This is a genomic window from Paenibacillus aceris, assembly GCF_017874035.1.
Classification (GTDB): Bacteria; Bacillota; Bacilli; order Paenibacillales; family NBRC-103111; genus Paenibacillus_E; species Paenibacillus_E aceris.
On the sequence record NZ_JAGGKV010000007.1, the window covers coordinates 173,014 to 230,684 of the forward strand.

Below are 57,671 nucleotides of genomic sequence, written 5' to 3' on the forward strand. Positions count from 1 at the left end.
CTTCCGCAGCGAGCAATTGAAGTTCTTTCAAGCATTGATTGCTGCGATCAAGAGCATGTCCAGAGGAGACTTCAATGTGTCCGTGGACAATAATAATCCGCACAATGGGCCTTTTGTGGAGCTGGTCGATTCCATCAACAATATGGCAGTGGAGTTAGGTCAGTTGGAGAAAATGAGACAGGAATTCATCTCTAACGTATCGCATGAAATTCAGTCGCCTCTCACCTCCATCAGTGGCTTCTCGCGTGCTCTGCAGAACGAGACGATCACGCCTGAGGAACGCAAGCATTATTTGGAAATCATTGAAGCTGAGAGCACGCGACTATCCAAACTGAGCGATAACTTGCTCAAATTATCGTCATTGGAGTCACAGCATCACCCCTTTGAACCGAAAAGCTACCGGCTCGATAAGCAAATTCGCAATCATATTCTTGCCTGTGAGCCGCAGTGGGTAGAGAAAAGCATCGATATGGACATTGAGCTGGAGTCGGTGACCCTAACGGCCGACGAAGACCTGCTGAGCCAGGTGTGGACGAATTTAATTCATAATGCGATCAAATTCACGCCAGTTGGCGGAACGATTGGTGTCCATGTGGCAAACACGCGGAAAGAAGCAATCATCCGAATATCCAATAATGGCGCTTGTATTTCAGAGGAAGATCTGCCGCATATTTTTGAACGATTCTATAAAGCGGACAAATCGAGGAATCGGACATCTGGCGGTAACGGATTAGGGCTGTCCATCGTGAAGAAGATTATTGATATGCATGCCGGTACTATTTCCGTAGAGAGTAAACCAGAGGAAAAGACTGTTTTTATCGTGCGGCTGTCGTTGCAGGAATAAAGGAAGGCATACAAATAGAGACCTCCGCTTATCCATGATAACCGGAGGTCTCTAAGTTTCACTAAAGGTATTCAATTGTCCCTACACACACTCCAATCAACCAACTCGCGTTGCAAATTACGACTTTACGTTGTTACGGATCCTTTCCTCGAATAAACGCTTTTCACATTTACCGCCTCTGGATTCCCACATGCCCGATGAACGTAACCCGTTCCCGCACCTTTTCTTCCGTCGTTTGAAGGAAAAGTGGGCATGTTTCGCTAACGTGGTCCATTGGACTATCCCCTTCCTAAGTTGAGAATAGGTGGCTGCTTTTAGGGGGCCTTACCGGCTGTAAGGCTTGTCCTTCAAGTTTGCCTAAGACAACTATAGCCCAATATTATAATATTGTAAATATTCAGAATATTTGCTAAAAAGAGATTTTTACTGACTTTTTTAGCGATCTCTTTGGTTTCCTTCGAATTGCGTAGTTTTTGTAAAGGTTTCAATGCTCTATTCGGTTTGGAGCAGTTGTCGCAGTTTTTTTGGTGCCGTTCGGGCATATCCTTCCGTGATTAAGTCGGTTATTTCCGTCCAGGGAACCCGGTCCATATCGAGAATCGACACCCAACCGTGCTGACCGATATAGGCTGTTTTGTGATAGGGCGAATCCTCCTGCTGGAGGAGAAACTCTTGTGTCGTCAAGTTCGTTTTGATCGCAGTGGAAGGCTGGCCATCCGTTTCCCCCATCATGACGAAGGGTTTACCCTTCACGCGGAAAGTGATATGCCCAAAGCCATCAACCTTTTCAACGACTTCGGGCAGTTGTTTGCAAAAAGCTCTTACTTTGGCAGCACCTTCGAGACCTTTGGCGGATATAATCTGATGATGTGTCATGCTGGAGCACTCCTTATGTTTGAAAAGATAATTGGCGAGAAAACCCTTTGAACCTGGTGCCTTGATAGGTCAGTATTCCCTCGTCACCCTCTACGATATAACCAAACTGATCCCGTCCTACGCGTAATTCTAACCTGCGGCGGTCTTCAAATTCAAAAGTGGCATAGTAACTCGTATTCGAGCTGGAATCCCCAGAGCCGCCGCTAACTTGCATTCTTTTGGCCACGACCTTGCAGACCAGATTTTGGATAGGGGAAGCATTATTGGAGGACCATGTTAGAAACCCTCTAATGATCATGAATAAGATAAAACCGCCAATAAGTACTGCCATAATGGTAAAAATAAGCATAAAAAGACCTCCGCCATTTTGGCTAGGAAACGGACCTGTGTTAAATCCGGTTGACATCATCATCACTCCTCAAAGTTTCGTAGTAAAATTCCCAGACCTTTAGAGGAATCTTTTGACGAATCGGTATCCTGTTTCATGAAACCCAATCGGTTCATTGGCTTTCCGGCTGTCGCCATTCTTCTCTGAACCTGTGATCCACCACATCCCGGAGCAAGCGTGCTTCTGGGCAAGCTGCTCGGCGTATCTTTTTAACTTATCGGCAGCTGTTCCGCAGTTGTTATCTCCCTCCATAGAAATGACGGAGATCTCACTGAACTTCACGACGGCATCGTCGGCTTGGCGAATACGAAAACCTAAAGTGCCGAGGATCTGATTCTCTTCTTCATACACATAGAGTGATTCATCAGGGTTTTCGCGCATAAAATGGAGCCTGTTTTCAATGTGCAAGGGGGAAATCATTTTGCCTGTCCGTTTGAAAACAAAGGTGCTGATTTCCTTGGTATCCCGGGGGTTTGCTTCGCGAATGATATACGTCATAAATAGCCTTCTTTCTATGATCCTATGATTCTGCTAATTATACCATATATTGGAACATGAGTTCTACATTTGCATGAAAAAACCCGCCATAAAGGCGGGTTAAGTGTAACGATCACGCTCCGGCATGAATCGTATTCAGTGTTGTACGGTCGCTCGCTTGCACGAGCTTGATGAGCAGCTCTTTTGCTGCGGCATAATCATCCACGTGAAGGATCGACGCGGAGGTGTGAATATAGCGCGCGCAGATGCCAATTACGGCCGAGGGAATGCCGCTGCCCTGCACGTGCACTAGTCCGGCGTCCGTTCCGCCCGCCGATATAAAATATTGATACGGAATCTTATGCGTTTCCGCCGTATCCAGAATGAACTCGACCATCCCGCGGTGGGTGATCATCGTGGGATCGAAAATACGCAGCAGCGCCCCGCGTCCCAGCTGCCCAAAAGCATTGCGGTCGCCGGTCGTATCCCCGGCGGCACTGGCATCCAGCGCGTAGAACAAGTCCGGCTGGATGAGATTCGCCGCCGTGCGTCCGCCGCGCACGCCAACTTCTTCCTGTACGGTAGCGCCAGCGTACAGGATATTCGGGAGCTTCGGCCCGCCGTGAAGCTCCTTCATCAGCTCAATCGCAAGGCCGACGCCGTAGCGATTGTCCCAAGCCTTGGCCATAATCCGCTTCGGATTGGCCAGGGGCGTGAACGGGCAGATGGGCACGATCTGCTGCCCGAGCTTGATGCCGATGGCGAGCGCATCGGCTTTGTCTTCTGCGCCGATGTCAATGTACATCGTCTTGATGTCTGCGGGCTTGCTGCGTGCCGCTTCGTCCAGCAAGTGCACGGGTACGGAGCCGATCACACCGATAATCGGCCCTTGCTCGGTCATGATCTGCACGCGCTGTGCGGGCAGTACCTGACTGAACCAGCCGCCGAGGGGCTGGAACTTGATTGTGCCGTGCTCGGTGATGCCGCTCACCATGAAGCCAACCTCGTCGAAATGTCCGGCGACCATGATTTTAGGGCCGGCTTCATCGCCGCGCAGGACGCCGAACAAGCTGCCGAGGCCGTCTTGGATGAACTCGTCTGTGTATTTCTCCATTTCACCGCGGACGAACTTGCGGATTTCTCGTTCAAAACCAGGAGCTGCCTGAAGTTCAGTCAGCGTGCGGAAAAGCTCTAATGTTTCAACATTCATAGGGAGTTCCTCACTTTAGCAAGATTAGGAATAGCGATAAGCTTTATTTTACCATAACGGAGAAATAAATGAGGTTTAGGCAAAGCCCCTTTACAAAGCTAACGACATTAGTTATTATACTAATATAATAAGCAATTGGGAGGCGTTCAGAATGAAAATGACGCAAAAGGGCTCTTTATATCAAGTGGCTTTTATGCCAAGATTTTTTCCGGTAAATTGTTATTTGGTTGAGGAGGAAACGGAATTAACGCTTGTTGATGCGGCTTTGCCATTCAGTGTCAAAGGGATTCTTGAGGCTGCTGAACGCATCGGTAAGCCAATTACACGCATTGTGCTTACACATGCACACGGCGACCATGTTGGGGCGCTTGACGGTTTGAAAAAAGTGCTACCGCAGGCAAAGGTCTACATTTCTAGAAGAGATGCCAAGCTGCTGGCGGGCAATAAGGAGCTGGAAGCCGGTGAACCGAATTCGCCGATTAAGGGGGACGTTCCGAAGTCGATCCAGACGAAACCGGATGTTTTGCTGGAGGAGGGTGACCGTGTAGGCTCACTTCAGGCTATCGCCGCTCCCGGCCATACGCCTGGATCGATGGCTTTCCTCGACGTACGCAGCCGGGCTTTGATCGCCGGGGATGCCTTCCAGGTTCGCGGTGGGGTGGCGGTTTCGGGTTTGATGAAGTTGTGGTTCCCTTTCCCAGCTATGGCTACTTGGAACAGAGAGGTGTCGCTGGAGAGTGCGCAAAAGCTGAGGGAACTGGCCCCTAGTGTTCTGGCAGTCGGACACGGCGTGATGATTGAGCAGCCTCTTGCGGTGATTGACCGCGCAATCGAGGAAGCCATTAAAAAGTTTCAGCTGGCAGCAGCAAACATCTAGAGAAAAGGGATGGGGCATCTATGGCACAACGACCAGGACTAGACGCAGAAAATGTACTGCAAGCAGCTATTGAAATGGCCGACACCCAAGGTGTTGAAGGGCTGACATTAGCAGCGTTAGCAGCCAAATTGAACGTAAAAACACCGTCGCTTTATAATCATATCAAAGGTCTACCTGACCTTCGCATGCAGCTTTCCCGGCGGGGGCTGGTATCGATCAAAGCCGCAATGATTGAGGCGGTGATCGGCAAAGCGGAAGACGATGCCTTGCTTGCCGCAGGCTTTGCCTACGTCAATTTCGCTAGAAAGAATCCGGGCTTATACGAGGCCATATCCTTTTTGCCTGACTACGAGGATCCTGAATTGAAAGAGGCGGGCAGCGAGGTTGTGTCGCTTTTGCTGCGGATTCTTGCGCCGTATGGATTGAGCGAAGAAGATGCGCTGCATGTCGTGCGCGGATTTCGGAGCATGGTGCACGGGTTTGCGTCGCTTGAACATAGAAATGGCTTCCGCATGGAGCTTGAGCGAGATGAAAGTTTGCTGAGATTGTTGCAGACGTATTTACGTGGGCTGCGGGTGCCGGTTAAGTGAGGGGCTTGGGCTTATGTGGTTGGGGTGAAGAGCGGGAGCATCGCAGTGTGAGTACAAGCTCAATGGTTGTGGAGTAGTCCTAGCTACCCTAGTGAACCGCATTAACACTGATTTTCACTGCTAACGCGCGCGTAATGTGCAAAATGTTTGAGATAGCACCCCATCTTTTGCAGGGGCGAAAAAGCCTGAGTAGCGCACGGCGAAAGGCGTGCAACGATGTTTTACATCGTTGCAGGAGCGAAAAAGCCTGACTTGCGCGCGGCGAAAGGCATGCAACGATGTTTTACATCGTAGCAAAGGCCACGGTTAGTCAGTCGTGCGCTCTAACGATGTTTTACATCGTTGCAGGAGCGAAAAAGCCTGACTTGCGCACGGCGAAAGGCATGCAACGATGTTTTACATCGTAACAAAGGCCACGGTGAGTCGGTCGTGCGCTCTAACGATGTTTCACACCGTTGCAGGAGCGAAAAAGCCTGACTTGCGCATGGTGAAAGGCATGCAACGATGTTTTACATCGTAGCAAAGGCCACGGTTAGTCGGTCGTGCGCTCTAACGATGTTTCACACCGTTGCAGGAGCGAAAAAGCCTGACTTGCGCACGGCGAAAGGCATGCAACGATGTTTTACATCGTAGCATAGACCACGGTTAGTCAGTCGTGCGCTCTAACGATGTTTCACACCGTTGCAGGAGCGAAAAAGCCTGACTTGCGCCCGGCGAAAGGCATGCAACGATGTTTTACATCGTTACATAGACCACGGTTAGTCAGTCGTGCGCTCTAACGATGTTTCACACCGTTGCAGGAGCGAAAAGCCTGAGTAGCACGCGGCGAAAGGCACGCAACGATGTTTTACATCGTTACATAGACCACGGTTAGTCAGTCGTGCGCTCTAACGATGTTTCACACCGTTGCAGGAGCGAAAAGCCTGACTTGCGCGCGGCGAAAGGCATGTAACGATGTTTTACATCGTTACATAGACCACGGTGAGTCAGTCGTGCGCTCTAACGATGTTTTATACCGCTGCATAAGACGTTGCCTCGGGTCTTTCACGTCTCTTCCGCGAGGTTCGACGCGTCCAAACACGCTTCCACCGGAAGGCCGGAATCCACAAAACCCATATCGACGGCTCGCCATAAATAGAGAGAAGCGAAGCTGCGGTATGGAGCCCATGGTGGTGCGACTTGCCCCAAATAGTTGCCGTCCTTGCGCTCTTCCAGTTGGTGCAGCCAGCGGGCTGCACGCTGGAGGCCGGCATCGCCGATGGACATGACATCCGGCCGGCCTAAGGCGAAAATCATGAACATTTCTGCTGTCCATACGCCAATGCCTTTCACACTCGTAAGCTGCTTCAATAGCTCAGCGTTGTCCAGTTCATGCAGGGAGTCCAGACGCACCTCTTCGCCTATAACTTTACTGCTGAGATCGCGAATGTAGCGGATCTTAGGGAAGGAGACTCCACACTGCCGGATGGCAACTTCATCTGCGGCAAGGACCAGCTCAGGCGAGAACTCCGGTACGACAAGCTTCACTCTGGCCTTGATGGTCGCTGCCGCTTTGGCGGAGAGCTGCTGGGAAATGATGGACATCGCCAGCGACTCGAAGGGGGTGGAGCTTGGTGTCAAAGTCAGCTCGCCAACAAGGCGGATGAGGCAGGCTAACCGGCTGTCCGCCTCAGAAAGCGCAAGGATGGCCGGATGTTCCTTATGAAGCAGGATGGCAGTAGGCGTCGAAACAGGTGAATCTTGTTCCTCTGAATGAGCGATGTCTGTCATAGCAGCTTTCCTCCTTAAGTCTTTTCGATAGTCTCCTTGATAGATCTGCGTAGAATAACTTTTGCCATAAAGATTCATAGGTGATCTTTCTTCAAGTATAATAGGGGGACAAAGGCTGGTAAATAGAAGGAGCAGAGTACTTCAATGACCGACGAAAAGGGCAAGGACCTAGTAATTCCGAGGAGAAATGTAGGGATTTTCGCTCACGTGGATGCGGGCAAAACGACGACGACCGAGCATCTGCTCTTTCATAGCGGGCGAATCCGCGCTCTAGGCAGTGTGGATAGCGGCACTGCGCAAACGGATTCGATGGACGTGGAGCGGGAGCGCGGCATTTCGGTGCGCAGTGCGACGACTACTTTTACATGGAAGGATACCTCCATTAATCTGGTTGATACGCCGGGGCACGTGGATTTCCTCTCGGAGGTGGAGCGCTCGCTGCGGGTGATGGACGGTGCGATTCTGATTGTTTCTGCCGTTGAAGGTGTGCAATCGCAGACGGAGATGATCTGGCATGCGCTTCAGTCGCTTAAGATACCGACTCTGCTGTACGTGAATAAAATGGACCGCGTCGGCGCCGATGCAGAAAGGGTGCTGCGCGACATCGAGAAGCAGCTCACGGGCATGGCGGTGCCGATCTATGCTCCGCTCGGCGCCGAAGTCACGTTCCGCGGCGTGGCGAGCGTGTTCCAAGAGGGCGTGCCCGCGCCCGGCTTCGACCTGGCCACAGCGGTCGAAAAGCTGTCCGAGCTCGACGAGCACCTGCTCGCGAGCTACATCGAAGGCGTGCCGATCCCGGCACTCGAAGCAAAAGCTGCCCTGCAGCGATACGCGCGGCAGGGGTTGGCTTATCCTTTGCTCGTGGGCGCATCGAGCAAAGGGCTTGGCATCGAGGAGCTGATGGAAGCCATCCTCGATTATTTGCCCGGGCCGAGCGGCAGCGCAGAGCAGCCGCTTTCGGCCGTGGTGTTCAAGGTCGAGCGGGACAAGACCATGGGCAGAATGGCGTACGTCCGCCTCTACGAGGGGGCGATCCGCAACCGGGACACCGTGCTCAATGCCACGCGGGGCGTGGAGGAGAAGGTGACCCAGATTCGCAAAATCGACGGGCGCCGCGCCGAGGATATCGGCTTTGTCGCGGCGGGCGACATCGCGGCTGTCTGCGGTTTGACGCAGGTACGGATCGGCGATGTGCTGGGCCGCCCTGACGCTGTACCGCCGGCTCCGCGGCTCGCGGTGCCGCTGCTGACCGTGCAGGTGCATGCGGAGAGCGATGCGCAGTACCCAGCGCTCGTAGCTGCTCTGCAGGAGCTCACAGACGAAGATCCACTGCTTGATCTCCAATGGCTGCAGGAGGAACGCGAGCTGCATGTGAAGGTGATGGGCGCGATCCAGTTGGAGATTTTGACGAGCCTGCTGGCTTCGCGTTTTGGGCTGCACGCAAAATTCGATCAGCCTTCCGTAATCTATAAAGAAACGCCCTCACAAGCGGGCGAAGGCTTCATCGCTTATACGATGCCCAAGCCGTGCTGGGCGATTCTGCGCTTTCGCATCGAGCCGGGAGCTCCCGGCAGCGGGCTCGTCTACACGTCGCAAGTGCGCGCCGATCAGCTGCTGGCGCAGTACCAGAGCGAGGTGGAGCGCCGCGTGCCGGAGGCGCTCCAGCAGGGGTTGCTCGGTTGGGAGGTCACCGATCTCAAGGTAACGCTCACCTTCGGCGAGCACCATGTGTGGCACACCCATCCGCTCGATTTTGCCGTCGCCACGCCAATGGGCCTTATGCAAGGATTGGCCCAAACGGGAACGACGCTGCTGGAGCCGATGCTGCAAGTGCGCATTACTGTCCCGGAGGCTTATGGCGGGAAAGTGCTCAGCGATTTGGTGCAAATGCGGGCGAGCTTCGATCCGCCGCAGCTTAGCGGTGACCGGTTTGTGGTGGAGGGGCGACTTCCCGTCGCCACTTCGTTGGATTATCCGGTGAAACTAAGCGCGATGTCCGGAGGCAGAGGCGTTATCACTTCGTCATTTGGGGGATACCAGCCGAGTCCGCCGGATGTACATGCGGAGCGAAGGCGGCGGGGCGTAAATCCGCTCGACCAATCGAAATATATTTTAGCCGTACGCAAGGCGCTGTCGACATAATTGAAATGGGCACTGTTCTCATTGACAGGCGAAGCAGGTGTCAGTACAATGGTAAGTAAGTTAATAACATGTGACGGAGAACAGGAGACTCACAGAGGATTGCCAATTGCATATAATTGGTACATCTTTCGGTGAGTTTTTTTGTTGTCTAACCCGCAGGGGGCGCGCATAGGAACGAAGGAGCGGAGATGATGAGCTTGTCTTTGCAGGAACAGCGGATTTTACCGGCGATTCGAAAAATGAAGGATTTGGAGAAGCTGCTGAAATCCTCTTATACCTATATCGTGCTGCTGGACAGCCATATCGGACAGCTGAAAAATATTGTAGATCTGGGCCGAGCTAACGGGAAGAAACTGCTGCTGCACGCGGATTTAATTGAAGGGCTCAAAAACGACGAGTATGCGGCTGAATTTCTATGCCAGAGCATTCGTCCTGCCGGGATTATTTCTACGCGGGGGACAGTTATCACGAAGACCAAACAGAATGGGCTCATCGCCATTCAACGGCTTTTTCTCCTCGATAGCAGCGCACTTGAAAAAAGCTATACGCTTCTGGAGCGAACGCAGCCAGACTACATCGAGGTGCTTCCCGGCATTATTCCGCACATTATTAAGGAAGTGAAGGAGCGTTCGGGGATTCCTATTTTTGCAGGAGGACTCATTCGTTCCGTGGGGGATGTGGAGCAAGCGTTAGGGGCCGGAGCGACAGCTGTTACGACCTCGAATACCGAGCTTTGGCAGCATTATCAACAACGATCCTAACTTTTGGAGGTATCACTATGGCAGCAGCCGCTTCCTATATTCTTTCGCTGGATCAGGGGACGACAAGTTCCAGAGCGATCTTATTCAATCAAAAAGGGAGCATCGTGCACACGGCGCAGCAGGAATTTAAGCAGCATTTTCCGAAGCCGGGCTGGGTTGAGCATGATGCGAATGAAATATGGCTGTCGATTCAGGGCGTGATGGCGGCAGTTTTGTCGGAATCAGGCGTGCAGCAGACGGAGATCGCGGGTATCGGCATCACCAACCAACGGGAAACGGCGGTAGTCTGGGATCGGCACACCGGGATGCCGGTTTATCATGCGATTGTATGGCAGTCGAGGCAGACGGCCGAAATTTGTGAAGCGCTTAAGGCGCAGGGGCTTAATGATCTTTTTCGGGAACGTACAGGACTTTTAATAGATGCTTATTTCTCGGGGACCAAAATCAAATGGATTCTCGATCACGTGGAAGGCGCCAGAGCGAAAGCGGAACGGGGGGAGCTGCTGTTCGGCACGATGGACACTTGGCTGATCTGGAAGCTGACAGGCGGCAAAGCACACGTAACGGACTATTCTAACGCTTCGCGAACGCTGCTGTATAACATTCACGAGCTGAAGTGGGATGAAGAGCTTCTTGCCCATCTGGACATCCCGGCTTCCATGCTGCCTGAGGTTCGGTCCTCTTCGGAGGTGTATGGGCATACGCAGGAAAGCTTCTTTTTCGGTTCAGCGATCCCGATTGCGGGCGCGGCAGGCGATCAGCAAGCGGCTTTGTTCGGGCAGGCTTGTTTTGAAAAAGGGATGGCCAAGAACACCTATGGCACCGGCTGTTTTATGCTGATGAATACGGGGAATTACGCGATACCTTCGCGCAGCGGCCTTTTGACTACTATTGCTTGGGGGCTGAACGGGAAAGTCGAATACGCGCTGGAAGGCAGTATTTTCGTAGCGGGTTCGGCGATTCAGTGGCTGCGTGACGGGCTGCGGATGATCAAAGCGGCTCAGGACAGCGAGTCTTATGCGCTGCGTGTAGATTCAACGGATGGTGTGTACGTCGTTCCAGCTTTTGTCGGTTTGGGGACGCCTTACTGGGATAGCGACGTGCGCGGCGCGATTTTCGGGTTGACGCGAGGGACGTCGAAGGAGCATTTTATCCGAGCTACGCTGGAATCCCTAGCTTATCAGACGAAGGACGTACTGCAGGCGATGGAGGATGATTCCGGCATTCAGCTGACGAAGCTGCGGGTCGATGGCGGCGCGGTGAAGAATAACTTCCTGATGCAGTTCCAAAGCGACATGTTGGGTGTTCCGGTGGAACGCCCGGTCATTAGTGAGACGACGGCGCTTGGCGCAGCTTATTTGGCGGGATTGGCGGTTGGTTTCTGGAAAGACCAAGCGGAGATCGCGGCGCAATGGCAGGTGGATGAGGTCTTTGGGCCTGTGATGGAAGCGGAGCGGCAAGAAAAGTTGTATAGCGGTTGGAAAAAAGCGGTCGATGCCGCGATGGCTTTTAAATAATTTTGGCAATCATATATATTACAAGTTAATATTCGGCTGGAGACTAGGAGAAGCCACAGCGGCCTGCATGTGAGAACGTGCTGGGTTTGTTGTGGTCTTTTCTTTTGATATTCGAAGGGAGAGAGTGGGATGACAGAGATGACAGAGACGAATGTGATGACACATCATTTTAGCGGGTTAGAAAGAAAAGAAAAGCTGCAAGCCATGTCCGAGCAGACGTTTGATTTAATCGTAATCGGCGGGGGAATTACCGGAGCGGGTATTGCGTTGGACGCGCAAAGCAGAGGGCTTCGCACGGCGTTGATTGATATGCAGGATTTTGCCGCGGGGACATCGAGCCGGTCGACGAAGCTTGTGCATGGAGGGCTGCGTTATCTGAAGCAGCTGGATGTGAAAGTTGTCGCGGAAGTCGGCAAAGAGCGGGCGATTGTTTATGAAAATGGACCGCATGTGACGACACCGGAGTGGATGCTGCTGCCTTTTTACAAAGGGGGTACATTCGGCAAGCTCTCTACATCGATAGGTTTGCGGGTGTATGATTTCTTGGCAGGAGTTAAGCGAGCGGAGCGCCGCAAAATGTTCCGTCCTCAGGAAACGCTGGGGCATGAACCGCTTTTGAAAAAGAAGGACCTGAGGGGCAGCGGTTATTATGTGGAATATCGCACCGATGATGCGCGGTTGACGATCGAGGTAATGAAAAAGGCTGTGGAGCTAGGCGCTCAGGCCGTGAATTACGCCAAAGTGGAAGAGCTGATTGTGGAAAACGGCAAGTTGGCCGGCGTTCGGGTAGCGGATCAGCTGTGGGGTGATGGCTTAAGCAGTAAGAAAACCTACTCGCTGTATGCGAGCAAGATTGTGAATGCGGCAGGGCCTTGGGTGGATACGCTGCGCGAGATGGACCATTCCAAGAAGGGCAAAACGCTCCACCTGACCAAAGGTGTGCACCTGGTGTTTGATCAGAGCAAGTTCCCGCTGCGGCAGGCGATTTATTTCGATACGCCGGACGGGCGGATGGTGTTCGCTATTCCGCGTGACGGCAAAACGTACGTGGGCACCACGGACACGAACTATACCGGGGATATCGTAAATCCCCGGATTACGGCGGCAGATCGCGCGTATGTGCTGCGTGCCGCAAACGAGATGTTCCCAACCCTTGGCTTGACGGAGGCTGACGTGGAGTCGAGCTGGACCGGGCTGCGCCCGCTGATCCATCAGGAGGGCAAAGATCCTTCCGAGATTTCGCGCCGCGATGAAATCTTCGTGTCGGACTCCGGCCTCATTTCGATGGCCGGGGGCAAACTGACCGGCTACCGCAAAATGGCGGAGACGGTCGTGGACAAAATCGCCGCCATGCTGGTGGCGGAGGGAGTAGTCTCGGCGGCTGCGCTGTCGCCGAGCCGTACTCGCACGCTGCCGATTTCCGGCGGCGATGTCGGCGGCTCCGCGAAGCTGGAGCCGTTCTTGCAGGGCAAGGTCAGCCAAGGCCAACGGCTGGGGCTGACTCGTGCGGAGGCTGCGCTGCTGGCGCGGCGGTACGGCTCCAACGTGGACGCCGTGTTCGCCTTGTTGGCGCAGTACGGGGATGAGGCGGAGCGCCGGGGGATGCCAGCCTCTGTGCTCGCTGCGCTCGTGTACGCGATCGAATGCGAGATGGCAGTAAAGCCGGCGGACTTCTTCATCCGCCGCACGGGGGCCCTCTTCTTCGATATCGCGTGGGCACGGCAGTGGAAGGCGCCGGCGGTCGCTTTCATGGCGGAGCGCTTCGGCTGGGATGAAACGCAGCGTGCGGCTTACACCACCGAGCTGGAGAAGCTGCTGCATGAGGCAGTGAACCCGCTGGAGGCATGAGCTCGAGCGGGGTGGGTTCAGTGGCCGGACCTAAGGTATTCCAAAACAAAAAAAGCTGCTCTCGCCTAAGCGAGGGCAGCTTTTTAAATTAGTTGATTAGGCCTTGCTTGGTGTGTAACCAGGTGTGTTGATAATATCCGCAAGCTTCGAAGCCCCTTCGGAGTAATACTTATTGGCGTCTTCTTGCGTTGCGCGATGCATGGAAACTTGGAAATCAAGTTCCTGTCTAAGGACGTTCAGAATTTTCTCTTTTAGCTCGCCTGGATCCAAGCTAGCTGCCGAAGCTACAAGGGTTTTACCTTGACGAAGATCTTCAAGCACGTCTTTCTCTTCCTTTTTACCGAAAACAGCAGTGTCGTTGACTACGCGATTGACGCGATAATCGATTAGTTTTTGCAGGTCCGCTTGAACTTCAGCAGACTCAGGTTGGTAACCAGGCGTGTTGATAATATCCGCAAGTTTGGATGCACCCTCGGAGTAAGACTTATTAGCATCCTCCTGTGTTGCACGATGCAATGTAACTTGGAAATCAAGTTCCTGTCTAAGAAGACCTAAAATTTTGTCTTTCAGTTCGCCTGAATCCAATCTTGCTGCTGAAGCAACAAGCGTTTTGCCTTGGCGAAGATCTTCACGGACATCGCTCTCCTCTTTTTTACCGAAGACAGCTGTATCATTGATCACTCGATCAATACGAGTTTGAACTACTTTCTGCAGATCCGCCTGAACTGCAGCAGATTCAGGAGTGTAACCAGGCGTATTAATGATATTCGCGATTTTAGAAACAGCTTCCGCATAGGATTTGTTAGCATCTTCTTGCGTTGCATGACCCATAGCCACCACGAAATCAAGATCTTGTCGAATTACGTTCGAGATTTTTTCTTTCAATTCGCCTGCATCTAAGTTAGCTGCCGAAGCGACAAGAGTTTTGCCTTGAAGCAAATCCTCCCTAACGTCTTTCTCATCTTTTTTAGCGAAGAAAGCAGTATCCGTAACAACATGGCTAATCCGGTTAGCAACAAGTTTACTCAAATCGATAGCTGCTGATTTCACACTATCAGGGTTATAGCCAGAAGTGTTCATGATCTCGGAGAGTTTACCAGCGCCTAGTGCATAGAAACGATCAGCATCCGCTTGAGATACTCCATACGTGGAGACCTGGAATTGCAGATCTTGTTTAAGCAAGTTCAACAAATCTTCTTTTAATTCACCTGGATCTAAAGACGCTGCAGACTGAACGAGTGTTTTACCTTGACGAAGATCATCCGAAACGTCGTTTTGATCTTTTCTCGCAAAGCTAGCTGTGTCCCGCACGACATTGTCCAAACGATTCATGACAAGATGAGCCAAGATTGCGTTGCTGTCAGCAGAAGGGAGCTTATCACCTTTCGTTATTAAGATGGAACCCAACTGTTCATTAAGAGCTGTTTCACTGGCTAAAGCTTCGTCATCTGAAAGGAGCCCATAGCTGAGTGCTTTATGTAAATCAAAAGTAATGATAGGTGTCAAATCAGTAAGCAGATCAGCGCTGCTAACTCCGGTTGCTTCCGGCAAGGTGCTGCCAACAGCAAGAGCGTCTCTAATATCGTCCTCGTCTTGGCCTGTGGCTTGAGCGGCATCTTTAGCAAGAATGGATAAATGATAGTTGATGAGTTGGCTTGCAAAAGAATTTGCTTGCAAAGTCGCTTTTGCAGGAACGGCCTCGTCAGCGAAAGCTTTGCCTGCAGTCAGGGCAGAACCTGACAGCAGAAGCGCGGCAGCCAGTGTGCCTGTTGTTAAAAGTTTGAATGATTTTTTCACTTGGAACATCTCCTTCGGATATATAAAAATAAAAATCCACTAACGACATTACGTTAGTATTTATCGTTAACAACGTTGTTAATGATAATAATATAAATCCGTGCAACTGTATTGTCAATTGTACATTGTGAAAGTTTACACAATGTTCACAAAATCGATTTTTGTCAATATTTCGACATTAAAGTTGACTGACCGTTTTTTTTTGACTATGATTATCAGTGGTATCTAAATTTTTCACAGAGAGGGAGAGTAAGGGATGGAACAACATGAACAGACTTTCTCTGAGTGGAAGCAAAATATTAGCGATTTTATGTCACTGAATTATGAAAAAAAAGGATTTAGCCCGCTTGTTGGGAAAATATTTGCGCAGCTTATGTTCGCTACAGGCCCCCTTAGTTTACAGGATATTGTAGAACAACTTGGCGTTACCAAAGCCGCTGTCAGCATTCAAATACGCAATATGGAAAGAATGGGCATGTGCAAGAAGATGCCTTCTAATAATGACCGAAGAGATTATTACTATGTTTCTGAAAGCTATAGTCTGAATCACGTTCGCAAAATCGTGCAGGATTTGGAGTTATTTCATAAATGGGCGGAGAAAACCGTGCAAGAGATCCCCAAGATTGAAACCTGCAGTTCCGAGCAGCAGGAATCGCTGGAGCATTTTTCACAAAGGTTTTCGCTGATAGCTGCGATGTATGATATGCTGCACCCCATGATTAAGGAAGTAGAGCAGAAATGGGAGCAGTGTGTATCGGATCGTAAGGGGGCTATCGACAAGAAAACATAAAGTCTATCGTAACCGTTTACACGGATTCGGTGGGCTTTTTTTGTCCAAATTTGCAAAGTTGGAAAAGGGCTGTCCAGCAGGTCATTCCTGACCTATTGCGACAGCCCTGTTTTCCTTGTTGGTGCTTGCTCCCAAAACGTGCTCCTATCTTACAAAATGTGCTATCATGCTATAGACGGCGGCGCCTCCGCCATTCATTACTGCCAGCAAAGTAGGTGTGTCCCCTATGGGATTGACAGAGCTTCTGTCCTATATGACGGAAGAGAATTTGGCCATGCTGGTCGATAAATACCGATCACTGGGCCCTTTACCCGGTCTTCTTCTTCCTTTTATGAAATCGTTCATTCCGCCTCTGCCGACGCTTGTTATCATTAGCGTTAATGCAGCTGTATATGGACTGTGGCTCGGCTTTTTGTACTCATGGATCGGAATTGTGGGCGGCTGCTTGGTGACGTTTGCGATTGTGAAAAAAGTGGCCGGCCACCCCTATTTAGTTCGGTGGTCGCAAAAGCCTAAGGTGCAGAAAAGCCTGGTTTGGGCTCGCCGGCAGGCTTTTAATTATGTGTTTCTGCTCAGTCTTTTTCCAGTGGGGCCATTCGTTGTAATCAATATGGCGGCAGGGTTAGTAGGGATGAGATTTCGTTCATTTCTGGTAGCTGTTCTCGCTGGCAAAGCGGTTATGGTGATGTCGGTTTCTTTTATCGGCTATGATATTCACCGGTTCATAGAGAACCCGTTCCGGCTTCTCTATGTTGTTCTATTCGTAGGAGTTTCCATGGTGTTAAGTAAGAAAATAGAGAAACGATTCTCGCATTAATAGCAGCGGCCGCTGAGTTTAGTCGACTAGTACCTGTAGCTTTAGCTTCGGATACAGCGCTGAAAGCTCGGCGGCTTGTTTTTGCAGCACAGGAAGTTCGAAGCTTTTATCAAAAATGTCCCGATCCGGCTGGAACGTTAACCTCGTCCCTGTCTCTTTGGTGATGCCGACCGTCTGCAGCTCGCTTTGCGGGATGCCATGCTTGTAGTGCTGCTCGAACACTTTGCCGTCACGGCGAATTTCGACCGTTAGCGAGCGGGACAGTGCGTTGACGATCGGCATGCTGATGCCCTTTTCACCGCCGGGGGCGAGGAAAGAAGCGCTTGCGCTTAGGCGGCTCATATCCGTGAGCACAGCTTGCACGCGAGGCTGCTGGTCCGGCAGTGCTTGCACGGGGATGCCCCGGCCGTTGTCGGCGACGGTTACGCTGCCGTTCCGGTGCAGGAAGAGACGAACCTCCGTGCAGGTGCCGTGCAGGTGCTCCAATAGGCTGTTCTCCACCACGGCCCATAGAAGATAATGCGGATCGAAGGACGCGCTGGCGTCGGGTGAATCCCCTAAGTAGGAACGCGCATCATTTCGAACCTCGTACATATCCAAGTAGTCGCTGGTATCCATGAAATCCGATGTGGCTGCAAGGAGCAGCAGCAGCGGAAGCACACGATGACCAGGGATGGCGTATTTGCCGCCTCTTTCCTCCTGCACTAAGAGGTCGGCTCCAGCGAGGGCCTTCATATGATGATAAAGCTGCCCCGTTGTGCCCATGTTCAGGCGTTCGACGAGCTCAGGACCGGTTAGCGGCTCCTGCAAAACCGTTCTTAAAATATCCAAGCGCTGCTTATGTCCTAAAGCGGCAAGGATTTTGGCAGCTTTATCGCCATCCAGTTCTAGAAGCTGATCCGCCTCTCTCTCCTGGGGCTCCCACCGATAATGGGATTGCCCGCTTTGGAACTGCCCTGAGTAGTAAACTCTTCCTTGTTCTTTGTCCGAGTGCTGCGCCTGCTCCTGCTGCAAGTGCTGCTTGATGATCCTGCCTGATTGTTCCTTTACAGGCATGAAATCTTCCATAAGTTGCTGCAGTTTGTTCAGTTGATCGCGCATCTCATCTAGTTCGGCTCCATAATCCCTTGGTGTAGTCATAAAGATCACCTCATCTAATTATTTAAATACGTAATTACGTAATTAAATAATACCATTGTCGGTGGTAAAAGTAAATAGTGCGGCTAGGTGAACAGCCCGAAAATAAAAAAAGGACGAACACCCCTCAGTTAGGAGTTAGCTCGTCTTTTTCTTTCGAAACCGTTTCCGTATAGACCCGTATTTGATCTTGATCATCAATGGTGGCTAGCACGACATTCTCCAAATCAGCATGTGCGGCGTGAATCTGGGACTTTAACCACACCATGTCCTTCCCTTGCTCAGCCAGCATGCCAGTATTCGTCGTACCTTCGACAATGATCGGTTTTACCAATGAGAAGGAGGACGTGGGGATGGACATGTCCTTGGGCGTAACCGGTTGATATTGTGGCTCAAGGAACACAGAAATGATTCCCCCCGGCTCCCACAGGGCAAGGGCGACTTTATTGATATCCTCAATTTGTTGTTTTCTCAGCTCAGAAAAAAGGTGGTCCACAGAAATGCGGGCTCTGCGCAAGTTTTTCAGCATGATTTTCCCGTGCTCAATTAGCTTCAAAGGCGCCGGGTCCAGAAAGTGCTTCAAAAAGTTCCACTTTAAACTTAACCATGATGTGAGGACGTACAGGATGACAAGCACGATGGTGGAGATCATGGAGCCGGTTAACGATAAATGCTCATCGGAAAGCGGATGGGCGACGATGTTCCCCAGAATAAGAGCGATGGTGAAGTCCAGGAATCTAAGCTGGGAAATGGAACGCTGTCCGAGTAATTTGGCGGCAATGAGCAGGAAAAAGTAGCCTACAACGGCTCTCATCACCCATTCAGCACTAGTAAGCGATTCCTGACTATGAAAGAAGTCCAATCGAAGTCACACTCCGTGCATCAGAATCGTAAGCTCCGATTATTCTCCCCTTATTTTCCAGAATCTAACCCGACTTCCCGCTCGCTCCATGCCCAGAAACGGCCGGCAAATGCATCATCCTTAGCCTTATCCGAAATAGGGGCGATCTTTTTCTTGTAAAAATATTCGCCGCTAACCGCACTTACATCCGGGCTGGATGCCAAAAAGATAGCCGTCTCTGCGCCCTGCGCCGGCGTTAGGAAAAAAGGCCGCATCATACGATGCACGGCCTTGCCGAACCCGGTGTCCCGATCGACACCGATATTCGTGCCTACCGCTCCCGGATGCAGCGAATTCACCGTTACGGCTGTGCCGGTCAGACGTTTGGCCAGCTCGCGCGTAAACCAAATATTTGCTATTTTGGACTGCGCATAGCCTCTCCACACACGGAACCCCCGGGTTAGGTGGGGGTTATCGAAGTCGAAGCGCCCTATTTTGTGGGCGCCGGAGGACACGTTCACGATCCGCCCCTGCGGGGCGCGGGTTATGGCTTCTAGCAGGAGCCGGGTCAGCAAGAAGTGGCCCAGGTGGTTAACGCCAATCATCGCTTCAAAGCCGTCGGACGTGGTTTGCCGTTTCACGGTGACAACGCCTGCGTTGTTCACCAGCACGTCCAGCACCGTGTGCTTGGCGAGGAAGGCACTAGCGAAAGCGTGTATGCTGGCTAGTGAGCCCAGATCGCAAAGCATAAGCTCGATCTGCTCCGAGCCGCTCTGGCGGCGTGCCTCGGCAAGCGCCTGCTCGCCCCTTTGCCGGCTGCGGCACAGCATGATCACATGTGCGCCCTTACGAGCGAGCTCCACGGTTGTAGCCAGTCCCATGCCGGAATTAGCACCGGTTACGATAACGGTTTGATTGTGCATATGACTCCTCCTTGGACTTTTCTTCCATTATAGCTGATGGAAGGTCGCAAGGCTCGAGTTGTTCGTCATTAAACTAGCGGCTGCATGCCCCGTTCCAACCAGTCTTCGCGGGTTGGTCCGTATACATCCGGCACGCGCAAGCCGGCCTGACGCATTAACACGATCATTTCACCACGGTGGTGAATTTCATGCGAGATGAAGATACGCAGCGTTGTTGCATTGAGCCACATTTCGCCATACATGTCGGTGGACTCCGCGAGCTTGGCATCTGTCCACTGGGACTGGATGGCGGTGGTCAGTGCGGCCGCTTGGGCTCGGTAGGCATCGGCTATGGTCTTGGCTGAGGAAGGTGCATGCTCTTCGCCTTCAGGCGCTTCAAAGGACAAGCCCATGCGAGAAGTCATTTCGTGGATCGTTGTGGCGATATGCCAGGCCAGTTGTCCGAGCGAGCGGAAGTCCGGCGCTATTTTCTGGGTAAGGGAAGCATCTGTAAGCGTGTCGAGTACGCGCTGTGTCGCTTGGGATTCATTGTTCCATTCATTCACAAAATCTTGAATTGTTTTAAACATAGGGAAATCCTCCTTAGATTGGATATACCCTCAGTATAGACAAACATGACTGACATCATAGTGTCAGTGTTAGGTATAGAGCTGAACGATTTTTTCAGCTTTTTCTTTAATAGCTGCCGCCAGATGAGCGGGCTCAAGAATCCGCATGCCGGGACCGAAGCCAAGCAGCATATTGTGGAGCCATGGCTCATCCGGCTGCTGGGCGGTAATCATCATGGAGCCGTCCGCCTGATAAGCGATCTGCTTCGGTTGGAAATAATCTTCAACCTGCGCCTGAATACTCTGCTGCGCATGCAGCACCATGGTGATCAGGGTAGAGGGATCCCTTTTGCCCCAGCCGTAGTGGAACGGTTCTATAGCTTCTGCTCTTCGTTCAAACGTATCGGAAAGCACCTCAATTTCCTTCATGCGGGATAGCCGGAAAATACGAAAATCTTGACGAAGCAGGCAGTAACCGTACATATACCAGCCAAATCCCTTGGCTACGATGCTCATAGGCTCCGCTGCGCGAACGGATTGTTCACTTTGGGAAGAAATATATTGAAAAGAGATCTGCTTCGATTCTTTAATCGCGCCTCGGAGTACTGTCAACTTTTCCTTATCCTCGCTGCCTCGGCGCCATGGGTTCATATCAATGATGAGCTGATCATCCAGCCTGGCTGCCGTGTTTTGCTCCGATTTGGCCACGAGCGCTCCGACCTTATCGAGCAGGTTGCCGATTTCCTGGTCGCCGACCGTGGATCGGATCCCTTTTAGCCCGACGATGATGGATTGCAGCTCTTCCAGCGACAGGAATTGGCGCTCCAACCGGTACTGATCCATAATTTCATACCCGCCGCTTAACCCGGCAAAGGATACGACAGGGATCCCAGCTTGATTAATGGCTTCCACGTCCCGGTATATGGTTCGCAAAGACACTTCAAAACGGTCCGAGAGCTCCTTGGCGCTTATTCTTCTACGATTTAATAGCAGCATGGTAATGGCAAGCAAACGGTCGATTTTCAAAAAAACACCTCACTGATTCAAATACGTTTCATTCGCAAAACCTTGTCCGGTGAGAAGGTTAATGGCATGTTCAAGAATGGTTCTATCCCGTAAAACCATAAATTTAGCTGAATAACGATGGCATTTCAACAGAGAATCATTCATTGCCTCTAATGCTTGATCCAGCGTCATCCAAGCTGCCGACATTCCCAGCCGCAGCTCATTCTCCGTAAGCGTCGGCGCACTGGAAAGATGATGCGCTTTGGCTATATAGCAGTAGGAAAGCTGCATAAAACCATTGCGGTTCTTATGCTCCTCAATAATGCCTAACGCATGCGTAATTTCTGCGCCATATCCGGTTTCTTCCTTGATTTCACGTAAAAAGGCCGCCTCCGGTTGTTCGCTATTCTCGATCCCGCCGCCAGGCAGCTTGTACAGATCAGACTCTGACATGTACATCATCGCGACATGCATCTGGTTATCGATCAAAATGCCCCTCGACGCATAGCGAGATACCCGATCCATAAATTGCGGCTCGCCGCCCAGCATATCGCTGTCCGTTATTCGTTTGATCACTTGCATGAGGATCACCTGCCTTATTTAGAAGAGCGGAAAAGACCCGCTGGAATGTATTCCAAAAATACCCACACAAAGAGTATAGTATAACACAGGTAGTCATGTCTCGAATCTTACAGGAGGCGATCAAAATTGTCTGAAAAAACCGGAGGATTGGATTGTAGAAGCCGATATCACTACTTTGCAAAAAGCGATGGAAGAGGGTGAAATCCGTGCTGCCGAGCTGGTTGCTTTATATGTAAAAAGGATTGAAAAGTACAACAAGCACATTAACGCAGTATTGGAAATCAATCCGGATGCGCTCCAAATTGCGCAAGAGCTTGATGATGAACGCCAAAAGCAAGGAAGCCGAGGGCCGCTGCATGGCATCCCGATCCTGCTTAAAGATAATATCGATACAGGTGACCGCATGCATACGAGTGCGGGGTCATTGGCCCTAGCGCAATCAATTGCAGCGGAAGATGCTTTCATTGCCGCCCAGCTGCGGGAATCCGGAGCTGTACTGCTAGGAAAGGTAAATATGACGGAATGGGCCAATTTCATGTCTGGGCCGATGCCATCGGGCTATAGTTCCAGAGGCGGGCAAGTCTTGAACCCATATGGCCCGGGACGGTTCGAGGTTGGCGGGTCCAGTTCAGGATCCGGCGCTGCGACCGCAGCCAGCTTTGCAGCAGCAGCAATCGGGACGGAAACATCCGGCTCTATTGTGAACCCTGCTCATCATAACAGCTTGGTCGGCCTAAAGCCGACTGTGGGGTTGCTCAGCCGTACCGGCATCATTCCGATCTCTCATTCGCAGGACACGCCGGGGCCGATGACACGAACAGTTACCGATGCGGCACTGCTGCTTGGCGCGCTGACTGGCGTTGATGCACGGGACCCATTGAGTCTGGCCGGTGAAGAGAACGATCACATACAGGTTGACTATACAACCTTTCTCGATGCCAAAAGCCTTCAAGGCGCAAGAATCGGCATTCCCCGATGGTTTTATAAGGATTTGAATGACGAGGCGCGACTTATTGCCGAAAATGCCATCCATGTGCTGCGTGAGCAGGGTGCGGTTGTGATTGACCCTGTATCGCTTCCATGCGAGCAGGCGGAATGGAATTATGAGGTGCTGCGCTATGAATTCAAAAAGGACCTCAACGACTATTTAGCCAAGCTCGATGCCTCTGTCCCTGTGCATGCTTTACAGGAGGTCATTGCATTTAATAGCGAACACGCAGAGAAGGCTCTGGTCTATGGACAAAATACACTGATTTGGTCGGAAGAAACAAGCGGTACGCTGACGGAGGAGGAATATCTCCGCAATTTGGCTCATTATCAGGAGCTTACCCGTGCCCGCGGCATTGATCTTGTGCTCGCAGAGCATCAGTTGGATGCGCTGTTTTTTCCTGGCGATGAAGGCTATGACATTGCTGCTCGTGCAGGCTATCCGCTGCTGAACGTACCTGCCGGCTATACAGCTGAAGGGCCGATGGGCGTGATGTTTTCCGCAGGGGCTTTCAGCGAGGGAAAACTGCTGGCCTTGGCGTATGCTTTTGAGCAGGCGACGAAATATCGTCGGCCTCCTATTTTGTAAGACATCTGACTCTCGCATACATCTTGGAAAAATTTGAAATAATAAGCCGTATTCAAATCCAAGATTAAGGGAGTATGATGATTCACATGTTTCAAAAAAGCGCTAAAATAGCCCTGTACACAGCGGTGATCGGCCTGCTTCTGGGCTGTCTATCCTTCGGGGGACAGGGCGCGGTCCAAGCGGCAAATAACGAAGAGCTATCCCCTCCACCGCCTGCCCAGCAGGGGCAGCTCATCCAGACCCGCGAGATTGACGTGACCGGTGATGGAGTGCGGGATAATGTGGCCCTCATCGGTTCGAAGATGGACATGAATAGTCCTTACTATGACAAACTTTTCATTGTAGTAACGAGCCCAGGTCAAACCCAGGTCGTTATCCCTCTGCAAGGGGGCTATAATCCGAACATGCAGTTCTGCGATTTTATCGGGGAGAAACTGCCTCAAATTTACGTCTCCGCGGAAAACGGAGGAAGCGGCGGGTTATCGACCTTTTATATGTATTCGCTGAAAAATAATGTACCGACGGCGATCCCACTGCCTGCGCCGCTACGCGTCTACGCCACGTTTAAGGATAACTATGTGGTGCAAATGAAGATCGAAGAGACCGGGAAATCGTTCAAAATCGACATTAAAGACCGGAAAGACGACTACGAGCAGTTCGGCGTGTATCAAAACGGCAAGGTCGTCAAACCGATTATTGTCAACGTAGATACCTACAGCCTCTTGATACCAGTGGATAAGAAGGGCGATGGCAATTGTGAGCTGAAGGGTGTGCAGCGAATTACCGGTATTGCCAACGCGGATACACTCGGCTACGTTACCTCCGTATGGAAATGGAAGAAAGGCAGATGGATACTTAAAGAGTCTGCTGTTGTCAAGACCTATTCGTACAACAACCGCCTAGAGCATTAATCTAAAAAGACCGCCATGTTAAGGAGCCTATTCTCCCGATTTGGCGGTCTTCTTGTTGTGAGGCTATGACTTGCGGTGTTTAGACCCAGTTGCCTTTGCGGAACAAAGGCTCGCGCGACCCGTCGTCAGATAAGCCATCGATTTCCATGTCGGCTGAGCCAATCATGAAATCGACGTGGATTAAGCTTTTATTAAAACCATTCTGAGCAAGTTCTTCAGCACTCATGGCAGTTCCGCCCTCAATTGTGAAAGGATAGGAGTTACCTAACGCAATGTGGCAGGATGCATTCTCATCGAATAAGGTATTGTAATAAATCAAACCGGAGTTTGAAATCGGCGAATCAAACGGCACGAGCGCGACTTCGCCCAAATAACGAGCGCCTTCGTCCATATCGAGCATTTTGTTCAATACTTCTTGCCCTACTTCGGCGGTCGCTTCTATGACTTTGCCGTTCTCGAATGTGAGCGTAAATCGATCGATGAGAGAGCCTTGATAGCTCAAAGGCAGCGTGCTGCGTACGGTTCCGTTCGTACCTGTTTTGGCAGGCATGGTGAACACTTCTTCGGTCGGGATGTTCGGAATGAAGAATGTGCCGCTTTCGGTTTCGCTCCCTGCGGCAACCCATTGGTGCTTGGGCGCAAGCTCTATGTACAGATCCGTGCCTTCTGCTTTGAAATGAAGCTGTTTGTACTTCTTGCTGTTCAGCATGTTTTGTTTATCGGTCAAAGTCTTAATGTGCTGATTCCATGCGGCAACCGGATCTTCTTTGTCCACGCGGGTAAGTTTAAAAATCTGCTCCCAAAGCTTATGAATGCGCTCAGCTTCGCCCAAATTCGGAAATACCTTAGCGGACCATTCCGCTGTAGGATAGGAAACCATCAACCAGCTGACTTTATTGTTGCGCATATAGTTTAGGAATCCCTCACGCGCTGTAGCTGCGGTTTTGCTGGAAATGGCCACACGCTCAGGGTCTACATCTTTAAGCAAATCAGAATTCGGCGCATAAATTTGTAAAAAGGCTGCGCCGTTCTTGGCCATTTCTTCAAGGCCGTTAGCCCGCCACATCGGGTACTCACGAAGTGTGGACTCCGGGGCGTGTTTTAGACGCAGTGCCTTCACTTCATCGTCATCCCAATCAATGACGACGTCTTTGGCGCCTGCATCGTACGCTTTTTTAGTCAACTTCCTCACGAAGTCCGCACATGAAATCGGTGTCATAATAACGACCGTTTGATCTTTTTGTACGTTTAATCCAACACGAATTGCAAGTTCTGCGTATTTATCCAAATAATGCTCAAATGTCTCCATCGCTCGGGCTCCTTTATATTTTAGTAACTTTTAGTGTATGATAGAAAATAAAACTTTAACCATTGGGAGAAAGGCTGGCACAATATGGAAACGAAGACTCCAACGAGCACCCCGTCCAATTTCATTAAGAATATTGTAATCGAAGATTTGAATTCAGGCAAAGTCAGCCAGATCGTAACCCGATTCCCACCAGAGCCGAACGGATACCTTCATATAGGGCATGCGAAGTCAATTGTTCTAAATTTTGAATTGGCGGATGAGTTCAAAGGGCTAACGAATCTCCGCTTTGATGATACGAATCCTGTCAAGGAAGATACGGAGTATGTGGAATCCATTAAATCTGATGTCGAGTGGCTTGGTTTTAAATGGGACGGTCTCTTCTTTGCTTCGAATTATTTCGAGGAAATGTATAACCGTGCGGTGATTTTAATTCGCAAGGGATTGGCCTACGTAGATGACCAAACAGCGGATCAAATTCGTGAAAGCCGTGGTACATTGACCGCGCCCGGTACCAACAGCCCGCACCGTGACCGCAGCGTGGAAGAAAACATCGCGTTGTTCGAACGTATGCGCGCAGGGGAATTCAAAGATGGCGAACGCGTGCTTCGCGCGAAGATCGACATGTCCTCGCCGAATATCAACTTCCGTGATCCGGTGATCTATCGTGTGGTTCATGCGCACCATCATAATACGGGGGATGCTTGGTGTATTTACCCGATGTACGCTTACGCTCATCCGATTGAGGATGCAATTGAAGGCGTCACGCATTCCATCTGTACGTTGGAGTTCGAGGATCAACGCCCCTTCTACGATTGGGTGATCCGCGAGTGCGAAATGCCAAATGTTCCGAGACAGTATGAATTTGCACGTTTGAATCTCACGAACACGGTGATGAGCAAAAGAAAACTGAAACAGCTCGTGGACGAGAAAGCCGTTGACGGTTGGGACGATCCGCGGATGCCGACCATTTCCGGACTGCGCCGCAGAGGCTTTACGGCAGAAGCGATTCGCAATTTCGCCCGTGAAATCGGTGTTGCCCGCAGCAACAGCACAGTCGATGCGAAGATGCTGGATCATTTTATCCGCGAGGATTTGAAATTGAAGGCGCTCCGCACGATGGGGATTCTCAATCCGCTCAAAGTGGTCATCACCAACTATCCGGAGGATGGCGTTGAGATGCTGGATGCCGAGAACAACTCGGAGAACCCTGAAATGGGCCATCGCCAAATTCCATTTTCCCGTGAGATCTACATCGAGCAAGAAGACTTCATGGAAAATCCGCCGAACAAATATTTCCGTTTATTTCCCGGCAATGAAGTGCGCCTGAAGAATGCATACTTCATCAAATGCAACGATTTCGTCAAGGACGACAACGGCAAAGTGATCGAGCTTCACTGCACGTATGATGTGGAGACGAAAAGCGGCAGCGGCTTTACAGGCCGTAAAGTGAAAGGCACGATCCACTGGGTAGATGCGAAAAGCGCCGTACCTGCGGAGTTCCGCCTGTATGAGCCGCTCATTCTGGATGATCAAGAGGACGAGAATGCCTCCTTCTTGGAAAACTTGAACCCGAACTCGCTGCAAATCGTGCAAGGGTTCGTGGAAGCGGGCATGAAAGAAGCGAAGCCGCATGATAAATTCCAGTTTTTCCGCCACGGCTACTTCAACGTAGATCCGAAGTATACGACAAGCGAGAAACTTGTGTTTAACCTGATTGTTTCGCTGAAGAGTTCGTTTGAAGTGTAATGTTTGAGGGTAAATGTTAGAGGGAATTATTAGGGGGAAATCCTAGCTTAGGCTAGGATTTTTTTTGTTTTGTTTGGGTGTTGGGAGGGGGGGAGTGAGAGCAAGAGACCACATTTCCGCAAATTATTAATTTTTTGTTCACAAATATCCAGTATGATGGAGTCATAGATCCTATGTTCAGGGGAGTGTGCCGTGTGAAAACTGTTTTGGTGGTAGATGATGATCAGAATATATGCCGCATCACGAAGCTGTATTTGGAGAAAAGCGGCTACGCGGTAGTGACCGCAAATGACGGCGAGCAGGCACTCACGCAGTTTGAGCAGCTGCAGCCCGACTTCATCGTGCTGGATATTATGCTGCCGAAGCGGGACGGCTGGTCGGTGTGCAAGAAGATCCGCGCGATGAGCGATGTGCCGGTTCTGATGCTGACAGCCAGAGGGCACGTGGATGAGCGGATTGAAGGTTTGCAAATGGGAGCGGACGATTATTTGGTCAAGCCTTTTGACCCGAACGAGTTGGTCGCGCGTGTGACGACGATACTCCGTCGAACGTTGACTCGGACAGAAGCGGCGTCTCCCTCTCATATTTATGAAATCGGCAGTCTGCGCGTAGACGCGCTGTCCCACGACGTTACTGTGGAGGGCCAACTTGTCGCATTGCCCAAAAAAGAGTACGAGCTGCTGCTGTTTTTCATGCGCAATCCGAATCAAGTGTTCACTCGGGAAGACCTCATTGCCAAGATTTGGGGCTGGGATTTTGAGGGAGAGGACCGCGTTGTGGACTTATATATTAAACGTTTGAGACAGAAGCTCAAAGCGCTCACGGAAAGAAAAGTGGACTGGAATATTCGGACGGTTTGGGGTATCGGCTACAAGTTCGAGGGACCTGATGCATGCTGAACTCCTTTTACCGCAAGCTATTATTTATTTACATGTCCATTACCATTGTGTCGATTTTGGCAATTTCGGGCACGATCGGCTACTCCATGAAACAGAAGACGTATGACCGCAGCGAAAAGCTCCTGCTGGAAAAGGTCGTGCAAGTCGATGAACTGGCCAAGGAGCTGTTCGATGGGTCCACACTGCTCAAGGACTTCCGTAAGCAAATAAGCGCAATAGAGAAATCGTCTAACGTTCGCGTAGCTCTCATTAAGCATCCTAAAGTAAATTTGGATAAAATCCAGGCGATCGGCGAGTCCCCGGCACGCAAAGAATGGGTCGACAAGGTGCTGGCGGGGAATCAGGTGACGGTGCGGAGCAATTTTACCCAAAACAGTACGGTAAAAATGCTGATTGTCGGGCGGCCTGTGCTGCAGGAGAACCGCGTGGTCGGGGCTATTTTTCTGTATACGCCAATTATGGATATTCAAGGGACGATCAACGATATCAACCGGGCGATCTATGTTTCGGCGATATCGGTCGCGCTGCTCGCGATGGCTGTGCTGTACTTTGTTTCGCGGCATTTTGTGAAACCGATTCAGCTCATGAGCAAGACGGCGGAGGCGCTGGCTTTGGGGGATTTTAGCGGAAGGGTCCCTGTCAGGGGGAAGGACGAAATTGCCTCGTTGTCAGGATCGCTGAATCGTATGGCAGGTAAATTGCAGAAGGTCGAAGAGGGACGCAAACGTTTTCTCTCCGAAATATCCCATGAACTGCGAACACCGCTCACGACTATTCGAGCTTCACTGCAGGGAATAACAGATGGCGTTGTAGAGCCGGAGGATGCGAAAGAGTTCATTCAGGTTTCCCTTCAGGAAACATTGCGGCTGAGCAGCTTAGTGGATGATTTGCTGGAGCTGTCGTCTTTTGAAGAGAAGCAGGTTAAGCTAAGCTTTCAACCAATGGACGTGTCCGAGGTCATAAGTCTCGTCGTCACTCAGCTGAAAATGAAAGCCAAATCCAAACAGATTGAACTGAACTCGGATGCCGAAGCGCCGTACATGGTGCATGGGGATGCCGACCGGCTGAGACAGGTATTCATCAATTTGCTGGATAACGCCATTAATCATATTTCAGAGGGTTCAGAGGCGGGAATTCGGGTGAAAGCGGTCAGAAACGAGCGTTGGATTGAAGTATGGGATAATGGTCAGGGGATTGCGCCTGAGAAGCTGCCGCATCTATTTGATCGCTTCTATAAAGCGGATGAAAGCCGTAATCGCTCCGGTGCGGGCCTAGGTTTGACGATTTGCAAACATATCATAGAAGCCCATAACGGTTCTATAAGGGTAGAGTCCAAGCTTGGGACGGGGACGGTTTTTAAAATATTTTTGCCGGCTGCGTCGGATTCGCCCCATGACAAACTTATGACATAATTATCCGTTAAGATAGGGTTCGTAAGGTAAACATAACCATAGACGAACCAAGGAGTGATACTTATGTTGAAAAAATTAACAGGACTAGCGTTGGTAGGTGCGATTGCATTAACCGTTCCGGTGGCGGCATTCGCGGCGGAGACGCAAGGGAGCACTTTCCATCCTTTGAAACAATTGCTGCAGGAGAAAGCGCAAGCTTTTGGCTTATCGACCGATGGTAAAACGAACGAACAAATCAAAGCCGATCTGAAAACGGCAAGTGCAGCCAAACGCATCGAGCACTTGAACAAAGCGGCAGCGAAGCTGGGCATCGCTACGGACGGCAAAACGGCCGAACAGCTGAAAGCCGATATCCAGGCAGCCGTACTGGTAAAACTGCAAGCAAAAGCGACTAAGCTGGGCATAAGTACGGATGGGAAAACGAACAAAGAACTGAAAGAGGCGCTGAAAGCGGCTGCACAAACAAAACTGCAAGCAAAAGCGTCTAAGCTCGGCGTAAGTACAGAAGGCAAAACGAATAAAGAGATCAGAGAAGCGCTGAAAGCAGCGGAATTGTCGAAACTGCAAGCGAAAGCAACTGCGGCAGGCATCGCAACCGACGGCAAAACAGCAAAAGAGATCCGCGCAGCGCTCAAGGCAGGTAAAGATGCGAAGAAATCCGCTGCTTTGAACAAAAAAGCCGAGAAATTGGGCATTTCTACGGAAGGCAAAACGGCCGAGCAGGTTTTTGCGGAAGTGGAAAGCGCGCTGAAAGCGAAATGGGAGAAAGCGGCGAAATAAGTTGGGTGAAAGAGAACTACAGGGCGCTATTTGAGCCAAATGGGCCAATTTCAGGGGTGAAACGCCGAATTATCGAAAAATAGAGGATCATAGTTCCCAATCACGGTTCGTGTTCGCAGCCGAGAGGGGCTGTCTCGAAGGGTTGTTCCTGACCTTTTGGGGCAGCCTTTTTTAGCTATAGTGAATTTCCCTTGATTCAGCCTCAGGGGCATGAAAGGCCATTAAACCCTCTGCTTCAGATCGGATAGCCTCGCGCTCTTCACTAGAAATCGGGCGGAATAACGTAATGGTCAGAACTGCTGATTTGCGCTTTTGCGTGATGGACCAAATGCCGCTGACAAAGCCGTCAATAAGCAGCGCTGCGCGAATGATGCCGTTGACCGTAAACACCCGATGCTTCGCCTCATCCTCCATGATGCGCGTGCGATCGTCGTAGGAGAGAAGCATATTATCGAACTCCCCTAGGAAGCGAGGCGGAGCCGGGACGCTAGCGTCCGGCCGCGGCGCCTCCGGCAGGTCGAACAGCTCATTTCCCTGCTCATCGCGGAAGGTGAGCACACCGGGGCGCAGCCGCTCCAGCACCTCGCGCAGCCGGGTGAGCCCGGACCATACCTGCATATCCTTGACGGAAGCAGGTCCAAAAGCCGCCAGGTAGCGCAGCACCATGGCTTCCACGCTAGCCCCGTCCGCCAGCGGTCGGCCGAGCCACGCCTCCGCGGTCGTATGGGCCGCCTGGCCAGAGGCGCCCCAGATGCCGCGCGGCGGCACCTGAACAAGCGGCAAGCGGCAGCGCACCGCTTGCGCAAGGGCAGTGGCGTCCTGCTGCGGCCACTGAGCACCAAGGCGCTTGCCGAGCTCACTCAGCGTGAGCGGCTGCGCCTCCAACAGCGCTCGCCCGGCATCGGCAAGCGCGTCCAGGTCCAGTTCGGCAAGCTGCTTGCCGAACGCGCCTTGCAAGCCGTGATCCTGCACGGCTTGCAGGATTGGGCGCAGCGTCACGCAGTCGTCTGCCGTGACGAGGTGGATCGTTGAGCGCATCAGGGCGATGCGCACGATGCTTCTATCCATGATGAGCTGCGACAGCTGCTCATGGCGGAAGTTTCGCAAGCGGGTCCACAACCCGATATAAGGTGGGTTGGGGGCTTGCGCCTGCAGGCCGACCAGGTGCCGGACTGCCGTCAGGACGGGCATGTCTGATCGTTGCAGCAGCAGCTGCCGGGCCAGGAGAGCGCGGTTCAGGGCGCGGCGGCTCAGAATTTTATCCGGATGTTCGGTCACGTACATGCCTCCTACAGCATTTTTACTCCAGTATATAGAAAACCCACTGACAGCATCATGTCAGCAGTGACAACTCCCAATAATTGTATAATATTGTAAGATTATTGTATAAAAATGTAAATTATTATGTATAATATATACAACGTGAGAAGGAGCCGTACTGTCTATGCACTTATTTGTGGGTATTTTTATTATTTGGGCGTCATATCGATGGGGTGATTGGCGGAACTGGCAGAAGTACCAGCCGACCATGATGTACTTCGCTATAGGCAATTTATTATATAACTATTTATGCGCAGGGCGAATGCTCTGGACGCTGACCCCGGATTGGTTCGGGGATACATGCCTTACGGAACTGATGTATACCTTCATCATATTCCCAGCTACAGCCCTGCTGTTTCTGACGAATTATCCGCAGGGACGGATGAAAGTCTTCTTTCATTATGTCCAATGGGTGCTGATCTATGGCGGAGTGGAGTACATTTATTCCCTAACCGGTCGAATCGAGTATCAATATGGCTGGTCATTAGGATGGTCGATTGTTTTCAATATCATCATGTTCCCAATGCTTAAGTTGTTTTCCGTCAAACCGCTTCTCGCGTATGCTTTGTCGGCGGTTCTGACGGTGTTCTGGATGAAGATCTTTCATGTGCCGTTTTAGATGCCCTTAGTTGTCCAAAGCCTCTTCGAAAGCTACAATAAAGAAAAGTCAGCGAAGTTAGGGGAATTTGCGATGATCACTATCGGTCTGGCCGGGTGGGGCGACCATGAGTTGGGCGGCAGCAGAGAGAAGCTGCGGGAGTACGGCGCACATTTCCCGATTGTGGAAGTGGACACCTCCTTTTATGCCATTCAGCCGGAACGCAATTATATCAAATGGAACCAAGAAACACCGGACGGCTTCGGTTTTATTATTAAAGCCTACCAAGGAATGACGGGGCATCTGCGGGGAGCGAACCCTTTTGCTGGTGGAACGGACGAGATGTTTGAGCTTTTTCTACAATCGATCCACCCCGTACGGGAAGCGGGAAAGCTGAAGACGGTATTGTTTCAATACCCGCCTTGGTTTGATTGCAGCAAAGCGAATGTTGACGTTCTGCGCGATGCTAGGGAGCGAATGGGGGATGTTCCCGTAGCTTTGGAATTCCGTCATCAGAGTTGGTTTAAAGAGGACATGCGGGAAAAGACACTCGCATTCATGAAGCGCGAGGGTTGGATGCACAGTATCTGCGACGAACCTCAGGCGGGAGTAGGCTCTGTTCCTACGGTGCTGGAGGTTACACATCCCGAGGTGACGATGGTGCGTTTCCACGGGCGGAATGTCGGCGGCTGGGTGCAGAACAACGAGGCGAACTGGCGCGATGTGAGGTATCTCTATAACTACAACGAGCAGGAATTGTTGGAGTGGAAGGACTGGCTGCTCCGGCTGCAAGAGCAAACGCGTGAGGTTTGTGTGGTGTTCAACAATAACTCGGGTGGACATGCTGCTGGCAATGCGAAGGCGCTTATGGCGATGCTGGGGCTCGATTACGAAGGGCTTGCGCCTCGGCAGTTGGATTTGTTTTGATCAGTAGAGTTGCCGATCGTTAATGAAAAAGAGGTAAAACATATTAAATTCTTGTGTTAATTCTATATGATTAAACAAATGTTACACCTGAGTTATAGTCGTATTAAAAATAGCCAAAAACCTTACATTTAAGTTTAAGGTTCTTGGCTAAACTAAATTGAACAATAGCCCTGATGTGAATGGAAGTGACATTATACAAATTAATTTATTTAAACCAATCCTCCCTACCCCCACTAAGCCAGGAAGCAGGAGTACTGCGAAACAAAAATTGATAAGTTCCTTCTGTTTGAGGATTAATGATAAACTTTACCTTCCAGATTCCTTCTAGAGGCTTGCTTACAAATTCATTCATGTAAGTTTTCTCGCTAGTCGCTTTATCATAAAAGACACGTTCCTCTTTGGGATTCCAAATCTCAACCATCAAATCTCCGGACTGTAACTCGATCAGAAAATTGGTTTTTAAATTAAAGAAAAAAGTCCGGTCTACCGAGATACTCTTCTCTATTACTTTGAACTGTTCATTATAGTCATCCTTGCTAATTGTTCCACCTCCATGTCTATCTACAATACTGTCATCTAATCTCTGGTATAAATATGCTCCGAAAAGAAATAAAATCAATATTCCTATGATTAGAATCCATCTTTTTTTATTCATTTCCCGTGTATCTCTCCTCTGATTCATCAATCAGGCTACATAATCGCTCATCTGAGATAATCCTCCCATCCTTCATAGCTAGCTTTCTCTTAGCATATGAGGCCACGTGAGAATCATGGGTAATGACTACAATTGTTTTCCCTTCTTCATTTAAATCAGCGAGAATTTGCATGAGATTGTCTGCGTTTACCGAGTCAAGAGCCCCGGTAGGCTCGTCTGCAAAAATAATCTCTGCCTCAGATGCCAGTGCTCTTGCAATGGCTACACGTTGCTTTTGTCCTCCGGATAAATGCTTAACCTTGCTATGAAGAAGTTCTTCTATTCCTAGCTTGTTCAAATAATGCCGCGCTTTCTCCATGCAATCTCTTTTACTCATATTTCGTTCTACAAAAGGAAGCGTCACATTATCGTATACACTATAGTTTGTAAGCAACGCATAGTGCTGAAAGATAAAACTCACGACGCGATTTCGAATTTCGACTAGCTGTTTATCTTTTAAACCAATCGTAGATTTGCCTGAAATTTTGCATTCACCTTTTGTTATTGTATCCATACAGCCCATAATGTTAAGTAGAGTTGTTTTCCCTGAACCGGAAGGGCCTATGACAGCAACAAATTCACCTTTGTCGATAACCAAATTTATATCATCAAGAGCCGTCAAGGAATTCTGGGAATCGCCGTATATCTTAGATACATGGGTAAGTTCGATTGCCGTCATTAGGATTCTCCTCCTTGAATTAACGTGTATGGTGATCTTTTATAGATGAACCAGATCGGGTATATTACGGAAGATAAGGTAAGGATTGATGCAAGAACAAGTAATTTAAATACAATTCCAATACCGAATAATTCTAATACCGATGAACTGTAAGTAGTACTCCATATGCTGTTAGAGTAATAATTCCAAACTCCCCCCATTATAGCACTCAGCATAATGAGGACGAACACCTCGGTTATGATAGTTCTGGCTATACTAATGATGGATTCACCATAAACTTTCCTTACTCCAAATTCGTAAAATCTGGCTCGGATGGAGGATAGACTAGAGGTTATAATCCCAATTGACGTTGTCAAAAGAAAAAATAATCCTGCGAACATATTTAATTTTACGAGTTCTATTTTACTAGACTTATAGGCATCCAATTCCTCTTGAATCGTATGTACAATAGGAGTGGCTAATCCCAAATTAGCAGCCACTTCATTTATTCTGCTTCTAATAGCGGAGATGTCTTTTGAATCCTTCATTTTAAAAAAAGTGCTGCGTTGTAATGATGTAACAATGAAAGGAGAAAACTTCATTTGGTACTCAAGAAATGGAGTAACAATCGCAGCATCTAAGTCTCTGACCCCCTCAGATATGTAATCGTTTTTATCGATCCATTTGCTCCCTTTCGCCATTACGCCGACAATATGATATTTCAAATTTTCACCAAACCAGGATATGGAAAACTCCTCCCCAATCCTAAGAGTATCCTTGTAATCATAGCCAACCCATACTGGGATTGTGTCAGTGGGTGCAAGCATAAAATCAGCTTTTGAAAAGGTGGTTCCCGAATATAGATCGATTTTCGTACTATGGAACATGGACTCATCTAAAAACACCATATAGGAGAGTTTCTCTTGTCCTCTCAGTACTGTGTTCTTATACAACTCCCGATTTTTTGCTTCATACATTTCGACGTTTTTCAAACCTAGTAAAAAAAATTGAGCAGTAGAAAAAGAACCATGTCCGCTCACGTTATTCATATTATCAATTTCTTGTTTGAGCTTGCTATAGCGCTCTGAGAACCATTGTTCGCTTGTAGTCCCCGGTACGAATACTGTGAAGGCTCGATTCAAGTCTAAGTTAGAATGCTTTTGAATCATAGTGCTTGCTAGATCTGGCATGGCCAGTTGAATAAATCCATTGCATATCAAATAGAACGACACAATTAACTGAACAGAAATAAAAAGGGTAGTCCATTTTCTCTCATTAAAGGACTTCATCGCCATTTTAATACTTCGCAATGCTATCAGACCTTTCTCATTAGCTCTACGGGTTGGATATTCCTAGATGTAGTAATCGGAAGTATCACTACCAATAACGATGTGATAAATACAAGTGCAGAATGATTGATTAGATCAGCTATCGTAATATGATAGGGATAACCAATCCATTTTCCAATGACCCCACTTAAGCCTAGCTGCAGAAGAATAATTAGTATTGCAGATATCATATAAACTACAAATAACTCGCTATATAGAGAAAAAGCAATCGTCATGTTCCGAATGCCAAATGCCTTTTTTATTGCTATTTCGCTTCTTCTTTCCTTTAACCAATAAATCGCAATGTTAATACAATTAATCAGAGCAAGTACATAGACAATCATAATAAAAGTAAACTGATTTCCTAAACTACCTAATTGTGAGAAATTGGACATACCACCCTTTATTGAGGAAAAGTCAGCTTGACCTAACTTAAATGCTTCACCTGCATGACTTTTAATGATGTCGTAATCTTTTATTAACTGGGCCGGGTCTCCATACAGTTCAACAGAAACATTCTTTTGTGCCTGCAGGCTTGTCATCATTCTTTGTGTCAGGCTTGTGATAGGTACTACGATTCTATGTTCAAGGTAAGGTGAATTGCCTTTCTCAGTTCCAATAATGCCTATTACCTCAAAATTTTCATGATCTAGCTTTATATAACGTTTACCATTCATTTTAGTCAAATAGGGTATAAATGCTTGTCCAACCATACAAACCTTATCCCCCAATTCTAAAAATTCCTTTGGGATTGCATTTCCCTCTAATAAGGGCAACTTATTGTATGTGCTCGAGTTCCAGTATTCAATCATGGGAGAGAATAACCCTCCCTCTGTTTCCACTGTCATGTTCTGAATCACTAGATTACTAGATGAACTCATATGTCGGAGTGTGTCAATGGTAGCTTGAAGTTCAAACTTATCACTATATTCGAAGTTGAATGAAATCTTGTTATTGATTTGAAACTGGTTTAAGTAGTTTTCAATCTCTACCGTCTTGTTGATGTTGTGCAGCGTTGTTGTTATGATCCCTATGGATAAGATACTACTCAAGATAAGAATAAAAAAAGTAAATGGGTAAGCTTTGACCTGATGGTACAGCCGACTAAAGACACTCATGATTCCACCTGGTAGTACATCGCATAAAAAAATTGTTTATACAAGGAATACACACCACAATAATGAACTAATCACCGAGATAGCTCGTAGTTAGTCATTATTGTGGTGTTGATTATATATTATGTCAGGTTACAGAACATTTTAGTGATCGGTAAGCGAATCAATGCTACGTACCGTAGCAGTATTATAACGATCAAGAATTTTATGATAACTTTTAAAAGCCCAAACATCACCTTTTGATTTGCTTACTACGGCAAAGTTCCCGTAATCCTGACCAAGCGAAACATATGGAGATGAGATATTGTCTGCAGACTGCAAGTCTACAGCAACAACAAGGTACTGCCATGAGCTTGTACCGACCCAGTCAGTTCTGGCAGTTGCCTCATCATTGGAGAAGATATTCCATGTTGTGTTTAAAGGCCTATTATTTTGGGATAAATTCCAATAATTACAAGTACACTATACGTCTTTTTCTATATTTTGTAAACAAATTCTTAAATTATAATAAAATCATAGGTTCTACCATAGACAAGAACTCTGTAATCTTCGCTATGAGGTTGTCGCATAGAACATAGAAAAACTGAACAAAACGGGCGGACAGTTGGCTCGACTATCTTACGACCGGATGATGGAGCAGCCGAGTAAGCGGCTGGGTGCAGAACAACGAGGCGAACTGGCGCGATGTGAGGTATCTCTATAACTACAACGAGCAGGAATTGTTGGAGTGGAAGGACTGGCTGCTCCGGCTGCAAGAGCAAACGCGTGAGGTTTGTGTGGTGTTCAACAATAACTCGGGTGGACATGCAGCGGGGAATGCGAAGGCGCTTATGGCGATGCTGGGGCTCGATTACGAGGGGCTTGCGCCTCGACAGTTGGATTTGTTTTGATCTTCTAGTCCAAGAAATCTCGGCTTGAATCCGCGATAGTAAAAGGAGCTGCACACGTTCTGGTGTAGGTCCTTTTTGTGCATTGTCCGTTTTCTAATTTGATTTTAACATTTATAGGGTATATTAATTTTATCCTAATGAGAGGGGATCTAATTATGAAGACATCGGAAGCCAATAACGCTAGTCCCACATGGATCCCGCCAAAAGAACGGCTCTGGGTGTTTGGTGCCATTATTGTCTCTGTCTTGTTTGTTTTATGGGAACTTTGGAGCTTGATCCATCTTCCGTCCGCAACGGTGCACAATCGTAGATTCGAACAAACGTTTAAGAGTTTTGGCTCGAACGCAAGGTTAGCTTTGTTCTTTGTACTAGCCAATTATGTGCTTGTTTTTATTGTTAAACTGCGTATTTGGGAGCAATGGAGCAACGTCAAAAGGTGGATCGTTGTTTTACTTCGGTTTGCTAAAAGATGGCATACACCTATCGCGATAGTCGCTATTGCGCTTATTTTGCTTCATACGGTTGCTGTGTTTATGTATGGCTTCAAATTCGATTTCAACAATATCAGCGGGCTGCTTGCTCTTTTGGTTTTACTTCCAGTGCCAGTTTCAGGCTTGTTTAGATATAAGCGATTAGACCGGAAGTGGCATTTGCGTTCGGGGCTGGCATTCGCGGTTTTATTTTTGATTCACGCTTTTCTATAAATGTTCCAAACGGGCTGAAATGCGAAAGGGTACCCACCATAGGGGTATACCCCATGCCTAGAAAGAGAACTATGGTCTGCTATTGAAGTGAAATCAGCTGTTTTCAAGATCCAATAGGAACTACAGGGACTTATTTCCCCTCGGAAGCAAGAATTTGGGCTTAATTCGGCTAAATAGCGGACCGTAGTTCCCACTAAACCGTCAAACGGCTGTTTTGACACCAAATAGCGGACTACCGTTCTCTCTCTCTCATCATCCAGCCTAGCCTAATCACCACAAAAAAAGCTGCCCCACAGGTCATTGCAGACCTTTTGAGGCAGCTTTATTCATATAACTTCAACGTTCACACTTGGGCGCAATCGGCAAAAGGTGTAGAGCCGCGCAATCGGCAAGACCTACCACTCAGCCACTGTACCGTCCGCTTGGCGCCAAATGGGATTTTTCCAATCGTGCCCGATGGCGGCCATTTCGCGGACTTTGTCTTCGTTGATTTCGATGCCGAGGCCTGGAGCGGTTAAATTTTTGACGAATCCATCTTCATATTGGAACACTGCCGGATCTTTCAAGTAATCAAGCAGGTCGCTGCCCTGATTGTAGTGAATGCCCAAGCTTTGCTCCTGGATGAAAGCATTCGGCGAGCAGGTGTCAAGCTGCAAGCAGGATGCCAGCGCAATAGGACCTAACGGGCAATGCGGCGCAACGGCCACGTCGTAAGCTTCCGCCATAGCGGCGATTTTGCGGGTTTCCAGGATTCCTCCTGCATGGGAAAGATCAGGTTGGATAATGTCCGCATATCCTTGCGCCAACAGATCCTTGAAGCCCCAACGCGTGTACATACGCTCACCGGTAGCGATCGGGCATGAGGTGTGGCGGGCGATCTCCCGAAGCGCCTCATTATTTTCAGGCAAAACAGGCTCCTCAATGAACATCGGACGGTACGGTTCCAGCTCTTTGACGAGGATCTTGGCCATGGACTTATGGATGCGCCCGTGGAAGTCGATGCCAATGCCGACGTCTTTGCCGACGGCTTCGCGCACAGCGGCGATGCGGGCGATGGCCTCGTCCACCTTGCTGAGCGAGTCGATATAATGCATCTCTTCCGTAGCATTCATCTTCACGGCTGTGAAGCCGGCGGCTACTTGCTGCTTAGCGGCCTGTCCGACATCGCTCGGGCGGTCTCCGCCGATCCACGAATACACACGTGTGCGTTCGCGACATGCGCCGCCCAATAAATCATAGATAGGGGCATTGTAAAACTTGCCCTTAATGTCCCACAGCGCCTGCTCAATGCCTGAGATGGCACTTGTCAGGATAGGGCCGCCGCGATAAAAACCGCCGCGGTACAGCACTTGAAACATATCTTCAATTCGCATCGGATCTTTGCCGATGATATGCTCGCTCATTTCCATGACGGCAGCCGCGACTGTATCCGCTTTCCCTTCAACGATCGGCTCGCCCCATCCGGTAATGCCTTCGTCCGTTTCTACTTTCAAAAACAACCATCTTGGCGGCACCTTAAACAGTTCTAACTTCGTAATTTTCATGGTATTTCTTCCTCTCCCATACCTAAGAATGATTTACATGTCCTACTGATTTACTGCCGCCATTAGCTGCTTGGCGTATGTTGTAATCGCTTGATAATTGCCATTTTGAATTTCGCTAAGTGCAATCAAACTTCCTCCTATGCCGATGGAAAAGGCTCCTGCTTTCAAATAAGCGGCTGCATTGTCCTTCGTGATCCCGCCAACGGTGAGAAGGTTAACATCGCTCAGCGGTCCTTTTAACTCTTTCAAATAAGAAGGGCCTAAACTGGAGCAGGGGAACAGCTTCACGGTCGATGCGCCGAAGTTCATTGCCTGCACAATTTCTGTTGGCGTGAGAGCCCCGGGAATCGGGAGCACCCTACCTGCCAATGCCCGTTCAATCATGCCCTGATCCACATTGGGGGAAATGAGGAACTGCGCGCCGGCCCGGATCGCTTCATCCGCATAGGCGGCGTTCAGCACGGTTCCGGCACCAATCGCCATGCGGCCTTCATACTTTTTGCGCATCATCTGGATGATCTGCAGCGCATTCGGCGTATTCAGTGTCACTTCTGCCAGCTTGATGCCGCCGCCCTCTAGCGCCTCAAAGAGCGGCTGCGCTTGTGCAGGTTCGATTCCCCGGATGATGGCAATCACTTTTGAGCTTTTCAACTGTTGCAAAACATCAGTCATAACGCTGCACCTCCTCCATTTCTATGAATATTGATCGCGATACTCCTGCGGAGTCATGCCATAATGCTTTTTGAAGGCGTGGTTGAAGGAATGCGGACGTTGATATCCGAGCTGCGTGGCGATTTCATAAATTTTGCCTTGATCTCTTTTCAGCAGATAAGCGGCTTTATCCATCCGTACCCGATTGACGTAATCGCTTAAGTTGTCGCCGGTTTCCAGTTTATAAATTTTGGAGACATACACAGGGTGCAGATAAACATGGTCCGCAATAGACTGCAGCGAAACATCGCCGGCCAGATGCTGTTCGATAAACGACCTGATGTCATTAATTAAGGTAACTCTGCTGTCTTTTCGCTCTTGATCCATATCTTCCCTCATGCGGTGCAAAGAACGAATGGTCCACTCACGCAGTTGATTGACAGTACGAAAAGGAATGCCTTCGGTCATACGGTCGTAATCCCCGCCGATGAGCTGGTGCAGGGGCCTGCCATTTTTATGGGCAATATACGCAAAGGCGGATGCTATAGAGAAGTAAACCTCCAGCAAATGCTCCTGTGATTCAGAGAATTTCGTCCCCATTTCGTCGAAAATCAAGGTTAACTTGTCGATCGTATCCTCCCAGCGGGCAGCCTCCAGCAGATGGTTTAGGGTTGGAGGTTCGTACAGTCTTTGCAGCGCCGAAAGCTCCGGGTGGACGAATTCATCACCGAGTCGTATCAACAGCTCATGCTCACTGCCAATCTGTTTGCGAAAAGCGCTCAAAGAGGCGTTGTACAGGGTGGTAATGTCATTCGGAAATTGTCCCCAGCTGCTGAGCAGAATAGAGATTTTCCCTTTTAAATAGTTGTTTACGGCCGATTGAAGCACGGAGGCGGTGCGTTCGAGCCAAGCAGAGTCCTCTTGGTCAGCGGTCAGCGACTTCTTTTTCATCACAAAAATCAGATAATCATGCGCGTCCTTCGTGTGCCAGCTGTCAAAGTTCTCTGCGAACAATTCCTCGACCATTTTGCTGATGGCGTATTCCATTAACGATAAGCGACTCATGTCATACTCCAGAAAATCAGACTCGAGCCGAATCATCATCAGGACACAGGGCTGTTCATGGAAATCCGGCAGTTCCAGCATCTGCATTTTGTCCCGGAGGGTCTGCTCGGTTAACTTGCGCCCTTGAAGAAGGTCGCTCAGCAGATTTCCCCGGAGCAAAGGAAGATTTTCCTTGACCGTATAACTTAGACGCTGCTTAGAAAAGACTTCCTGCCATTCGTCCCGCAGTTTTTCCATAACCCGCCCGACAGCTGCTAACAGATCCTGTTCAGTGACAGGCTTAAGCAAATAATCCTCGGTCCCCTGAAGGATCGCTTCTTTGGCGTAGTTGAAATCGGAGTAACCCGATAAGAGAATGCATTTCGTTTTCTGCCATCTGCGGTTGATTTCAGCAATAAGCTGCAAGCCGGATATGCCCGGCATCTGAATGTCGGTAAGGACAATATCGATGGAGAATTGCTCCAGCAGCTCCAGTGCTTCCTTGCCCGAGTAGGCTTTGAAAACTTGCTCAATACCAAGCGAAGCCCAGTTAATGGTGGCATGGAGCCGATCTACGACATGAGCTTCATCATCCACGATCAAAAGTTGAATCATAACTTATTCTCCCCGCTAGCAGCAGGAAGGTTTATCTGCGTACCGCGCTTCCAAGTTAACACAGCCTTCAAGCCTCCTTGTTCACCGGGATAAAAAGTAAGCCCCGATCCTTCTCCGAATTGGTAGTAAAGCCGATGGTGCACATTCCAAGTCCCGCAGCCAATATCGTCGGTCATCGGTGAATACAGCTGCTGCAAAAGCTGAGTCAATCCGAACTCGTCAAGCCCTGCGCCATTGTCTTCAACAATGATGCGGTTCCAATCCTCATCCTGTTCTCCGGTGATGACGATGCGGTCGCCTTCCGCGCTTCGTTCAATGCCATGGACAATCGCATTCTCCACCAAAGGCTGGAGGATCAGCCGGGGGACCCATTCACTTAGCATCTGTTCAGGAACCGAAATATCATATTTCAGCCGATGAATCCGAAGGTGCTGAATGTTCAGGTAGTGGCCGACCAAGTCGAGCTCATCTCCCAGCGTAACGGATTGTTTCTCCACCCTGGTTGTATAGCGGTAGAACTCAGCCAAATTTTGCGCCATCGCTACGACAGATTCTTTGTCCTCCATCTCGGCCGAATTGATGATGAAGAACAGGGAGTTATACAGAAAGTGCGGATGAATTTGCGATTGCAGCTGCTTTAAGGTCGCCTCACGGGACCGTATTTTCTCGGCATAGACATCTTCGACCAGCACTTGCATTTGCGCTGCCATTTCATTGAAACGTTGAATGAGAAAGTCAAATTCGTTCTTGGCTTTGTAGTCGATGCGGGCTGACAAATCGCCTCGTTTCACCTTTTGCACACTTTGGATCATCTTGCCGATCGGGATTTGCACATTGCGGTACAGCATGAAAGAAGCCAGTACGCTCATCACAAGCAGAAGCCCAATAGAGATATAAAATAATTTGCGCGTCATGGTAATCGGGGAGAGAATTTTCTGGACAGGCACATAATCCATCAAATACCAACCCAACTGCGCGGATTTTACATAGCTGATCAAATACTGCTGACGGTCGATCACCAATTGAACTTGACCGGAGCTTGGGAGGCTTTCTCCTGTGAACTGTTCTCTAATGGCATTGATGATTAGTGAGTTAGAGGAGCTGTTTACGATCAGTCCCTTTTGACCATTCACAAAAAAAGGATCGCTTCGTTTGTCCTGTTTGTACACATCCAATAGCTGCACCATGTTTTGTACGCTGAATCTCACCTGATAGAGCACATTCGCTTGATCCATCGTCTGCGCGCGAATCGGCTCGCTAATTTCCCGGATGAACGACCCGACGCCTTTGTCGCTTTCACGTTCCTCATATGTCCAAGTACGCTGAATTGCTCTATGCCAAGGCCACACATCCGTCCCATTGACGAAAATACTGGAGGAGAGCACCTGCTTCCCCCTCGGAATGGCAACGGTGAGCTCATTGACCCAGCCGCTGGATACACTTTGCAGGCTAAGCTTTTGAATGATCCGCGATTGTTCTTTTAACACGTCATAGTCCGGTGAATCGCTGCGGTTGATATATTCCCGCATATAAGGATCGCTCCCAAGAATAACGGGTGACATCGCTAGCCGCTCCACATCTGTATCCAATTGGTGCATAAAAAAGGAGAGCTGATTTAAATTCGAAGATTGAATTTGATCCTGCACCACGTTATTGGTGATACGGTTCGTATAGCTGTAGAGCAGCACGATAGGGATGAGCAGTAAGACCAACATGATTAAGATTTTGCTGAAAATATTTAGTTTATAGGGCATGCCAAATCACCTTCCGGGTCTGCTAAGCGTTATAACTTAGAGTATACGCCTACAAGAGAAGTCCTCCAAATGAAGGGGATCTTTCTTGTAGCCGCATACATATGAGAACCTTGAATGATTAGCCTTTAACAGCACCTGCGGAAAGTCCGCTGACGACATAACGCTGTGAAACAAGAGCGATGATCAACACTGGAAGCGTAATGATACAGGCTGCTGCCATGAGAGCGCCCCAGTTAATTTCGGAATAAGACATAAAGTTAAATACGGCGATCGGCAGCGTCTTTGTTTTGTCTCCGGCCAGGATGACTGAGAACATGAAATTGTTCCACGAGAAGATAAAAGAAAGCAGGGATGCCGTGATCACGCCCGGTCCGGAGATCGGCAAAATGATCCGCAAGAATACTTGGTGGTGCGTACAGCCGTCAATAAGGCCGGATTCCTCGATTTCTGTCGGCAGCGCCTCGAAGAAGGAGATCATAATCCAGATGATAAAAGGCAGACCGACGAGCATATGGCTTAAAATGAGTGCAGCATACGTATCAACCAAGTGGATTTTAGAAAATAAAATGAACCAAGGAATCAGGAATGTAATCCCCGGAATGATCCGAGCGACTAGAATGAGAAGTCCGAGCTTCTGCAGATGATGCCTTGCAATCGCATATGCCGCCGGGAGACCTAAGATAAGGGATAGCAGCGTTGAACCGAAAGCTACGAGGAAGCTGTTCCAGATGAATTTCAGGAAATCGTATTCTTGAAACACGCTGACATAGTTATGAAACGTTGGTTTGAAAATAAATAATTGACCCGTCGACAAAATTTGCGATTGCGTCTTGAAGGAGGCGAGCAGCATCCAGACAAAAGGGAACGCAAACACGATGAGCACAATGAAGGTGAGCAGGGTTTGCAGGAAGCGTGAGCCTCTTTTTTTCTTCATGATGTTGCACCCTCCATTCGTTTACGCATCCAAATCATGAACAGGGTAAGCCCCATCACCAATGCGAAGAAAATGACAAGCAGGGACGAAGCCATACCGAGCTTAAAGTATTGGAAGCCGAGCACATAACCATACAGATTCAGCGTCTCGGAAGCAAAGTTAGGCCCGCCTTGCGTTGTTGCGTAGATGATATCAAATGTTTTCAAAACGTCGATTAAACGGAGCATCGCTGCCACGATAATCGTTGGTCTTAGAAGCGGGAGTGTGATGGAAACGAATTTTCTCCACGTACTTGCGCCGTCCACATCGGCAGCTTCATAAGGATCGGTCGGCAGCGTGGCTAATCCAGCCATAATGATGAGCGCGATCATCGGCGTCCATTCCCAGACGTCAACAATGACCAGGGAAGGAATGACCTGATTCGGAGAAGCCAGCCAGAGCAGGGGTTCGAGTCCGAATGTTTTGAGCAGCATGTTGGCGACGCCGATCGTCGGCTCGTAGATCAGCATCCAGACCAAGCCCATTGCGACGGGGGTTGCGACCATGGGAAGCAAGAAAACCGTTTTGACGAGATTTTTCCCGCGAAATTCTCTGGAAAGCAGTAAAGCAATGGCGATGCCCAGGATAACCTCCAGAGCAAGCGCAGCGAAAGTGAAATAAAATGTTGAGCCTGCGGCATGCCAGAAGCGCTCGTCCTTGAATAAGGCTAAATAGTTGGACAAGCCTACCCAAACGGGAGGGGTTGTCGCGGACATGCTCCACTCATAGAAGCTGATTCGAACGGTGTAGATGATTGGAAACAGCATCATCAGCATGACGAAGATGACGGCCGGGAGTGTATAAATCCATTTTAAGTTGCGGTTAAACCAACTGTATTGCACGCTGCATTCACCCTTCCTGATGTTAATAAATCCCCGTAAGAAAGGAGAAAAGGGTCATCAGATGACCCTTTTCACCCATCAAACACCTATTTATCTCGTTTTATCTTTATCCATAATCGTTTGCAGTGCTTGATTAGCTTTGTCTGCAACTGGCTGGATGTTGGTTTCGCCGGACATCACTTTTTGCACGATTTCACCAACTGCATCACGAGCTTCACCTACACTGATAACCGTTGGGCGGTCGTGATCAACACCAGTTTTGGCACTTTCCTTAATGATCGGAACAAGCTCAGCCGGGAAGCCGGTTGTACCTTCCGGTTTATCCCATACGGAAGCGCGTGCGCCTGGGTTGCCCTTTTGCTGTGTTTTCAGCACGACATCTTTGCTTGTTGCCCATTGGATGAACGCCCAAGTCGCATCTTTATTGCCTGATTTGGCATTCATCGCAAGTCCCCACGAGGTGATGCTGTAAGGCTTGGAGCCTGCTTTGCCGCCAGGGAAAACAGCGAAGCCGACTTGATCGGCGACTTTGGATTTCGCCGGATCTGTCGCATTTTGGTACAGAGAGTTCGCATCCGTTAAGAAAGCGACCTTCCCTTGAGCGAAGATACCGAAAGCTTGCGGCCAGGACATGTTAAGCACACCAGGAGGTGCGAAGTCTTTCAGCAGCGTTCCGTAGGTTGTAAAAGCTTTGACGGCTTCAGGCGTATTGATGCTGGCTTTCTCGCCCGTCGTGAAGTCCGCACCTTCCGAATACAGGAAGGACGACACCTGCGTGACGAGCGGTGAGCGCTGGCCCCTTGCGACGAATCCGTACATGTCGTTCTTCGGATCATGCAGCTTTTTCACCGCAGCCGTGAGCTCATCCATCGTTTTCGGCACGGCGATGCCTGCCTTTTGCAGCAAATCCTTGCGGTAGTACAAAATCTCTTGTTCGGTAATGATCGGGATACCGGCTAATTTGGATTCAACCGTTGTCGAGCCGATGGCTGACTTGGAGAAATCGTTAAAGTCGTAATCCTTTGCCTTTTGAGCATAATCATCAAGCGGTTGTACCCAGCCGTTTTTGTAGAAAAGCTTACCTTCCTGAAGCGGGCGGTACATGAAAACGTCAGGCGTTGCAGAGCCGGATGTGAATTGAACCGTTAGCTTTTGCGTGAGCTGATCCTCGAAAAAGCTTTCGACATTCACTTTAATGCCTGTTTCTTTCTCAAAATCCGGCAGCAAAGGCTTAATCGCATCTGCCCAAGGGTGGTTCGCTGTTACCAGCGAGATCGTTTTACCTGCGTATGGTTTTGCGTTAGCCGTTGCAGCAGCGCCGGCACTTGGTTGAGTAGAAGGTTGCGCCGTGTTCGTCGTACTGCCGCAGCCTGCAACTACCGTTGCAGCTATAAAAGCCGTCGTACCAATGCCAATCCATTGTTTGAGTGATTTCTTCATCTAATATGTGACCTCCCAAGTACTTAGAAATGAATGTGTTTACATCTCTAAGAGTACCCGATACTTGTATGGTGTTGATATAACTAAGATTCAATATGAATAACTAGGTCTGAAGGTAATTCGCGTTAGGGATAGGATGCCCGAGTCTGTCTGGTACTGATTGTATGTTGACCCGATAGTTATATTTTTAACGGCAATGTCGAATAAAAATTGTAGAAAATGAGTGTGGTACGACGAATTTCGACAAATTTTGCTGTGGATGGATTGATCTTAAACCAACCATATACCCCGGTGCATCAAACTGTAGACACTGTCGCTATTTCAGCTACAGGAAGTTTCCCTACCACTGAAATAAGAGCCAATGGAACTGGTGTAATTACAAAAAAATGACTTATACGTCTCTTTGGGAATTTAGCGCAGGACTATCGGCATGGAAAATGGCAGAATTTAATATTACTTATCAAGACAGTACTGCGAAAGAATTTTATGCTAGAAAACCTATTAGTGTGAGTTTAAACTATAGTTTATATTAAATTAAAAGAGTAAGGTAACAATCTTTGGCATTTCATACAGAAGCCAGAAGGTCAAACAAAAGAGCTGCTCTCAAGTAGAATCTTCTACGGAGAGCAGCTCTTTCTATATGAATCTACTGAAAGGGAACTAGAGTCCGTTATTTAAGCGAAATCAGCTGATTTCAGTATTGAGGCGGAACTACAGGGCTCTATTTGCCCGTTGAGAGGCCCCAATAGGCAAATTCCCTCTAAATAACGGATCATAGTTCCTCTTAAGCCGATCAAAAGCCGCTTTTGCCGAATATAGCGGACCCTAGTTCCCTGCTCCAATGACTAGAGAAGGTACTGTCAAAGCTAACGTCAAAGCGTGCTGACCTGACTGAATTGGTTGGCATACAATTCATAATAATGCCCGCGAAGCGCCAGCAGCTCCTCGTGCGTGCCCCGTTCCACGATCTCACCGCCGTGGATGACCAGAATTGCACTCGCTTCGCGGATCGTGCTGAGCCGGTGGGCGATCACGAAGCTCGTGCGCCCTTTCATGAGAACGCCCATCGCCTGCTGGATGTGCAGTTCCGTACGCGTGTCGACGGAGCTCGTCGCCTCGTCGAGCACGAGAATCGCGGGGTCGGCGAGAATCGCCCGCGCGATGGTCAGCAGCTGCCGCTGGCCTTGACTCAGGTTGCCGCCTCCGGCGGTCAACATGGCGTCATAGCCGTTTGGCAGCTTGCGAATGAACCCGTCCGCGTTCGCCAGCTTCGCGGCGGCTTCGACTTCTTCGTCCGTCGCGTCCAAGCGGCCGAAGCGGATATTTTCTCGGACCGTATCCGAGAACAGGTACACATCCTGCAGCACGATGCCGAGGCGGCTGCGCAGACTGTCCTTGTCGAGGCTGCGAATATCGCGGCCATCGATCGTGATGGAGCCCTCGCCGACATCGTAGAAGCGGGTCAGCAGGTTGATGATCGTCGTTTTGCCGGCACCCGTCGGGCCAACTAAAGCAATCAGATCGCCGGGCTCTGCGGCGAACGAAACACCGCTAAGCGTAGGCACGTCATCCGTGTAACGGAAGGAGACATTTTGAAAAACAACCTCGCCCTTAACGTCCGTTAGCTGCTCGGCACTCGGGTTCGCATCGTATTCCGTCTCGCGATCCATCACTTCAAACACACGCTCAGCCCCCGCAATGCCGGACTGTATCATATTATACTGATTGGCGAGGTCGTTGATCGGACGGCTGAACTGTTTGGAATAGTTCAGAAAGCTAATAATAACGCCAACCATCGTCCAACTCTGGAGCACCATCCAGCCGCCGATAGCGGCCAGCAAAATAAAACTGAAATGATTGATCATATTCATGCTCGGCCCCATCATGCCCGAAAGCTGCTGGGCGCCTGTGCCGGCAGCACGAAGCTGCTTATTGATCGTATCGAGCTGACGGACAGTCGCGGCTTCGCGGCGAAATGTTTTGACCACCTTTTGCCCGGAAATCGATTCTTCAATTAGACCGTTGAGCTCGCCGAGCCGCTGCTGCTGCTCTTTGAACAAGCGCTGCGTGTGTCTCGTGATTTGCTTCGTTGTGAAGAGGACGATTGGAACGGTAATCAACGCGATGAGCGTAAGCCAAATATTCAAAGTAATCATCATGATAAAAGATCCAGCAATCATAATGATACTTGTGATGATCTGCGTTAAATTTTGGCTGAGCGTAGTGGCAACGTTGTCGACATCATTCGTCGTGCGGCTCATAAGCTCCCCGTGAGATGTCTTGTCGAAATAGCTAATCGGCAGCTTGTGCAGGTGACGAAACAGATCCTGCCTCATTTCCCAAACGGTCCGCTGAGATACCCCGGCCATGACATAGGACTGGATCCACGTCGCGGCGCCGCTGAACAAATAGCAACCAAGCAAAAGGAGACAGAGTCCGAGCAGTCCGCTCCGATCCCGCGGTACGATGTAATCGTCAATTGCGACGCCGATTAAATAAGGTCCGAGCAGGGCAAGGCCGCTGCCGAGGACGGTAAGGATAATAACGGTGAGCAATCCGGCACGTTGATGCTGAAGATAACCCCACATGCGAAGGAGGGTTGCGCCAATGTGCTTGGCGCGTGGCGGTGTCTGCTTTTTAGCCATGAAGGGCAGTCTCCTTTCCTTGCTGGGAGCGGTAAATGTCTTGATATATGGCGCTTGTAGCCAGCAGCTCCTTGTGGGTTCCGCGTGCGGAGATGCGTCCTTCATCCAGAACCAGAATTTGATCGGCGTGCAGAACCGATGAGACGCGCTGCGCAATAATGATGCGAGTGCTGCCGGCCATCAAGTCTTGCAAGGAACGCTGGATGCGTTTTTCCGTGCCAAGATCGATGGCGCTGGTGCTATCGTCCAGCACAAGGAGCGGCGACCGCATAAGCAGAGCTCGCGCTATCGCGATTCGCTGCTTTTGACCGCCGGACAGATTCACGCCGCGCTGTCCCAGCTTGGCTTCATAGCCCTCGGGCAACCGGCGGATGAAGCTATCGGCTTCGGCGGCACGGGCGGCTGCTTCGATTTCGGCCTCAGAGGCCTCCGGCTTGCCAAAAAGAATGTTGTCGCGGATCGTGCCGCTAAACAAAATGGACTGCTGCAGCACGATTCCGATTTGACTGCGGAGCTGTTCCACGGGCATTTCTTTAATATCAACGCCATTCAGCCGGATCTGCCCTTTCGTTGCGTCATAGAGACGCGGGATCAAGCTGACGAGTGTTGATTTACCAGAGCCGGTCGCTCCGAGAATACCGATCGTTTGGCCTGGCAGCACTTTGAAGGAAACATCCTCGAGAACGGGCTGGTCGGGAGCCGACTCGTAGACGAAGGAGACATGCTCAAATTCGAGCTCGCAACCGGTTGCTGGTAAGGTGCGCGTAGACGGCTGCTCCCGCTGCTCGTCTTGCTGGTCATGGTCTTGCACAGGCTCGTTCATGTCCGGTTCTGTATGCAACACTTCACAGATGCGCTCGGCGGAAACTTGGGCACGAGAAATATTCATCAGTGTATTGCTGATAGAAACAAGCGAATACAAAACCTGAGTGATATAGATGATAAAAGCGGCCAAATCACCAATCGCCATAGAGCCGCTCCAGATCTGTCCGCCACCGAACCAAAGAACCGCGACAATGCTCATGTTCAAAATCAATGTCATTAGCGGGCCGCTTGTAGCCAGGGCGCGAGCGGAGCTGAGACTGGCGTCCAGCAAGGCTGTATTTGCTTTGCCGAAGCGGGTCCGCTCGAAGGCGGCGCGAACGAAAGCTTTGATCACGCGAATGCCTGTGGTACTTTCCTGCATAACGGTGTTGACGCGATCGAGTCTAGCCTGCATCATGCGAAAAAGCGGGGTAGACCGTTTCATCAACAGATACAAAATAACGAATTGAATCGGGACGACAGCCAGTAAAATCAAGGAAAGCCGCGGCGAAATGACAATCGCCATGATGATGCTGCCGATAAGCAGCGAGGCTTCCCGGGTAAATTGGCGCAGAAGGATTTGCAGGATATTCAGCATTTGCATCACATCGCCGGTTAAGCGGGTGATCAGCGACCCCGTTGAAAACGTGTCCAGCTGCCGGAACGAGAAGGATTGTACTTTCTCAAATACGCTCAACCGCAGGTCTGCGCCGAAGCTCTGGGCGGCTTTTACTGTAAAAAACGTACAGCCCACCCCGCCGACAAGCCCGACAAGTGCGACTCCCAACATATGCAAGCCCGTTGACCACACTAAGGCGAGATTGCCTTCGGCAACCCCATGATTCACAATGGCCGCCATGAGGCGGGGCTGAGATAGGTCCATGCAGACCTCCATCACCATCAACAAGGGGGCAAGCAGTGTAATCAGCCAATAAGGTTTAACAAACGATCGTAGTTTCCACATCGCAAGATATCCTTTCTTTTGTTTGTCGGCTAACTAATTTTATTCCTCTTTGGGGCGTAGATTTTCCTGCATTTGAAGCAGTAGGCGACGGAATAAAAGGATCTCCTCCGGTAAAAAATGCGAAAAGGTTTGCTCATCTGTCGCCTTAATCGCTTCCTTGACATGGACGGTGACTTCCCTGCCTTTATCCGTTAGATAGACGCGAGTAACGCGCTGATCATCGGGGTCGGGCCGGCGTTCTACAAGTCCTGTTTTCTCCATGCGGTCTACCATCACCGTTAGGGTTGCGGGCTTATTGTGAATGCGCTCGGCGAGCTCGCGTTGGCTGAGGCCGTCTTCGACGGACAAGGCAAGCAGCAAAGGGGGCTGACCGGGATAAACGTCGTACGGATGAATGATCTGATCGATCGTCCGGCGGTGCATTTTCAGCAAATGAGACATCATATGTGTGAGTGATTCAGGGTTCGGGTGACGCGACAACGGAATATCCTCCTTTTACTTAGTCGGCTAATTAATATCTTAGATAGGTCTTCCCCTCCTGTCAATACGGTATTTCACTTTGCGAATCATATAAAATGATCTTTGCGCGGCTTGGCATTTTTCAGTTATTGTATAGATAAGGCATAAAGGAGAGTGGAAGGAAATGACGAGTGCTATCATTTGGGGCATAATTGCCCTTGTTATCATACTTGGGGCCACGTTCTGGGTAACGCGGAAAGCCTACTCCCGCAGATGGGATGAAGAGGATCAGGATTAAGATGAAGAGAAGCGTTCTCCCTCTAGTCAGGTATGCGCTTTCTTGCTATGATTGAAACAGCAAACATAAAGGTGGCTGGCCGATGAACCGAGTAGAGGCCGAATTCAGTAATCTGGTCAAAGCTTATCGCAAAAAGCATATGGGTAAAGGGCCGGAGCGTGTGATAACGACTTTTTGCAAGTGTTGGGCGATCTGCGAGATGGCGGGCAACCTTTCTCCGGTGGAGAAATTTATGGCGAAGACGGGCGATGGCAGACAAATGCTCCGCACGGCTCGCACGGAAATGGTTAAAGAGATGTATCGTGACCATCCTCCCGTGGAGATGGAAGAATTGCTTGGCGCAAAGTTCGTCCAGCTGTTCGTTGACATCGACATTGAGCAGGATTTGGGGATGTCGGTATTCGTCTTTGATCAGGATTTGGAAAAGAAGTTTGGCGGGAAGTAAGCCGTGACTGACAATGGCTGATCAGTGAATTACGCGGTAAACGTGACGCTAGGCAAGATTGGCTTGGCATGACATATACATAGTAAAGGTGCTTGGCACTTGGTAGCGAACCTGCCGGAGACTAACCACTGTGAAACATCGCTTGAGACTTCCCCGTTGAGGAGGCCTATAGGGCGTGTTTTGCGGTGGTTTTTTGCTTAATACACACATGCATATCCAACCGATTACACAATAAAGGAGCTGCTCAAAATGGGAAAAACGAAGCACACCGGGCCAATCAAGCTGCCCGCCAAACCTGATCCGAAGCTGTGGGTCAGCAAAGTGCCGTTCGGACTCGGTAAAGTAAAGCCGCAGCATATTCGGGAAACGGCAAAAATCGCCTGGCAGAATCGGGATAATCTCCCGTATGCCTACCGGATTCTGACACAGGGAGTATGCGACGGCTGCGCGCTCGGGGTGTCCGGGCTGTACGACCAGACGCTGGCGGGGCCGCATCTCTGCACAACGCGGCTCAACGTACTGCGGCTGAACACGATGCCGGCGATCCGCGAGGAGCTGCTCCATGCAGACATCGATGAGCTGAGCCGCATGAGCAGCTCCGAACTCAGGCAGCTAGGGCGTATTCCATATCCGCTCATCCGCAGGAAGGGCGAGCGGAGGTTCAGCCGCGCCACATGGGATGAGGCGATGGACACCATCGCGGCGAAGGCTCGGGCGATTGATCCGAAGCAGATGGCTTTTTATTTGACGGCTCGCGGGATTACGAACGAGTCGTATTATGTGGCAGCGAAAGCTGCGAGGCTGCTCGGCACGAACAACATCGACAACGCTTCGCGCATCTGCCACTCGCCGTCGAAGACGGCCTTGAAGCGCTCCGTCGGCGTAGGCGCTTCGACCTGCAATTACAAGGACTGGATCGGCACGGACGTCCTTGTGTTCTGGGGCAGTGTGGCCGCGAATAATCAGCCGGTCTCGACGAAGTACATGTATGCGGCCAAACGCAAAGGGACGAAGATCATTGTCATTAACCCGTACTACGAGCCGTCTATGGAGCAGTACTGGATTCCTTCCATTCCCGAATCGGCGTTATTCGGGACAAAGCTTGCCGACGATGTGTACCAAGTGAACATCGGCGGAGACATTGCCTTCATGAACGGCGTCATGAAAGTCTGGTTCGAGATGGAGGAGGCCGCGCCCGGCTCCGCCATTGACCATGCGTTCGTGCAGGCGCACACGAACGGCTACGAGCGGCTGCGCGCCCACGTAGCGCAGCAGGATTGGACGACGATAGAGCAGTCGTCCGGGCTCTCCCGCGAACGCATGCGCGAGTTCGCGCAGCTGCTGGCGCGTGCCGCCTCCGCGGTTTTCGTGTGGAGCATGGGGCTCACACAGCACCGCTTCGGTACGGACAACATTTCGCAGGTGGCGAATCTTGCCCTCCTGCGGGGCTTCCTCGGCCGCGAGCACTGCGGGCTGATGCCCATCCGCGGCCACAGCGGCGTGCAGGGCTCCGGCGAAATGGGCGCGGATCCCTTCTCCCTGCCCGGCGGCGACATAAGCAGCGCCGCCGACCGCAGCCGCATCGAGCAGCTCTGGGGCTTCGAGCTGCCGAGCTGGCAGGGTGACATCGTCGGTGTTACCCTGGAGAACGCGCTCCTGCCCGAGGAGCAGGAGCGGAAGCTCCGGTTGTTTTACACATCCGGAGGCAACTTCCTGGAGACGATGCCCGATCCGGCATTCGTCCGCGAAGCCCTAACTGCTGTCGACGTCCGTGTTCATCAGGACATCATTCTGAACACCTCCACGCTGCTGGACGCGCGGGAGGCCGTCGTGGTGCTGCCGGCGATGACGCGCTACGAGCAGCCCGGGGGAGGCACATCCACCTCGACGGAGCGGATGGTCTACTTCTCGCCCGAGATCGCCGGACCGCGCATCGGCGAGGCTCGCGCGGAGTGGGCGATCTACGCCGATCTCGTCCGCCGCGTGAAGCCCGAGGCTGCCGCTCAGCATCTGGGCTGCGGCAGCGCCGAAGCCATCCGCGCGGAAATCGCCCTGGCCGCGCCAAGCTACAACGGCATCCAGCACCTGCGTGAGCGCGGTGATGTGTTTCAATACGGCGGCGCGTGGCTGTGCGAGGACGGCGTCTGTCCGACGCCGGATGGCCGCGGCGCGCTGCTGCCGATCGAGCTCCCGCAGCTGCGGAAGCCGGAGGGGCATTTTGCCGTGACGACGCGGCGCGGCAAGCAGTTCAATTCGATGATCTACAGCGACATCGATCCGTTCAATGAGGCGGATCGCTACGATGTGCTGATCCATCCTGGGGATGCGGCACCTCTTGCACTAAGCGAAGGGGAGGCGATTGTGGTCTACAACCGGTTCGGCAGCATGCACGGCCGTGTCAAATTGGCCGAGGTCAAAACCGGCAACATTGAAGTCCACTGGCCCGAGGGAAACAGCTTGATCCCCAAAGGTGTCTACGAGCAATATGCGGGCATCCCGGAATATAATACGGCAGTTATCGTTGAGAAAGCAGAAACGTATCATGCCCACAAGGATACGCGATACGTGGAGAAGCGGATTGAAGAGTTGGAGATTGAAGCGGGGTGAGAACGATGGAGAATGAACAGGAACAGGATAAGGACCTTGGCGGTCCCGCGCTTTCATCAACGACAACGTGGTCGATATACCGTTATAACGGGACGGAGGTTCTCCCCCAGGAGGACACGATCGCTACAGAAGCACCGCTGACGATTAAGGTGGATGGGGAGGAGTTCGCAACGTTGGTGTACACGCCAACCGATACGGTTGATCTGGTTACTGGATTTCTTGCTTCCGAGGGCTTGATTCGATTCGTCGATCAGATCGAGTCGCTGACGTTGGAAGAGCAGCGAGGCTTCGCGCATGTGAAGTTGCGTCACCTACACCAGCTAAGCAGGACAATGGTGTCCAAACGGTTCATCGGCTCCTGCTGCGGCAAAAGCCGCCAGTTTTATTTTCACAATGACGCCCGCACCGCTAAAACCGTTCGCACAAATCTTCAACTATCCGTAGAGCAGTGCTTTCATCTCATGAACCGTCTGCAGGAGCAATCGTCAGATTTTCGGGCGACAGGCGGCTTGCACAATGCAGCCCTTTGTACGGCGGATGAGCTTCTCTTGAGCAGATCGGATATCGGGCGCCATAATGCCTTGGATAAAATATTCGGCCACTTGCTGAGGCAGCGAATTCCCGTCCGGGATAAAGTGATTGCTTTTAGCGGAAGAGTCTCTTCTGAGGTCACTCTCAAGGCTGCCAAGATTGGAGTCGGCGTGTTGCTGTCGAAATCTGCCCCTACTGATTTGGCCCTTCAACTCGCTTGTGATCTAGGAATTACGGTCGTTGGCTTCATTCGAAGAGACCAATTAACGGTCTACACCCATCCGCAGCGCATCCTGGAATGTCGATAAAAGCCCCTTTTTGTGGGAAAATTTGTATTGTCTCTCTATCACAAATATGCTAGATTCTAGCTACTGTCATATTTTGTTAGGAGAGGAAAACCATCATGGGGAATTGGAATACATTTACTAAAAAAGGGGTCACGGCGCTGCTCGCAGCCTTCTTGCTTGTCTCTGTTCAGGGGCCGTCGCGATCCTTTGCAGCCGAAATAAATGCAGAGGTCCCGAAGATTATTGAGAAGACTTCGCCGTCGGTCGTTGCGATTATCGGCAAGCCTACCTACGATTCAAATAAAACCCTAGAGAAGAACCGTTTTAATCTTGCGCACGGTACGGGCGTGATTGTTGAAGCGGGCGGGGTTATCGTGACGAATGCGCATGTCGTCAAAGATATGAAGAATATCGTCGTTGTTACGTCGGACGGGACTACCTACAACGGGCACGCAACGAATATCGACGAGGAAAGCGACCTGGCTTTAGTCAAAATCGAAGCATCAGGCTTATCGCCTGCGACGTTCGCTTCATCCTCCGACATTAAGGTGGGGGAAACCGTAGCGGCTATCGGCACGCCGATTTCTTTTGCCCTGCGCAATTCCGTCACGGTGGGGATTGTCAGCGGGCTTGACCGCTCGGTGAGCTCGCAGTATCAGCTTATTCAAACAGATGCGGCCATTAATCCCGGCAACAGCGGAGGCGCATTGATTAACATGAATGGCGAGGTTATCGGTATCAATACGATGAAATATGCCGAATTCGGCGTCGAAAATCTCGGGTTTGCCATCCCGGTGGACACCGTCAAATATGTACTTCAGCATTTTAAGCAGTATGGCAAAGTGAAACGCCCTTATTTGGGGCTGGAGCTGGAGGAAAGCTGGGAAGCTGTCGTTGGCTTGCCTAGCTCGACTGGCCTTCGGGTTGCCTACGTTGATCCGGATTCACCGGCGGCCGCAGCCGGCATCGAGCAGGATAATCTGGTCGTCTCTATCGGTGCGAGCAAGGTGAAGACACTGGTCGACTACAATGAAGCGATTAAGAAGTATTTGCCGGATGATAAAGTGGATATCACCATCCAGTCGGGGAGTTCGACCGTAACGAAGTCAGTCACGCTGGGGGAAGTGCTCCATCCCGAAACGAAATGGAAAGAAGACGCCG

The 57,671-nt window shown here is 50.2% G+C and carries 51 protein-coding genes (2 of these 51 only partly in view); 23 read left to right on the top strand and 28 right to left on the bottom strand.

The annotated features are described in order from the left end of the window. On the top strand, nucleotides 1-844 hold the 3' portion of the coding sequence (locus J2Z65_RS15410) for a sensor histidine kinase (protein WP_167054711.1). It extends 245 nt beyond the left edge of the window; only the last 844 of its 1,089 coding nucleotides appear in the window; its start codon lies beyond the left edge, outside the window; it ends in the stop codon at nucleotides 842-844. Nucleotides 845-1,336: 492 nt separating this feature from the next. On the opposite strand, the gene J2Z65_RS15415 is transcribed toward J2Z65_RS15410, so the two are convergent. The 4 genes from J2Z65_RS15415 to J2Z65_RS15430 all read right to left on the bottom strand — a co-directional run bounded on the left by J2Z65_RS15415 (nucleotide 1,337) and on the right by J2Z65_RS15430 (nucleotide 3,795). Beyond that, a complete protein-coding gene (locus J2Z65_RS15415) occupies nucleotides 1,337-1,720 on the bottom strand; it encodes an MmcQ/YjbR family DNA-binding protein (RefSeq protein WP_167054709.1) in 384 nt (127 codons plus the stop codon). Between the two features lie 13 nt (nucleotides 1,721-1,733). Continuing rightward, nucleotides 1,734-2,069, bottom strand: coding sequence for a DUF2500 domain-containing protein (locus J2Z65_RS15420; protein ID WP_244999154.1), 336 nt, complete (start codon nucleotides 2,067-2,069; stop codon nucleotides 1,734-1,736). Nucleotides 2,070-2,168: 99 nt separating this feature from the next. Continuing rightward, nucleotides 2,169-2,606, bottom strand: a complete 438-nt coding sequence (locus tag J2Z65_RS15425; protein ID WP_167054707.1) for a GNAT family N-acetyltransferase — start codon at nucleotides 2,604-2,606, stop codon at nucleotides 2,169-2,171. A gap of 112 nt (nucleotides 2,607-2,718) precedes the next feature. Beyond that, nucleotides 2,719-3,795 (bottom strand): M42 family metallopeptidase, encoded by a 1,077-nt coding sequence (locus J2Z65_RS15430; protein ID WP_167054705.1) that lies wholly within the window; start codon nucleotides 3,793-3,795, stop codon nucleotides 2,719-2,721. Between the two features lie 151 nt (nucleotides 3,796-3,946). Between J2Z65_RS15430 and J2Z65_RS15435 the strand changes: the two genes are divergently transcribed. Continuing rightward, complete coding sequence (locus J2Z65_RS15435) at nucleotides 3,947-4,672, top strand: MBL fold metallo-hydrolase (RefSeq protein WP_167054703.1); 726 nt, start codon at nucleotides 3,947-3,949, stop codon at nucleotides 4,670-4,672. Between the two features lie 20 nt (nucleotides 4,673-4,692). Further along, nucleotides 4,693-5,262: a TetR/AcrR family transcriptional regulator gene (locus J2Z65_RS15440; protein WP_167054701.1), complete on the top strand. Its 570-nt coding sequence runs from the start codon at nucleotides 4,693-4,695 to the stop codon at nucleotides 5,260-5,262. A 1,044-nt stretch (nucleotides 5,263-6,306) separates the two neighbouring features. Here the strand turns inward: J2Z65_RS15440 and J2Z65_RS15445 are convergent. Then, a complete protein-coding gene (locus J2Z65_RS15445) occupies nucleotides 6,307-7,032 on the bottom strand; it encodes a DNA-3-methyladenine glycosylase family protein (RefSeq protein ID WP_167054699.1) in 726 nt (241 codons plus the stop codon). A 144-nt stretch (nucleotides 7,033-7,176) separates the two neighbouring features. On the opposite strand from J2Z65_RS15445, the gene J2Z65_RS15450 reads away from it, so the two are divergent. The 4 genes from J2Z65_RS15450 (at nucleotide 7,177) to J2Z65_RS15465 (ending at nucleotide 13,300) form a co-directional block, all read left to right on the top strand. After that, the gene (locus tag J2Z65_RS15450; RefSeq protein WP_167054697.1) at nucleotides 7,177-9,174 is read left to right on the top strand and encodes a GTP-binding protein; all 1,998 of its coding nucleotides are present in this window, start codon (nucleotides 7,177-7,179) and stop codon (nucleotides 9,172-9,174) included. Nucleotides 9,175-9,371: 197 nt separating this feature from the next. Beyond that, nucleotides 9,372-9,935, top strand: a complete 564-nt coding sequence (locus tag J2Z65_RS15455) for a glycerol-3-phosphate responsive antiterminator (RefSeq protein ID WP_167055003.1) — start codon at nucleotides 9,372-9,374, stop codon at nucleotides 9,933-9,935. Between the two features lie 17 nt (nucleotides 9,936-9,952). Beyond that, nucleotides 9,953-11,452, top strand: coding sequence for a glycerol kinase GlpK (gene glpK, locus J2Z65_RS15460; protein ID WP_167054694.1), 1,500 nt, complete (start codon nucleotides 9,953-9,955; stop codon nucleotides 11,450-11,452). A gap of 156 nt (nucleotides 11,453-11,608) precedes the next feature. Further along, nucleotides 11,609-13,300, top strand: a complete 1,692-nt coding sequence (locus J2Z65_RS15465; RefSeq protein ID WP_167055001.1) for a glycerol-3-phosphate dehydrogenase/oxidase — start codon at nucleotides 11,609-11,611, stop codon at nucleotides 13,298-13,300. Nucleotides 13,301-13,396: 96 nt separating this feature from the next. Here J2Z65_RS15465 and J2Z65_RS15470 read toward each other — a convergent pair whose 3' ends face one another. Next, complete coding sequence (locus J2Z65_RS15470; RefSeq protein ID WP_167054692.1) at nucleotides 13,397-15,097, bottom strand: hypothetical protein; 1,701 nt, start codon at nucleotides 15,095-15,097, stop codon at nucleotides 13,397-13,399. A gap of 256 nt (nucleotides 15,098-15,353) precedes the next feature. Between J2Z65_RS15470 and J2Z65_RS15475 the strand changes: the two genes are divergently transcribed. Together J2Z65_RS15475 and J2Z65_RS15480 are read left to right on the top strand one after the other, a co-directional pair. Beyond that, nucleotides 15,354-15,887: a GbsR/MarR family transcriptional regulator gene (locus tag J2Z65_RS15475; protein WP_167054690.1), complete on the top strand. Its 534-nt coding sequence runs from the start codon at nucleotides 15,354-15,356 to the stop codon at nucleotides 15,885-15,887. 226 nt (nucleotides 15,888-16,113) lie between these two features. Beyond that, entirely contained in the window at nucleotides 16,114-16,704 is a 591-nt protein-coding gene (locus J2Z65_RS15480) for a TVP38/TMEM64 family protein (RefSeq protein WP_167054688.1), read from the top strand. Nucleotides 16,705-16,722: 18 nt separating this feature from the next. Here the strand turns inward: J2Z65_RS15480 and J2Z65_RS15485 are convergent, their stop codons facing one another. From J2Z65_RS15485 to J2Z65_RS15510, 6 genes are all read right to left on the bottom strand, one after another. Beyond that, nucleotides 16,723-17,844, bottom strand: a complete 1,122-nt coding sequence (locus J2Z65_RS15485; RefSeq protein WP_167054686.1) for an ATP-binding protein — start codon at nucleotides 17,842-17,844, stop codon at nucleotides 16,723-16,725. A 124-nt stretch (nucleotides 17,845-17,968) separates the two neighbouring features. Next, on the bottom strand, nucleotides 17,969-18,703 hold the full coding sequence (locus tag J2Z65_RS15490) for a DUF421 domain-containing protein (RefSeq protein ID WP_167054684.1): 735 nt from the start codon (nucleotides 18,701-18,703) through the stop codon (nucleotides 17,969-17,971). Between the two features lie 50 nt (nucleotides 18,704-18,753). Further along, the gene (locus tag J2Z65_RS15495) at nucleotides 18,754-19,605 is read right to left on the bottom strand and encodes an SDR family oxidoreductase (RefSeq protein WP_167054681.1); all 852 of its coding nucleotides are present in this window, start codon (nucleotides 19,603-19,605) and stop codon (nucleotides 18,754-18,756) included. A 68-nt stretch (nucleotides 19,606-19,673) separates the two neighbouring features. Continuing rightward, entirely contained in the window at nucleotides 19,674-20,174 is a 501-nt protein-coding gene (locus tag J2Z65_RS15500; protein ID WP_167054679.1) for a DinB family protein, read from the bottom strand. Nucleotides 20,175-20,243: 69 nt separating this feature from the next. Next, on the bottom strand, nucleotides 20,244-21,179 hold the full coding sequence (locus J2Z65_RS15505; protein WP_240159573.1) for a helix-turn-helix transcriptional regulator: 936 nt from the start codon (nucleotides 21,177-21,179) through the stop codon (nucleotides 20,244-20,246). Nucleotides 21,180-21,188: 9 nt separating this feature from the next. Then, complete coding sequence (locus J2Z65_RS15510) at nucleotides 21,189-21,740, bottom strand: NUDIX hydrolase (protein ID WP_167054677.1); 552 nt, start codon at nucleotides 21,738-21,740, stop codon at nucleotides 21,189-21,191. A gap of 130 nt (nucleotides 21,741-21,870) precedes the next feature. Between J2Z65_RS15510 and J2Z65_RS15515 the strand changes: the two genes are divergently transcribed. Next, entirely contained in the window at nucleotides 21,871-23,316 is a 1,446-nt protein-coding gene (locus J2Z65_RS15515) for an amidase family protein (protein ID WP_167054997.1), read from the top strand. Nucleotides 23,317-23,402: 86 nt separating this feature from the next. After that, a complete protein-coding gene (locus J2Z65_RS15520) occupies nucleotides 23,403-24,227 on the top strand; it encodes a hypothetical protein (RefSeq protein ID WP_167054675.1) in 825 nt (274 codons plus the stop codon). Nucleotides 24,228-24,306: 79 nt separating this feature from the next. Here the strand turns inward: J2Z65_RS15520 and J2Z65_RS15525 are convergent, their stop codons facing one another. Beyond that, nucleotides 24,307-25,536 (bottom strand): aminopeptidase, encoded by a 1,230-nt coding sequence (locus tag J2Z65_RS15525; protein WP_167054673.1) that lies wholly within the window; start codon nucleotides 25,534-25,536, stop codon nucleotides 24,307-24,309. Between the two features lie 84 nt (nucleotides 25,537-25,620). Here J2Z65_RS15525 and J2Z65_RS15530 point away from each other — a divergent pair, with 84 nt between their 5' ends. From J2Z65_RS15530 to J2Z65_RS15545, 4 genes are all read left to right on the top strand, one after another. Next, on the top strand, nucleotides 25,621-27,282 hold the full coding sequence (locus J2Z65_RS15530) for a glutamine--tRNA ligase/YqeY domain fusion protein (protein ID WP_167054671.1): 1,662 nt from the start codon (nucleotides 25,621-25,623) through the stop codon (nucleotides 27,280-27,282). 194 nt (nucleotides 27,283-27,476) lie between these two features. After that, entirely contained in the window at nucleotides 27,477-28,181 is a 705-nt protein-coding gene (locus tag J2Z65_RS15535) for a response regulator transcription factor (protein ID WP_338111605.1), read from the top strand. Beyond that, nucleotides 28,175-29,593 carry a sensor histidine kinase gene (locus J2Z65_RS15540; RefSeq protein ID WP_167054667.1) on the top strand — a complete coding sequence of 473 codons (1,419 nt, stop codon included), beginning with the start codon at nucleotides 28,175-28,177 and terminating at the stop codon, nucleotides 29,591-29,593. Before J2Z65_RS15535 ends, J2Z65_RS15540 begins: the two co-directional genes overlap by 7 nt. A gap of 63 nt (nucleotides 29,594-29,656) precedes the next feature. After that, nucleotides 29,657-30,373, top strand: a complete 717-nt coding sequence (locus J2Z65_RS15545) for a hypothetical protein (RefSeq protein WP_167054665.1) — start codon at nucleotides 29,657-29,659, stop codon at nucleotides 30,371-30,373. 171 nt (nucleotides 30,374-30,544) lie between these two features. Here J2Z65_RS15545 and J2Z65_RS15550 read toward each other — a convergent pair whose 3' ends face one another. Further along, nucleotides 30,545-31,651, bottom strand: a complete 1,107-nt coding sequence (locus tag J2Z65_RS15550) for a winged helix DNA-binding domain-containing protein (protein ID WP_338111603.1) — start codon at nucleotides 31,649-31,651, stop codon at nucleotides 30,545-30,547. Between the two features lie 166 nt (nucleotides 31,652-31,817). Between J2Z65_RS15550 and J2Z65_RS15555 the strand changes: the two genes are divergently transcribed. Further along, nucleotides 31,818-32,312, top strand: a complete 495-nt coding sequence (locus tag J2Z65_RS15555) for a CBO0543 family protein (protein ID WP_167054661.1) — start codon at nucleotides 31,818-31,820, stop codon at nucleotides 32,310-32,312. A gap of 72 nt (nucleotides 32,313-32,384) precedes the next feature. After that, complete coding sequence (locus tag J2Z65_RS15560; RefSeq protein ID WP_209855890.1) at nucleotides 32,385-33,218, top strand: DUF72 domain-containing protein; 834 nt, start codon at nucleotides 32,385-32,387, stop codon at nucleotides 33,216-33,218. A 205-nt stretch (nucleotides 33,219-33,423) separates the two neighbouring features. Here J2Z65_RS15560 and J2Z65_RS15565 read toward each other — a convergent pair whose 3' ends face one another. From J2Z65_RS15565 to J2Z65_RS15580, 4 genes are read right to left on the bottom strand one after another with little or no spacing between them, the layout of a single operon-like run. Next, nucleotides 33,424-33,873, bottom strand: coding sequence for a hypothetical protein (locus tag J2Z65_RS15565; protein ID WP_167054659.1), 450 nt, complete (start codon nucleotides 33,871-33,873; stop codon nucleotides 33,424-33,426). Beyond that, nucleotides 33,866-34,591: an ABC transporter ATP-binding protein gene (locus J2Z65_RS15570; protein ID WP_167054657.1), complete on the bottom strand. Its 726-nt coding sequence runs from the start codon at nucleotides 34,589-34,591 to the stop codon at nucleotides 33,866-33,868. Before J2Z65_RS15570 ends, J2Z65_RS15565 begins: the two co-directional genes overlap by 8 nt. Continuing rightward, nucleotides 34,591-35,865 (bottom strand): ABC transporter permease family protein, encoded by a 1,275-nt coding sequence (locus J2Z65_RS15575; RefSeq protein WP_167054655.1) that lies wholly within the window; start codon nucleotides 35,863-35,865, stop codon nucleotides 34,591-34,593. The genes J2Z65_RS15570 and J2Z65_RS15575 overlap by 1 nt, the downstream gene beginning before the upstream one ends. A 20-nt stretch (nucleotides 35,866-35,885) precedes the next feature. Then, on the bottom strand, nucleotides 35,886-37,016 hold the full coding sequence (locus J2Z65_RS15580; RefSeq protein ID WP_167054653.1) for an ABC transporter permease: 1,131 nt from the start codon (nucleotides 37,014-37,016) through the stop codon (nucleotides 35,886-35,888). 653 nt (nucleotides 37,017-37,669) lie between these two features. Between J2Z65_RS15580 and J2Z65_RS15585 the strand changes: the two genes are divergently transcribed. Next, nucleotides 37,670-37,903, top strand: coding sequence for a DUF72 domain-containing protein (locus J2Z65_RS15585; RefSeq protein WP_209855892.1), 234 nt, complete (start codon nucleotides 37,670-37,672; stop codon nucleotides 37,901-37,903). 155 nt (nucleotides 37,904-38,058) lie between these two features. After that, nucleotides 38,059-38,607, top strand: coding sequence for a hypothetical protein (locus J2Z65_RS15590; protein ID WP_167054649.1), 549 nt, complete (start codon nucleotides 38,059-38,061; stop codon nucleotides 38,605-38,607). A 395-nt stretch (nucleotides 38,608-39,002) separates the two neighbouring features. Here J2Z65_RS15590 and dgoD read toward each other — a convergent pair whose 3' ends face one another. The 10 genes from dgoD to J2Z65_RS15640 all read right to left on the bottom strand — a co-directional run bounded on the left by dgoD (nucleotide 39,003) and on the right by J2Z65_RS15640 (nucleotide 52,363). Further along, nucleotides 39,003-40,151: a galactonate dehydratase gene (gene dgoD, locus J2Z65_RS15595; protein WP_167054647.1), complete on the bottom strand. Its 1,149-nt coding sequence runs from the start codon at nucleotides 40,149-40,151 to the stop codon at nucleotides 39,003-39,005. A gap of 42 nt (nucleotides 40,152-40,193) precedes the next feature. Continuing rightward, nucleotides 40,194-40,823 (bottom strand): bifunctional 4-hydroxy-2-oxoglutarate aldolase/2-dehydro-3-deoxy-phosphogluconate aldolase, encoded by a 630-nt coding sequence (locus J2Z65_RS15600; protein ID WP_167054645.1) that lies wholly within the window; start codon nucleotides 40,821-40,823, stop codon nucleotides 40,194-40,196. A 21-nt stretch (nucleotides 40,824-40,844) separates the two neighbouring features. Beyond that, nucleotides 40,845-42,461 (bottom strand): response regulator, encoded by a 1,617-nt coding sequence (locus tag J2Z65_RS15605; RefSeq protein WP_167054642.1) that lies wholly within the window; start codon nucleotides 42,459-42,461, stop codon nucleotides 40,845-40,847. Continuing rightward, complete coding sequence (locus tag J2Z65_RS15610; protein ID WP_167054640.1) at nucleotides 42,458-44,215, bottom strand: sensor histidine kinase; 1,758 nt, start codon at nucleotides 44,213-44,215, stop codon at nucleotides 42,458-42,460. Before J2Z65_RS15610 ends, J2Z65_RS15605 begins: the two co-directional genes overlap by 4 nt. A gap of 118 nt (nucleotides 44,216-44,333) precedes the next feature. Then, the gene (locus J2Z65_RS15615; RefSeq protein ID WP_167054638.1) at nucleotides 44,334-45,149 is read right to left on the bottom strand and encodes a carbohydrate ABC transporter permease; all 816 of its coding nucleotides are present in this window, start codon (nucleotides 45,147-45,149) and stop codon (nucleotides 44,334-44,336) included. Then, nucleotides 45,146-46,030: an ABC transporter permease subunit gene (locus tag J2Z65_RS15620; RefSeq protein ID WP_167054636.1), complete on the bottom strand. Its 885-nt coding sequence runs from the start codon at nucleotides 46,028-46,030 to the stop codon at nucleotides 45,146-45,148. The genes J2Z65_RS15615 and J2Z65_RS15620 overlap by 4 nt, the downstream gene beginning before the upstream one ends. 90 nt (nucleotides 46,031-46,120) lie before the next feature. Further along, entirely contained in the window at nucleotides 46,121-47,470 is a 1,350-nt protein-coding gene (locus tag J2Z65_RS15625) for an ABC transporter substrate-binding protein (RefSeq protein ID WP_167054634.1), read from the bottom strand. Between the two features lie 872 nt (nucleotides 47,471-48,342). Beyond that, complete coding sequence (locus J2Z65_RS15630; protein WP_167054632.1) at nucleotides 48,343-50,115, bottom strand: ABC transporter ATP-binding protein; 1,773 nt, start codon at nucleotides 50,113-50,115, stop codon at nucleotides 48,343-48,345. Then, nucleotides 50,108-51,883 (bottom strand): ABC transporter ATP-binding protein, encoded by a 1,776-nt coding sequence (locus J2Z65_RS15635; protein ID WP_167054630.1) that lies wholly within the window; start codon nucleotides 51,881-51,883, stop codon nucleotides 50,108-50,110. Before J2Z65_RS15635 ends, J2Z65_RS15630 begins: the two co-directional genes overlap by 8 nt. 39 nt (nucleotides 51,884-51,922) lie before the next feature. Next, entirely contained in the window at nucleotides 51,923-52,363 is a 441-nt protein-coding gene (locus J2Z65_RS15640) for a MarR family winged helix-turn-helix transcriptional regulator (protein WP_338111602.1), read from the bottom strand. A 359-nt stretch (nucleotides 52,364-52,722) separates the two neighbouring features. Between J2Z65_RS15640 and J2Z65_RS15645 the strand changes: the two genes are divergently transcribed. From J2Z65_RS15645 to J2Z65_RS15660, 4 genes are all read left to right on the top strand, one after another. Further along, nucleotides 52,723-53,085 (top strand): Na-translocating system protein MpsC family protein, encoded by a 363-nt coding sequence (locus tag J2Z65_RS15645; RefSeq protein WP_167054628.1) that lies wholly within the window; start codon nucleotides 52,723-52,725, stop codon nucleotides 53,083-53,085. Between the two features lie 249 nt (nucleotides 53,086-53,334). Then, nucleotides 53,335-55,692: an FdhF/YdeP family oxidoreductase gene (locus J2Z65_RS15650; RefSeq protein WP_167054626.1), complete on the top strand. Its 2,358-nt coding sequence runs from the start codon at nucleotides 53,335-53,337 to the stop codon at nucleotides 55,690-55,692. Between the two features lie 5 nt (nucleotides 55,693-55,697). Continuing rightward, nucleotides 55,698-56,531, top strand: coding sequence for a formate dehydrogenase accessory sulfurtransferase FdhD (fdhD, locus tag J2Z65_RS15655; protein ID WP_167054624.1), 834 nt, complete (start codon nucleotides 55,698-55,700; stop codon nucleotides 56,529-56,531). 95 nt (nucleotides 56,532-56,626) lie between these two features. Continuing rightward, nucleotides 56,627-57,671, top strand: the start of a protein-coding gene (locus tag J2Z65_RS15660; protein ID WP_167054622.1) for a S1C family serine protease. The gene runs 1,472 nt beyond the window's last position; 1,045 of the gene's 2,517 nt are visible here — the first part of the coding sequence; its start codon is at nucleotides 56,627-56,629; its stop codon lies beyond the right edge, outside the window.

What these genes read in the sequence shown, in the direction of transcription:
- J2Z65_RS15415 (WP_167054709.1), bottom strand. Translation starts at nt 1,720, where the DNA reads ATGACACATCATCAGATTATATCCGCCAAAGGTCTCGAAGGTGCTGCC.
- J2Z65_RS15420 (WP_244999154.1), bottom strand. Translation starts at nt 2,069, where the DNA reads ATGCTTATTTTTACCATTATGGCAGTACTTATTGGCGGTTTTATCTTA.
- J2Z65_RS15425 (WP_167054707.1), bottom strand. Translation starts at nt 2,606, where the DNA reads ATGACGTATATCATTCGCGAAGCAAACCCCCGGGATACCAAGGAAATC.
- J2Z65_RS15430 (WP_167054705.1), bottom strand. Translation starts at nt 3,795, where the DNA reads ATGAATGTTGAAACATTAGAGCTTTTCCGCACGCTGACTGAACTTCAG.
- J2Z65_RS15435 (WP_167054703.1), top strand. Translation starts at nt 3,947, where the DNA reads ATGAAAATGACGCAAAAGGGCTCTTTATATCAAGTGGCTTTTATGCCA.
- J2Z65_RS15440 (WP_167054701.1), top strand. Translation starts at nt 4,693, where the DNA reads ATGGCACAACGACCAGGACTAGACGCAGAAAATGTACTGCAAGCAGCT.
- J2Z65_RS15445 (WP_167054699.1), bottom strand. Translation starts at nt 7,032, where the DNA reads ATGACAGACATCGCTCATTCAGAGGAACAAGATTCACCTGTTTCGACG.
- J2Z65_RS15450 (WP_167054697.1), top strand. Translation starts at nt 7,177, where the DNA reads ATGACCGACGAAAAGGGCAAGGACCTAGTAATTCCGAGGAGAAATGTA.
- glpK (WP_167054694.1), top strand. Translation starts at nt 9,953, where the DNA reads ATGGCAGCAGCCGCTTCCTATATTCTTTCGCTGGATCAGGGGACGACA.
- J2Z65_RS15465 (WP_167055001.1), top strand. Translation starts at nt 11,609, where the DNA reads ATGACACATCATTTTAGCGGGTTAGAAAGAAAAGAAAAGCTGCAAGCC.
- J2Z65_RS15475 (WP_167054690.1), top strand. Translation starts at nt 15,354, where the DNA reads ATGGAACAACATGAACAGACTTTCTCTGAGTGGAAGCAAAATATTAGC.
- J2Z65_RS15480 (WP_167054688.1), top strand. Translation starts at nt 16,114, where the DNA reads ATGGGATTGACAGAGCTTCTGTCCTATATGACGGAAGAGAATTTGGCC.
- J2Z65_RS15485 (WP_167054686.1), bottom strand. Translation starts at nt 17,844, where the DNA reads ATGACTACACCAAGGGATTATGGAGCCGAACTAGATGAGATGCGCGAT.
- J2Z65_RS15495 (WP_167054681.1), bottom strand. Translation starts at nt 19,605, where the DNA reads ATGCACAATCAAACCGTTATCGTAACCGGTGCTAATTCCGGCATGGGA.
- J2Z65_RS15500 (WP_167054679.1), bottom strand. Translation starts at nt 20,174, where the DNA reads ATGTTTAAAACAATTCAAGATTTTGTGAATGAATGGAACAATGAATCC.
- J2Z65_RS15510 (WP_167054677.1), bottom strand. Translation starts at nt 21,740, where the DNA reads ATGCAAGTGATCAAACGAATAACGGACAGCGATATGCTGGGCGGCGAG.
- J2Z65_RS15520 (WP_167054675.1), top strand. Translation starts at nt 23,403, where the DNA reads ATGTTTCAAAAAAGCGCTAAAATAGCCCTGTACACAGCGGTGATCGGC.
- J2Z65_RS15525 (WP_167054673.1), bottom strand. Translation starts at nt 25,536, where the DNA reads ATGGAGACATTTGAGCATTATTTGGATAAATACGCAGAACTTGCAATT.
- J2Z65_RS15530 (WP_167054671.1), top strand. Translation starts at nt 25,621, where the DNA reads ATGGAAACGAAGACTCCAACGAGCACCCCGTCCAATTTCATTAAGAAT.
- J2Z65_RS15540 (WP_167054667.1), top strand. Translation starts at nt 28,175, where the DNA reads ATGCTGAACTCCTTTTACCGCAAGCTATTATTTATTTACATGTCCATT.
- J2Z65_RS15545 (WP_167054665.1), top strand. Translation starts at nt 29,657, where the DNA reads ATGTTGAAAAAATTAACAGGACTAGCGTTGGTAGGTGCGATTGCATTA.
- J2Z65_RS15555 (WP_167054661.1), top strand. Translation starts at nt 31,818, where the DNA reads ATGCACTTATTTGTGGGTATTTTTATTATTTGGGCGTCATATCGATGG.
- J2Z65_RS15560 (WP_209855890.1), top strand. Translation starts at nt 32,385, where the DNA reads ATGATCACTATCGGTCTGGCCGGGTGGGGCGACCATGAGTTGGGCGGC.
- J2Z65_RS15565 (WP_167054659.1), bottom strand. Translation starts at nt 33,873, where the DNA reads ATGAATAAAAAAAGATGGATTCTAATCATAGGAATATTGATTTTATTT.
- J2Z65_RS15570 (WP_167054657.1), bottom strand. Translation starts at nt 34,591, where the DNA reads ATGACGGCAATCGAACTTACCCATGTATCTAAGATATACGGCGATTCC.
- J2Z65_RS15575 (WP_167054655.1), bottom strand. Translation starts at nt 35,865, where the DNA reads ATGGCGATGAAGTCCTTTAATGAGAGAAAATGGACTACCCTTTTTATT.
- J2Z65_RS15580 (WP_167054653.1), bottom strand. Translation starts at nt 37,016, where the DNA reads ATGAGTGTCTTTAGTCGGCTGTACCATCAGGTCAAAGCTTACCCATTT.
- J2Z65_RS15590 (WP_167054649.1), top strand. Translation starts at nt 38,059, where the DNA reads ATGAAGACATCGGAAGCCAATAACGCTAGTCCCACATGGATCCCGCCA.
- dgoD (WP_167054647.1), bottom strand. Translation starts at nt 40,151, where the DNA reads ATGAAAATTACGAAGTTAGAACTGTTTAAGGTGCCGCCAAGATGGTTG.
- J2Z65_RS15600 (WP_167054645.1), bottom strand. Translation starts at nt 40,823, where the DNA reads ATGACTGATGTTTTGCAACAGTTGAAAAGCTCAAAAGTGATTGCCATC.
- J2Z65_RS15605 (WP_167054642.1), bottom strand. Translation starts at nt 42,461, where the DNA reads ATGATTCAACTTTTGATCGTGGATGATGAAGCTCATGTCGTAGATCGG.
- J2Z65_RS15610 (WP_167054640.1), bottom strand. Translation starts at nt 44,215, where the DNA reads ATGCCCTATAAACTAAATATTTTCAGCAAAATCTTAATCATGTTGGTC.
- J2Z65_RS15615 (WP_167054638.1), bottom strand. Translation starts at nt 45,149, where the DNA reads ATGAAGAAAAAAAGAGGCTCACGCTTCCTGCAAACCCTGCTCACCTTC.
- J2Z65_RS15625 (WP_167054634.1), bottom strand. Translation starts at nt 47,470, where the DNA reads ATGAAGAAATCACTCAAACAATGGATTGGCATTGGTACGACGGCTTTT.
- J2Z65_RS15630 (WP_167054632.1), bottom strand. Translation starts at nt 50,115, where the DNA reads ATGGCTAAAAAGCAGACACCGCCACGCGCCAAGCACATTGGCGCAACC.
- J2Z65_RS15635 (WP_167054630.1), bottom strand. Translation starts at nt 51,883, where the DNA reads ATGTGGAAACTACGATCGTTTGTTAAACCTTATTGGCTGATTACACTG.
- J2Z65_RS15645 (WP_167054628.1), top strand. Translation starts at nt 52,723, where the DNA reads ATGAACCGAGTAGAGGCCGAATTCAGTAATCTGGTCAAAGCTTATCGC.
- J2Z65_RS15650 (WP_167054626.1), top strand. Translation starts at nt 53,335, where the DNA reads ATGGGAAAAACGAAGCACACCGGGCCAATCAAGCTGCCCGCCAAACCT.
- fdhD (WP_167054624.1), top strand. Translation starts at nt 55,698, where the DNA reads ATGGAGAATGAACAGGAACAGGATAAGGACCTTGGCGGTCCCGCGCTT.